Here is a 57,671-nt window from a genome sequence, read left to right on the forward strand (position 1 = left end):
ATACTCATGGCAGGCAGTTTCTGGGCCGGATCAAAATGGCGAAACGATAAGGTGCTGGCGGGGAAATCAGAATTCCGTATAGCGGTGTTGCCTTTTGAAGACCGGTCAGACAATGCAGAGTATGAATATTTAAGAGAAGCACTTGCAGAGGATGTGATCAGCACGCTATTTAGTTTCTCCCGGGTGTCCGTAATTTCTTCGCGGTCAGCATTTCAATTCAGGGATTCCGAGAAGTCCATCGGTCAGATTTCAAAGGAACTAAATGCGGATATCGTCCTAATTGGGAATTATGCCATCACCAACCAAAAGGTCGATGTAAAGGTGGAGGTCATAGATACGAAAGAAGATGAAATACTGAATTACGCTTCTATTGTAGGTGATCTGGGGCATATAGCAGAGATTTCCTCTCAAATAGGAGTCCATCTCAAGGAATCCATCGGGATAGTGGCAGATCAATCGGAAAGAAATGCCAAAAAGAAGAAGCAATCAGCCAATCCGGAAGCATTTAAGCTTTACGCCCTTGGAAAGAGCGCCATGCGGGATCACACCGGGCAAAAACTCGGGGATATTGTCAAATATTTCCAGGCAGCTATTGAATTGGATCCCGAATATGTGGATCCTTATATTGGCATGGCAGAGGCTTATATATTTGATGTGAATCGCGGATATCTTTCGGCAACGGAAGGTGCCTTAAAAGCAAAAGAGTATGCCCTGAAGGCAGCTAAATTGGATCCGGGATCGGGGGAAGTAAGCGGAATTTTGGGTATTGTCCACAGTCTGAACTTTGAATTTAAAAAGGCTATCCCATACTTTAAAAAATCTCTTGAAGAAAGCCCGAATTTTGACAAGACGTATCACTGGTATTCCTTTGCCCTGGAAATATTGGGCGATTTCAGCCGAGCCGAGGAATTGCAAAAGAAAGCTGGAATTTTGGATCCCTTAAATGTGTTTAACGATATTTATCTGGCGTTGAATTATATTTTCCAACGGGATTTGGACCGGGCTGAAAAGGTAATCGAGGAAAAACTGCGCCTTAGCCCGGATCATAAGGAATTGCTCTGGATTAAGGCTGTGCTTCTGGTTGAAAAAAAAGAATACGATAAAGCGTATCAAACCCTGTTGCGGCGGAATTTTGGCCTGGAAACTAATTTTATAGCAGGGTACGTATATACAAAGGTCGGGCAGGAAGATAAAGCGCTGGAAGTTCTGAATCATATGCTTGAAACTTCTGAAAGAAAGTACGTTTCCCCTTCCCAGATAGCTATTGTGCTATGTGCCCTCAAAAGGTATGATGAAGCCCTGGAAAAAATAGAAGAAGCCTATTTGATCCACGATCAGTGGATCCTTTGGGTAAAAAGTACTTCTCTGGTCAACCCGATTAAGGAATACCCGGAATATGTCAGTCTTATGGACCGGTTGGTTCAATAAAAATATCCAGCAAAACCAATATAAATTTACTGTTCGTCTCCAACCTGAAAGGTTTGCAGCATCCCTTTGGAAGTAGCATTTGGAACTTCTGAGATCAATACATATTGCCCCGGTTCCAACTCCACCTCAAAATATTGACTGCTCCCGGCAGGGGAGTCGTTGGTTCCGCCCAAAAAAGTAAAGCCCTCGGGCAGGGTTGCACTCATAAGCCCCTCAGGGGTAGCCCAATTGATCCAGGCTTCCAGGGCCTGCAGGTCTGCATCCGGAGCCATGGCAACCAGATTCAGGTCATGGCCCACAAAATTTTCATGCACTATTTGATCGGTATAATTTACCCTGATAATATTTTTGCCAGCCTCTGGTTTACCGGTCCAGCTGATCCCGCTTTCGCTGCCAAGATCAATTTGGAGATCTGCCTCCGGAGGAGCCATTCCACTATCATCGGGGGTAACAATTAGTTCTTTCACCATGCCCATAGAACTGTGGAAACTTCCGTCAGGCATGCGTACATAGCATTCCATTATATAATAACCCGGCTCTAGTTTGACGGTTGTTACTGCCGTTTTATTGGGCGATATCAGGCCGGTTCCCCCTGAGAAAACGATTTCTGAAAACCAGGCAGGCAGGGTCCCGAAAGCTTCCATGGCCTCATCATTTTTTCCTTCCATTATCAACTCCATGCCTTTATCAAATGCAGGGACTACTTCCGTTTTGGCATTCTCAATATTAACTCCTTCGGGATATTTGTCCAGCAAAATGAAATGGGGTTCTGTGGACAGATTTTTGTATACGAAGGTGTTCCAGCCGGAAGGGATGGTATCAGGGACATTGAACTCCATGGATTTTGTCACTACCTGCACCACTTTTGGAGTTTCTGCCTCAGTGATGGTTTCCTCCTCTTTTTTTTCTTTGGGGTCCGATTTGCAAGCAGACAACAGCAAAACGGCGCTTATGAAGCATGTGAAAAACCTTGAAGAGATTGTGTAGTTCATTTGTCAATTGATTTTTGAATTCACTTTAGAATATATAAAAACCAACAGACATTCCCAAAACATCCCACTCCTTAAGTCAGACACGAGGCAAATCCCCTTCCCCTTTAAGCGGAAGGCTGGAATGCCCCATAAGGTATTCATCCACGTAGTGGGCGGCCTGCCGCCCCTCGGAGATGGCCCAGACAATCAGGGACTGTCCCCTTCGCTGGTCCCCTGCGGCAAAAACCCCGGGTACGTTGGTCTTAAAGTCTGTAGCAGATGCCTTTATATTTGTCCTGGGGTCCTGTTCCAATCCGAGCTGATCCGCAATAGTCGTTTCCGAACCGGTAAAGCCAAGCGCAAGCAAGGCCAGGTCACAGGGCCATTCCTTTTCAGTTCCGGTTATTTCTTTAAGGACAGGACGTTTTCCCGGGCTTTGTTCCCACTCTACTTCAACAGTTGTAAGACTTATGAGGTTCCCATTACCATCGCCGTTAAAAGATTTGGTGGAAATACTGAAGTGGCGTTCGGCCCCTTCTTTATGGGAAGAACTCGTCCTGAGGCGCATGGGCCAGAAGGGCCATGGCTGGTCTTCCGGTCTGCCAACCGGCGGTTTGCCCAGGATTTCGAAATTAACTACCGATTTTGCACCATGCCTGAAGGAAGTCCCGATACAATCCGATCCGGTATCTCCTCCTCCTATTACTATAACCTGCTTGTCCTTTGCAAGAATTTCCTCGCCCAGATCTTTAATGCCTGCAACCCTCCGGTTGTTTTGTGACAGGAAGTCCATTGCCTGCACTACTCCTTTTAAATCTGAACCGGGGATGGGGAGGGACCTGCGCAGGGTCGCCCCTCCGCAAAGCAAAACAGCATCAAATTGCTCCCTGAGTTCTCCGGCTTTTAAGTCGTGTCCAATATTCACTCCGCACTTAAATTGAATGCCTTCCTCTTCCAGTATGGCCAGTCTCCTGTCTATGATGTGTTTTTCCATTTTAAAGTCAGGGATGCCAAATCGCAATAGCCCTCCTGGTTTTTCATCGCGCTCAAAAACGGTAACGTGGTGTCCGGCACGGTTCAGTTGCTGGGCGGCTGCCAGGCCAGCGGGTCCGGAACCGACAATGGCAATATTTTTACCACTGCGCTTTGCGGGTGGGAGGGCCTTAATCCATCCCTCCTTAAAAGCGGTCTCGGCAATTTGCTTTTCAATATTCTCTATGGTTACCGGATCTTCATTAATTCCCAGCACACAGGCCTCTTCACAGGGAGCAGGGCAAAGCCTGCCCGTAAATTCCGGGAAGTTGTTTGTTGCATGCAGGATTTTGGTGGCCTTTTCCCACTTCCCCTGGTACACGGCATCGTTAAAATCGGGGATCAGGTTTCCCAGCGGACAACCGCTATGGCAAAAAGGAATACCACAATCCATACAGCGGGCCCCCTGCTCCTTCAACGTTTTTTCCGGGAGTGGCTTCGTAAATTCCTTATAATTCCGGATGCGCTCTTCTACAGGGAGATAGGCTTCATCTTTTCTTTCATACTCTAAAAATCCTGTAATCTTTCCCATTTTATACGATTTCTTTCTGTTCATTTTCAAGACGGATCAAAGCCTGCCGGTATTCTTCCGGGAACACTTTGATAAATTTTGGAAGGTACTTTTCCCAATTTTCCAGCAGCTTTTGTGCCAGCGGGCTAAAAGTTGCATTGTAATGATTTTCAATAAGCGACCGCAATTCTGCAATATCACCGTCTTCTTCCACCCGCAGCAAATTCAATTCGGTTTGGTTGCATCGCTTTTTAAAGGTATTGTGGGTATCCAGCACATAGGCAATGCCACCACTCATCCCGGCTCCAAAGTTTCTGCCTACTTCCCCCAGGATGACAGCAACCCCTCCGGTCATGTATTCGCAACCGTGGTCTCCTATCCCCTCTACAACAGCTTTGGCACCGGAATTCCGGACACAAAACCTTTCACCGGCTTTGCCATTGATGTAGGCTTCCCCTGAGGTTGCTCCGTAGAGCGAGACATTACCGGTTATAATATTTTCTTCCGGTACCAGGGTAGATCCATCCGGTATTTTCACGACCAGTCTTGCCCCGGACAGCCCTTTGCCCAGGTAATCATTGGTATTCCCATTAACTACCATACACAGGCCTTTGGTTGCAAAGGCCCCGAAACTCTGTCCGGCAGAGCCTGTGAAATTCAGGCGAAGCGTATTATCAGGCAGTCCTTCTGCTCCATAAATTTTGGAGATCTCATTACTGATGATGGCACCAACAGCACGGTCTGTGTTGTGAATGGGGAAATCCAGGCTTATTTTCTCCTTTCTGAATAATGCCGGATGGGCCTTTTCCAGAATTTCAAACTCAATGGATTTTGAGATGGCGTGCTCCTGTTTTTCGGTATTGTGGAATTTGGTTCCCGGGGGAACGGAAACCTGATGCAGGATAGGTGAGAGGTCAAGCCCCCTGGTTTTGTAATGGTCAATGGCCTTATTGCGGTCCAGTTTATGAACCTGCCCGACCATTTCATCAACTGTCCTGAAACCAAGGCTTGCCATGATTTCCCGCAGCTCCTGTGCGATAAAATACATGTAATTCACCACGTGCTCCGGTTTACCTTCAAATTTCTTGCGCAATTCGGGATTCTGAGTAGCAATACCTACCGGGCAGGTATTGAGATGACATACCCGCATCATGATACAGCCAGACGCCACCAGCGGTGCTGTTGCAAAGCCAAATTCTTCTGCACCCAACAAGCAGGCAACCGCCACATCCCTTCCTGTTTTTAACTGTCCGTCGCATTCCAGGACTACCCGATTGCGCAAATCATTCATAACCAGGGTTTGCTGTGCTTCTGAAATACCCAGTTCCCATGGGAGTCCGGCGTGTTTCAGGGAAGTCAGGGGAGAAGCTCCTGTACCCCCATCATGTCCTGAAATGAGGATGACATCTGCCTTGGCTTTTGCCACCCCTGCAGCAACAGTTCCCACTCCAACCTCTGATACCAGTTTCACATTGATCCGGGCTTCGCGGTTGGCCGATTTTAAATCATAAATCAATTGGGACAGATCTTCAATGGAGTAAATATCATGGTGTGGAGGCGGCGAAATAAGCCCCACATAAGGGGTGGAATTCCTGGTTTTGGCAATGGCCGGGTTGACTTTTGGACCAGGCAACTGCCCGCCTTCACCAGGCTTAGCTCCCTGAGCCATTTTAATCTGGATTTCCTGTGCATTGCTCAGGTAGTTGGAAGTAACCCCGAAGCGGCCCGAAGCAACCTGTTTGATTGCGCTGTTTTTCCAGTCTCCACTCAGGTTTTTATAGAAGCGTTCGGCGTCTTCACCTCCCTCTCCCGAGTTGCTTTTCCCGCCTATTCTATTCATTGCGATGGCGAGGTTTTCGTGAGCTTCCTTGCTGATGGACCCATAAGACATAGCCCCGGTTTTGAATCGCTTCACAATTTCTGTCCAGGGTTCCACTTCTTCCAGAGGAATGGGGTCAAAATTGGAAAAATCAAAGAGGCCTCGCAGGGTCATCAGGCTTTTGGATTGCTCGTTTACCAGCTGGGAATATTCCTTATAAGTGGCTGGTTCGTTGTTCCGTACAGCTTTTTGCAGTTTTGCAATGCTCAGTGGGTTGAACATATGTTTTTCGCCATCTCTCCTCCAGCGGTATTCCCCCCCGATTTCCAAATCCAGAGTAGCTGCAATATCCTCTTTATTGAAGGCTTTCTGGTGGCGCAGGGCAATTTCCTTTTCCAGTTCATACAGGCCGATACCCTGTATTCTTGTGGGGGTGCCCGGGAAATATTTATTCACTAATTGGGTGTTCAGGCCAATACATTCAAACAACTGAGAACCCCGGTAAGAATTCAGGGTGGAGATCCCGATCTTGTTCATCACCTTTAAAATACCCTTTCCAACAGCTTTGTTGTAGTTGTTGATGGCCTGTTCAAAGGTAAAATCCTCTATGTCATGAGCCTCAACCTGTTCCGCAATAATTTCATTGACCAGATACGGGTTGATAGCGCTGGCACCAAACCCGAATAGCAGTGCAAAATGATGGACTTCCCGGGGCTCTGCAGACTCAACTATAATACTCAGCTGGGATCGCTTACGGAGCTTCTGCAGGCCGCTATTTATAAACGAACAAGCCAGAAGTGCCGGGATAGGGGCCCATTGCTTATTGATGTTACGGTCCGAAAGGATAATGATATTGGCCCCCTGGTCCGCAGCATCGGATGTTCTTTTTAACAAGTCCTCCAAAGCGTTTTCCAAACCATTGTGCCCCAGGGCTACTTCGTAAAGAATAGGCAGGGTAACTACTTTATAATCCGGGCTCGCATCGTAATTTTTTATCTTATCCAGATCTTCTTTGGAGATAACCGGATTCTGGATTTTTAGCTTGCGGCAGTGCAGTTCTGTAAATTCAAAAAGGTTGCGGTCGCTGCCCAGGGTAAGGCTGATATCTGTAATTAATTCTTCCCGGATACCATCCAATGGAGGATTGGTGACCTGGGCGAATAATTGCTTGAAATAATTGTAGATCAATTGGGGCCGCTCCGATAATACGGCTATAGGCGTATCCGAACCCATTGATCCGATGGGTTCTTTAGCCACCTGCCCCATGGGAAGGATAATGGTATTAATATCCTCCAGGGTATATCCATAGGCGGCTTTGCGCTTGTCCAGCGGAGCCTCCCCTAGGAAAAGAGGACAATCATTATAGGGAATGTCCCTCAGATGGACCAGGTTGTTATCCAGCCACTTCCTGTACGGATATTTAGAGGCGATCCGCTCTTTGATTTCCTCATCGTTCACAATACGACCTTCTTCCATATTGACCAGGAACATTTTACCCGGCTCCAGCCTTCCGTGTTGCGCAATGTTTTCCGGCTTCAGGTCTAAAACCCCTGTTTCAGAAGACATGATTACATAACCATCTTTGGTTACGGAATACCGCGAGGGCCTTAAACCGTTCCGGTCCAGAATGGCGCCAATGTAATTCCCATCGGTAAATGGGATGGAAGCCGGGCCATCCCAGGGTTCCATCATACAGGAATGAAATTCATAGAAAGCCCGTTTGGTTTCAGACATCTCTTCATTTTTTTCCCAGGCTTCAGGAACCAGTATCATCATCACTTCCGGAAGGGAGCGGCCGCTCATCAGTAAAAGTTCCACTACCATATCCATGGTTGCAGAATCCGATTTGCCAGGTAATATCACCGGCAGGATTTTTTTGATGTCCTCCACAAACCAGTCACTTTTAAGAAGCTCTTCCCTGGATTTCATCCTGGAAACATTTCCCCTGAGGGTGTTGATCTCCCCGTTATGGCACATATACCTGAAAGGTTGGGCCAGGTCCCAGGTAGGAAAGGTATTGGTGGAGAAGCGCTGGTGAACCAGTGCAAGGCGGGTAACCACCCTGGGATCCATCAGGTCCTTATAGTACCTTTTTATATCAAGGGGCATCAGCAGGCCCTTGTAAATAATGATTTTGGTGGAAAGACTGGGCAGGTAGAAAAAGGGACTTTCGGATAACCTGGAATTAATTATAGTGTGCTCGGTGGATTTTCGTGCAATAAAGAGTTTCAGTTGAAAATCAAAATCGGACTGCTCGGGGATGGATTTCCCTACGAAAATCTGCTTTACGAAGGGCTCGGTTTCAGAAGCGATTCGCCCGGGCACCTGCCGGTTAACAGGGGCATCCCGCCATCCCAGTATATTGAGTTCCTGTTCTTTCAGGTTCTTTTCGAATAATTCCATACAATACTTCCGCTGATTCTCCCTTTTCGGCAGAAAGACATTGCCTACGGCATACTGCCCGGCTTCGGGCAGGGAAAAGGAACATACCTCTGTGAAAAATTCATGCGGGATATCGATCAGGATACCTGCTCCATCGCCGGTCTTACCATCCGAACTAACAGCACCCCTGTGTTCCAGTTTCTCCAGGATCTCCAGTGCCTTGTGGATAATATCGTTTGACTTTTTGCCTTCCAGGCTGCAAATAAATCCCGCACCGCAGTTGTCGTGTTCAAATTCAGGTAAGTATAATCCTTGTTTTTTCATATAGCCTTTCTTTTCTCCATGATTTTAAACCCGGTAATCCGGATCAATCAGGTGGCTCTTTTGCCATTAAAATAATCTCTCAAAAATAGTATAATACATATCATAAATGCAGCATATATCATTATTTGCAATAAATAATGTAACAAAAACAATAAAACGTTAAATAATAATGAATTTTAAAAATAATGATGGTTCATTTTGATGATTTAAAAATTGGTTGATGGGAAATGCACTTACAATCAGCTTTTAGGGGGGTGTGGGTACGGAGGTGCTGATAATAGATCATTCAACCCCTGGAAAAGTTACAAGTGGTAAGAAAAAGCATAAAAAAACCCCCTGAAAAAAAAATATTCAGGGGGTTAGTACTTTGTTCTCAGAAGTTAATCATGCAATATGCTCCTGGATATTACAATTTTCTGTATCTCGGAGGTACCCTCGTATATCTGCGTGATCTTGGCATCCCGCATCATGCGCTCTACATGGTATTCCTTTACATACCCATTGCCGCCGTGAACCTGAACGGCTTCAACTGCTGTATCCATGGCTACCTGGGAGGCATAGAGTTTGGCAACCGCCCCGGAAAGGTCGTAATTGGCCCCATTATCTTTATCCTGAGCGGCTTTATAAACAAGCATGCGGGCAGCTTCAATCTGCGTGTACATGTCTGCAAGTTTAAAGGCTATTGCCTGGTGATTTGCTATTTCAGTTCCGAAAGCCTTTCGCTCCCTGGAATATTTCAGGGCCAGTTCATAGGCCCCTGCAGCAATCCCAAGCGCCTGAGCGGCAATTCCTATCCGGCCGCCCGCCAGAGTTTTCATGGCAAATTTAAAACCAAAACCATCCGTTCCTATACGGTTTTCCTTGGGTACCTTTACGTCTGTAAACATCAGGGAATGGGTGTCGCTTCCGCGGATTCCCATTTTTTGTTCTTTAGGTCCAATTTCAAAGCCCGGCATTCCTTTTTCAACGATCAGTGCATTGATCCCTTTATGGCCTTTTTCCGGATAGGTCTGTGCCATTACTAGGTAGACATCAGCAGAATTCCCGTTGGTAATCCAGTTTTTTGTTCCATTGAGAAGATAGTGATCGCCCTTGTCTTCTGCAGTGGTTTTCTGAGAGGTGGCATCACTCCCGGCCTCAGGTTCGGAAAGGCAAAATGCACCAATTACTTCACCACTGGCCAGCCTTTTGAGATATTTTTCTTTCTGCTCCTCGGTGCCAAAAGTTTCAAGGCCCCAGCAGACCAGAGAATTATTCACGGATACTACAACAGAAGCAGAGGCGTCAATTTTGGATAATTCTTCCATTACCAGCACATAAGACAGGGTATCCAGACCACTTCCCCCGTACTCCGGGGCAACCATCATCCCCATAAATCCGAGTTCTCCCATTTTGCGAATTTGTTCAGCCGGGAATTCTTGTTTCTCATCTCTTTCGATAACTCCTGGCAACAATTCATTTTGGGCAAAATCCCGTGCAGCCTGCTGCACCATTTGCTGTTCTTCTGTCAAACTAAAATCCATAGGTATTGCAATTATCTCAATAAAGGGATGCAAATATACAACCTGTTTACAAGGATGGCAATAGACCCTAAGGATTATTGAGAATATGTAAATAGCAGATAGAAACCATTTCAGGAGAGACCCTGCAGAATTTCTTTAAATCCATCCCTTTATTTTTATATTTGTCTGTCTCAGGCAAGATGGGAGACTGCTTTTTATGATCAATAAAAATTTAATCCCCTAAAAACAGACTTTTATGGTAATGAAGGAGTTGTTGGAGCGCTATGAAAATAAACCTCCCGAAATCGTTTTTCATTGGCGAGACCCGGAAACCGAAGCAGAAGGGTGGACGGTTATCAATTCTCTCAGGGGCGGGGCTGCCGGAGGCGGTACCCGAATGCGGGAAGGCCTGGATATGAATGAGGTGCTTTCCCTGGCCAAAACCATGGAAGTCAAATTTACCGTTTCCGGCCCGCCAATAGGCGGGGCAAAATCCGGAATTAATTTTAATCCGGAAGACCCCCGCAAAAAGGGGGTTCTCGAGCGATGGTACCGGGCGGTTTCCCCTTTGCTGAAATCCTATTACGGCACGGGTGGAGACCTAAATGTGGATGAAATTCACGAGGTGATCCCAATCACTGAAGATGCGGGAGTATGGCACCCTCAGGAAGGGGTGTTTAACGGGCATTTCAGGCCCACAGAAGCAGACAAAATCAACCGTATCGGGCAATTGCGGATGGGGGTTATCAAGGTACTGGAAAGCGAAGCCTATTCTCCGGACCTGAGCCGGAAATACACCGTTGCCGATATGATTACCGGTTTTGGCGTAGCTGAGGCCGTAAGGCATTACTACGACATTCACAGCAGCAGTGTGGTTGGCAAACGGGCCATAGTGCAGGGCTTCGGAAATGTAGGTTCTGCGGCGGCCTTTTACCTGTCTAAAATGGGCGCTAAAGTAGTAGGAATCATAGACCGGCACGGTGGCGTAATAAACGAAGAGGGTTTTAGTTTTGAGGAAATCAAAACTTTTTTCCGGAAAAAGAAAGGCAATGCCCTGATCGCGGATGATATGCTCTCTTTTGAAGAGATCAATTCCAGGATATGGAGCCTGCAGGCCGAAATATTTGCGCCCTGCGCGGCTTCCCGTCTCATTGACCAAAAGCAGATTCAGACCCTTATCGAAACAGGCTTGGAAGTGATCTCCTGCGGGGCCAATGTTCCCTTTGCAGATAAGGAGATCTTTTTTGGGCCCATTATGGAATTTACAGATCAGCGGCTAAGCCTGATTCCCGATTTTGTATCGAATTGTGGAATGGCCAGGGTCTTTGCTTTTTTTATGGAAGGAAGGGTGGCAATGGACGACGATGCCATTTTTAATGATACTTCAAATACCATTAGAAAGGCAATTTTGAATATCTTTAAGGCAAATCCATCAAAAAAGAACCTGAGTCGAACGGCTTTTGAAATAGCACTGAAACAACTCGTTTAATATAAACCGACCTGTATGGAAACCATTGTAATTATCGTTTTTCTTGTCGGGTATCTCGCGATTACCCTCGAACACAACCTTAAAATTGACAAACTGATTCCGGCCCTGGCCATGATGGCCATTTTGTGGGCGATCATCGCCCTGGCGCATTTGCCTGTTTTTGAAGTCAATGCGGAATTAAAGGAGTTAGAGCCTTCCCACCTGGATGAGATGCTCCTGCATCATTTGGGGAAAACCGCAGAAATCCTGGTATTCCTGCTGGGGGCGATGACGATTGTAGAAATAATCGATTATTTCAATGGATTTGCAACCATAAAGGGATATATCCGCACCCGGAGTAAAAGAAAGCTCCTGTGGTTATTCTCTATCCTGGCCTTTATCCTTTCGGCAATTATTGACAACCTTACGGCAACCATTGTACTGGTTACCATCCTTCAAAAGGTTATTAAAGACCGGGAGACCCGTTTGTGGTTTGCAGGCCTGATCATCATAAACGCCAATGCGGGGGGAGCCTGGTCTCCCATAGGGGATGTAACGACCACTATGTTGTGGATTGCCAATAAGGTTTCGGCTTCCCAGCTGATCCTGCATGTATTGCTGCCTTCCATTATGTGTACAGTAGTACCAACCTTTATTGCAAGCAGAAAACGTATATTCCAGGGTCAGATTGACGAAGACCTGGAGGCGGACACAGAAAAAACTTCAAAGTTTGGCCCTACCATGTTATATCTCGGCCTGGGATCCATTGTATTTGTACCCTTTTTTAAGACGATCACCCACTTGCCGCCCTATGTAGGCATGATGTTGTCCCTGGCAATTGTGGCAACCTTTGCAGAAATCTACAGTAATGCAAAATTCAGTATTTCTTCTGTGGACAATAAAGAAAGTGCGGAGCATTCCTCGCACAGCCCGGTGCATTCGTCATTATCCAAAATAGAGCTGCCCAGTATTTTATTCTTCCTGGGAATCCTGCTGGCAGTGGCCGCCCTGGAATCGCTGGGATATCTTTTCCATTACGCGGAAAGTATGAACGCGGCTATCCCGAATACGGATATAGTGGTTCTTTTATTGGGAGTTGGTTCTGCCGTAATCGATAACGTGCCCCTTGTAGCAGCCTCTATGGGGATGTTCTCCGAAGGCATGGACAGTCCGTTATGGCATTTTATTGCCTACTCTGCAGGAACAGGTGGCAGTATGCTCATCATTGGTTCTGCCGCCGGGGTGGTAGCAATGGGGATGGAGAAGATCGATTTCTTCTGGTACCTTCGTAAAATAGCCTGGTTGGCAGCAGCCGGATTCCTTGCCGGAGCACTGGTTTTTGTTTTATTGCGCGATTTTGTGCTTCACGCATAATTTAAATTGCAAATTCCCGTTATTAGGGCAACTTTAAGAACAACACATGATGATATTGTTGCAGGATGCGGCGGATCAGACCCAACTCGGGGAAATCGCCTCAGAAGAAAAAACCCTGTCTGTAATTGATCTGATTTTTAACGGAGGTACCGGGAGTATCGTGATTATTTCGGTGCTCTTCGTGATGCTGGCCGTGGCGCTTTACATTTATTTTGAAAGGCTTTTGGCCATAAAAGCTGCCTCTAAAATCGATAAAAACTTTATGAACCAGATCCGGGACCACGTAATGAGCGGCAAACTGGAATCGGCTAAGATTCTCTGTGCCCAGACGGACAGCCCGGTAGCCCGCCTGACCGAAAAGGGGATCTCCAGGATCGGGAAACCTTTGGATGATATCAATACCGCTATTGAAAACGCGGGCACCCTGGAGGTTTACAAACTGGAAAAGAATGTAAATGTCCTGGCTACAGTAGCAGGGGCCGCGCCTATGATTGGCTTTCTGGGAACCGTAATCGGGATGATCCTGGCTTTCCATCAAATGGCGACCAGCGGGGGGCAGGCCGAAATGGGTGCCCTGGCTTCAGGGATCTACACCGCCATGACCACCACAGTGGCCGGATTGGTTGTGGGGATAATTGCCTATATGGGATATAACCACCTGGTAAACCGAACCGACAAGGTAATTCACAAGATGGAGGCCAATGCGACGGAATTCCTCGACTTATTAAGCGAACCGGCATAAACCTGTAGCATGAAATTAAAAGGAAGGAATAAGATTAGTCCGGAATTCAGCATGTCGTCCATGACCGACATTGTATTCCTCTTGCTGATCTTTTTTATGCTGACTGCAAACTCCCCGAACGCCCTGGACCTTTTATTGCCCAAGGCTAGGGGGAAATCCACAAATACGCAGAATGTTTCGGTTACCATCAACCGGAACCTTGAATACTTTGTGGACAATCAGCAGATTAACGGAGACTATATTGAAATTGAACTAAAAAAAGCACTGGAGGGTCAGGAGAACCCTACTATTATTTTACGGGCTGAAGAAAGCGTTGCGATCAAGGAAGCCGTAAATGTAATGGACATCGCCAACCGGAACAGTTACAAAGTGATTCTTGCAGTGCGCCCGAATTGATGTCATTTTTAGATACGAGACACAAGAAAAAATCCTTTACACTTACCACTTTGCTGTTGAGTGTACTCATCCTTTTGCTTTTTTACATCGGGCTAACTTACATGGATCCGCCCATTGAAAACGGAATCACTGTCAATTTCGGCACAATGGAATTCGGGATGGGGGAACAGCAGCCCAGGGAACCCGTGCGCTCCCAACCACAGGAAGTAGAAGAACCAATTGAGGAAGCAGCTGAAACAAGCCCCGAGGCCATTCCTGAAGAACTTACAGAGGAAGTTGAAACAGAGGCACCTGCGGAAAAAGTACTTACCCAGGAAACTGAAGAAAGCATTAAAATCCGCCAGCAACAGGAGGCCGAGCGTAAGGCTGCCGAAGCAGCCCGTAAAGCAAAGGCAGAAGCCGACCGCATTGCCCGCGAAAAAAGGGAGGCAGAGGAACGTGCCCGGCAGGAGCAGGAGGCCAAGAAACAAAAGCTGGATGCCCTGATGGGTGGCCTGAACAATTCAGATGGCTCAGCAGAGGGAAGCGAAGGCGATGACACCCGTGTTGGAGACAAAGGCGACCCCGGAGGGGATCCCTATGCAACCACATATTACGGCAGCCCCGGTAGCGGGAGCGGAACCGGGGGCTATGGCCTCAGCGGCCGCAACCTTGCAAGCAAAGGTAAGGTGCAGCAGGAATGCAATCAGGAGGGCAGGGTAGTGGTCCGCATCGTAGTAGACCGCAATGGAAAAGTGATCAGTGCCAGCCCGGGGGTGAGGGGAACCACCAATAATGACCCCTGTTTACTGGAACCAGCTAAAAAGACAGCTTTCCTGCACCGATGGAATCCGGATTCCAAAGCCCCGGACCAGCAGGTTGGTTTTGTGGTGGTCAATTTCAAACTCGGCGAATAGATGACCTACCGGCAGACCCTGGACTGGATGTTTGCCCAACTTCCCATGTATCAGCAGAAGGGGGCCGTGGCCTACAATGCCAAACTGGACAATATTAAAGCCCTGGATGAACGGCTGAACCATCCCCACCACCATTTTAAGAGTATACACGTAACCGGGACCAACGGCAAGGGCTCCAGCAGCCATATGCAGGCCTCTGTCCTGCAGGAGGCAGGTTACAGGGTAGGGTTGTATACTTCTCCCCACCTCAAGGATTTCCGGGAGCGCATCCGAATAAATGGCATACCGGTTTCCAAGCAGTTTGTGATCGGCTTTATTGGCAGGCACCGGAGATTCCTGGAACAACATAAATTGTCCTTCTTTGAAATGACTGTTGGGATGGCCTTCGAATATTTCAGGAGGAAAAAGGTGGATATAGCCATAATTGAGGTAGGCCTGGGCGGACGCCTGGACTCTACCAATATCATTCGGCCGGAGGTAAGCCTGATCACCAATATCGGTTATGACCACACGGAAATCCTGGGAAATGAGCTGTCCCAAATTGCAGCTGAAAAGGCCGGGATCATCAAAGAACAAACCCCTGTAGTGATCAGTGAAACACAGCCAGAAATAGCGGGAGTATTCCGGAAGAAGGCTGAAGGGATGCATGCCCCGATTTACTTTGCCGATCAGCAGGACCACCCGCAATATGCTACCGACCTTTTAGGAGATTACCAGCAACGAAATATAAAGGGAGTCCTTACTGCTTTGAAGCTACTGCGCGGGTTTACAGTCAGCCAGGAGAACATTGCCAAAGGACTCCTGAAAGTAGCTGAAAATACCGGGCTGCTGGGGCGCTGGCAAATATTAAGGGAACACCCAAGGGTTTTGTGCGACACTGCCCATAACCGGGAAGGACTGGAATTGGTGCTGCAGCAGTTGGGCAGGCAAACCTACCGGGAACTACATTTTGTACTCGGCTTTGTAAAGGAAAAATCCCTGGATGGAATTTGGCCGCTATTTCCTAAGACCGCGTCTTACTATTTTGCCCGACCGGATATCCCAAGGGGCCTGGATGCGGATCTGCTGGCTGCCTCAGCCCTGCATTATGGGGTAAAGGGGAAGACCTTTGGCAGTATCCCGGAAGCCTTGCGGGCAGCCCTGCAGGCGGCATCTCCGGAAGACCTGATTTTCGTGGGAGGCAGTAATTTTACCGTTGCTGAGGTGCTTTGATTTTTTGCAGATTTTTCTTTTGGGACTTTAAAAACTATTCTATATTTGCACACCTCTTTAAGGGCTCTTAGCTCAGTTGGTTCAGAGCACCTGCCTTACAAGCAGGGGGTCACTGGTTCGAATCCAGTAGGGCCCACATCAAGCACTAAATCCGCACCATATGGTGCGGATTTTTTGTTTTCAGACGAAATGGAGCTCGCTCCGATTTCGGAAGAGAACAAAAAAGCAAAGCGCTGCAAGCGCTTAGGATTTAGTATTTGCAGTCGTGGTTTCCCGGTCTGGATCACAGCAAAGCTGTAATCCAGCCAAATTCCAAGCACCCAATTCCAAAATAATAACTGAAGGAAATTTAAATGATACCCATAAGGGCTGCAAGGCTTTAGCGCTCCAGCTGGCTCCTCGCTAATATAGGTCCACCGGACCTGTTTTGGACGTTCGGACCAATTTGCAGTCGTGGTTTCCCGGTCTGGATCACGACCCCGATAACTATCGGGGGAGTAATCCAGCTGAATTCCAAATCCCAAAACCTGCATGGTTTGTTTGTTCAATTTCCCAAAAAGAAAATTCCTACTTTTATTTAATCAATAATTAACCCTAGCTTATGTTGAACATAACTAGTTGTTATGCCGTGAGCCGTTTTAAGGCTAAACACCCGCCCGAGCGACCTTGCATAGCCGGGGCCGTTGTACAATATTCAACAAGATATATGATTCACTTCAAAGACTTAATACTCCTGTCGCTCTTCATTATTGTGATGTTATTTGCTGGCTGTGATTCCAGTACAAAATCAAAAACTATTAAATACTCCAATGGGTACGTATTCAATGGTGCTAGTTTTGAAAAAAAGAGCTTTGTTGTTAATAATGGTGAGTTAAATTTTAGTTCCGCAGCCAATTACGATACTATAGTTGACCTTAAAAACAAGTATATAATACCTGCATTTGGAGATGCTCATACTCATAATTTTGACGATGTTGCAAAATTTGATAGCATATACAAGGCATACATCGATGAAGGAACTTTTTATGTGCAAGTTCTTACAAACCACTATTCTAATTTTTTAAAAATAAAGGACTCTTTAAATACTAAAGGAAGGATTGATGCTAAATTCGCTCATGGAGGAATTACCAGTACTGGAGGTCATCCACATAGTTTATATGAAAGCCAAGCGCTCAACTATTCTTGGCGCGCTATGTTAGATCCAACTAAAAAAGACGAAATATTGTCCAGTAAATTAAAAAAGGATGATGCCTATTATTTGATTGATTCCGTTTCTGATATTAGTGAAAATTGGGGGAAAATAATATCCAAGAACCCCGACTTTCTAAAGCTCTATCTTTCAAATATTGTCGATAGAGATAAAAATATTGAGACTAAAAATATTGGTACTTATGGGCTGTCAGAAGATGTTTTGACTAAGATAGCAGAATTAGCACGAGAGGATAATATCAGTTTAATTGCTCACATTGAGACGGTTTCAGACTTCGAAATAGCCCTTAAACATAACATAAAGTATTTTGCACATATGCCGGGTTATGGAGGTGGAATAGGAGACGCAAATTTAGATGAATTAGTGATTCCTGATTCACTACTTGAAAAAGCTGGTAAGAATAAAATTGTTCTTACTCCTACAGTTTCTTTTGCAAAATACTATGCTTATAAATGGGATGGTACTAATATGAGTTTAGATACCTCATTACTTAAAAAGAAGAATGAATTCTTAAGAAAACAGCTAATACGATTTAAAGAAGCCAATATCACGATTGCTCTCGGAGCTGACCAGGGCTTTACTACTCTAAGTGAAGAGATTAATGACTTAAAACAGATTAATGCTTTCAGTAATTTGGAATTATTGAATTTATTAATATCAACTCCCAGACTAATCTTTCCAAATAGAAAAATCGGAGAATTAGAAAATGGTTACGAGGCAACCTTTTTAGTTTTAAAAGATAACCCATTAGAGGATATGAATAACATAAGAGATATTGTTTTGAGAGTAAAGAATGGAATTAAATTAGACTAGGTCTTTCAGAACGTTGCACAACAACGCCTATAGCCCATCGCCGGCCAGGGTTTTGGAAATTTTCCTGCTCTAGGGTTTATCAATCATTCCCAACAAAATTGGCCCTTCCAAAAAATCTTCGGTTCACGAAGTTATTGAGATTAGAACCAAACCGATAATTAAATCCAAATCTGGTATCGATATTATAAGCCGAGGGTAAGGTAAATCTCCCGCTCAGAATATCCTGTTCGGTGAAGTCTCCGGATGCCAGGTAAATCTGGTCCTTTACGTAGTTGCCTTCTGCCCTAACATAAAAAGAAAAATTTCCGGTGATACGGACTTCTGCTCTGATATTCAAACCTGTGGACCAAAAGCTAAAATCATCCAGGTAATTTCTCAGACGATACCCCACCTCCAGGTTTCCCCAACGTTTATTTAGTCCCAGGCTTGCTCTCAAACTATGGAGGACCCTGGTTTCTTTAAGAACACCGTAAATCGTTTCTTCGACATATCGATTATTTCTGACTTCAACCCCATAATTCACTCTTAGAAATCTGGAATTCTGCACTGATTCCGGAAAAAAATTGTACTCTACAGCTGGTCTGAAGCTTGTCTGAAACTGATAATTAAGTCGGGTGTTCTGACGCCCTGCAATATCATATCCATAAGACCATTGGGGGGAAATAGACTTCACAAGCTGATGACTAAATCCAAATTCTGATACATCAAAATTACTCACAACCTCATCGATGATCTGGTTCCCGTCCCCATCAAGAACCGGATTGCCATTCTCATCAACTCTTGGTACTTTTTGAATTGTTCTTCTCAGCCTTTCATCTATTCTCCCGGACAGGGATATTTTCCACTTATCCGTTATACGGTTAATATTGATGTCTCCGCCAATATTGATTTCACTGCTCAATTCCTCCAATTCAATGTTCGCATCGCTCCCCACATTAAAAACCCAGTAATTCCAGGGATCAACGCTTTCCTCTTTTGTATCTTCCAGAGTGCCAGGGTCAGTCTTCATATTAATTTCGATCTGCTCTCCAGCTTTGGTTTTTGCAACAAAGGGAGCTAAACCTAATTTGATAAACCGGGTTAGTTTTTTCCGGACTTCAAAGTCGGTGTCAGTCTGTTTGTTATCTACATAGAGGGTGTCTGTTCTTCCCGCATGAATGTTTTGTTGCCCAATAAAGATCAGTTGATATTGTCTTCCCCCTCCACCAGATCTGTTCGAGTTAATCAGCAAAAAGACATCAGCCCTTTGATTATCCCTGTAGAAGTCTACGGCAGTAATTTCTGTCCTGATATAATCTAAATCACAGCCTCCATCCCACCGCTCGCAGCCATCTATAAACACCCCGAGTTTATTGGGAGTGCTGTTATTATCAATTAATGTTTGACTGATTGCAGGAGGAAGAAAGGAAAAAAATGCCAGAATCAATAAAAGAGGTATTATTCTCATTTGATCAGAGTTAATTCAAGTTGACAGCACTCTTAAGGGCTATATTAGATGCAAGTCGTCAACGCTTAAATTGCATTTTACCGTTATTGCCTGAAAAGAAGTGAATAATTTACATCCAAAAGCAAAGAAAATGATTGTCGATTTTTTGCAAACAACAAAGGTAAGCAAAAGCGGTTTCTGATAGGCATGTGACCAGAAATGAAAATTAAACGATCCCGATTATTCCAACAAAGGATTCTTTTTAAGAATAAAATGAAAACGCCGGAATCACGTACGAATTAAATTAAAGAATGTACACCTAACATCGGCTAAGCCACATCGCTCCCATTTCTCAATTAGAAAATCCCTACTTTTAATTAATCAATAATTAACCCTAGCTTAGGTTGCACATAACTAGTTGTTATGTTGTAGACTGTTTTTAAGGCAAAACAGCCACTGCCAATCGCCACGATGTCATACCCCGGGCCATTACGCGCAAATAATAAAAACCAACCTTGCTCAAAAAAATATTCATAGTTGCGATGCCGGGGCTTATGTGGGTAGATTGCTCCAAAGCCTCACCAGAAAATGAGCATTCGAAAAATGATATGAAAACCGCTCAGGCTCCGATGGAAACGCCAGAAGTCTGTGGGAACAACTATTTCAATGAAGCCTGCAATGCTCACTTTTGCAAATTTCCCCAAAAAGTCATCCTTATTTTTTGAATACTACCAAAATACAATCTTATGTCAGTGATAAAAACTTTGAATCTTCACCCGTGGATACTCTTTTCGATTCTGTTGGCAACAACATGTACTGCAGTTGGACAGGATTCTGAGAAAATTACTGCCAGTCCTGTGGATAATTTGCCACCCTACATAAAACTTGTAAGTGGTTTTGGAGAACGTCCGGAATGGTCTCATGACGGCCGGTTTCTTCTTTTTCTGGATAAACCCATGGGTGAGGTATTTGAATTGGAGTTGGCCACCGGAATAATACGGCCTAAAACCAGGCATTTTGATCATTACGGTTTTACAAGGGCCATGTACCTGGCTAATGGTGACATCCTTTTATCCGGCCCTGATGAACCTTTTGATCCTACTGATGAAGAAGAAAGATACAGGGCACGAAATATAACCTGGCTGTATGTCCTGGATAAAGGAGGGGAAACAGCGCCCGTACCGCTGAACACCATGTGTGCTGAAGGACCCGCTGTTTCCAGAAATAAGATGAGAATCGCCTGGACCATACGGGATCGCCAGAACCCTGGGTTGGGAAAAAACAGGGCGAAGTTATACATGGCTGAAATCGTTTACGAAATGGGCAAACCAAAACTATCGGATACAAGGGAGATCTTTGATTCAAAGCAGTTGCCCTTCAGGCTGGGAGATTCAAGTCTTGAAACACAAAGTCTTGTGCCACCAGAGGATGTAAAAGTAACTTTTACGGCTTACACGATTAATGAGGGAAACAATACGGATGTTTATATAGTCGATAGCGAAACAGGAGAATATGAAAGGATCACAAATTCTCCCTGCTGCTACGACGAAGCCGAGGGAATATTTCCCGACGGCCTGCACACCCTGGTCGAACATGGGAACTCCGAGGAAAAAGCATGGCCGTTGCTCGATCTTTATAAATTGAAATTGGATGGTTCAGGCGAAATGCAGCGACTGACTTTTTTCACAAAATACAAAGGATATAAGGCAAATCAGGGTGTTATTTCGGACGATGGAAAGTACATGAGTTTTCAGATAGGAAAAGACAATACCGAACCGGGTGAAGGTTTTGGTTTCCTGATAATGGATTTGGAAGAAGCGGCAAAACACCTGGAGGGTTTTAAAAGCTATGACGAATAGGTTAGTACCTATGTGGAGAATCTCGTTTCTAAAACTTCTTCGGTAGAAAATCTGTACCTCATATTCCGGTACACACAAACATCGGTAACGTCATTTGGTACTCCGGCCGGAACTGCCCTGAAGTTAGTAGAAACCCTCCATTCGCTCTTTACCGGTTTAACTTTATGCCAGCAATGTCCATGAAGGAGAACAACGGTCCCTTTTTTAGGAAGAATCTCAATTTGTCCTTGCAGGTCTTCATCCGGTATACCAGCTGGCAGTAATCCCTTTTTGTGTGTTCCTTCCATCACACATAATTCCCCTCCTGATTCAGGAGTTATATCGTGGGTATAAACCAATCGGTTGAGATTAAAAAGCTCCGGGTTTTCCGGTGGACAATCCTGATGCCAGGCCTGTCCTTTGGATCCTTTTTTAGAGAACATGCACATGCAGTACAGGTCCGACCAGTCCTGCCCAATGATAGCGGTGGTCAAATCGCTTAAAAACCTGTCGTCATTAATTGTATTGAAGCGGGTATTTCCCTCATGATAGGGAAACCATGGAATCACGTCGGTGGCTGATTTGCTTAAAAACTCGCTATTGTGTTTCCAGTCCGGAGATTTCCCGTAATGTTGAAGAATCATTTCGGTGTACTCATCCATGAGTTTTTCCTCAAAATATCCTTCCAGGATGATGTATCCACGATTCCAGAATTCCTGTATTCGCTTATCACTAACATCTGCAGGATTGTTTTGAATGGGTCTGGCCATAATTTAAAGATACAAAACCGTCACTGAATAACTCCGACACGAAAAGGAATACTATACGGAAGATTATCTGGTCTGGGTAAGCCAAACCTCTTTTTCATTTATTCAAAATGAATGCTTAATAAGCAGACAACAAGTAGCTTCGGATCCTGTTAAACATGGTACTTTTGGATATTACAGATAAAAATAAAGAAGGTGTATTTTATGCCTACAGGCCATTAAACAGATTCGAAAAACTGATCGCTGGCATCCAGACGGACTGGGCTCCCGCATCGTCAATAAACATTACAAAGCGATAACCGCTGGGAGTGGCCGCAGCATAAGATTGGAAACCAAAGGTCTGCCCTCCATGCCCCCAGGAATTGTTTTTGATATTTATCACCCCAAGACCATATTCCATTCCCATGCCCATTTGGTGAAAATGGGCGCTTCGAACTTCGTCAAGGGTTTCTTTTGATTCAAAAAGCTTACCCTGGTAAAAATTATCGATAAAAATGTACATATCATCAAGGGTTGAAATGATCTCCCCAGCCGGCCCGGCCATGGTATAAGGCATTTCAGACGCTACCGTCATATAATGCCCGGTTTCCATTTCCTCCGGAGGATTAGTGGTGCCAAAGTAAGTGTGCTCCATCCCAAGCCTATCGAGAATATGTTGTTGTACATAATCGGTGTAGGCCTGGCCGGAAACCTTTTCAATTATTTGACCAAGAAAAATATAATTAATATTACAGTATTCGTGTTTGCTGCCGGGCTTAAAACGCTCTTTCGAATTGCTTTTGGAAAGTGCGATAAGATCATTCACTGTAAATCTGAGGTTCCGATCGCCATTATTTTCAATTTCTTCATCATCGCTTCCCAAAAAGTAGTCGGGCATTCCCGAGCTGTGGTTCAACAAGTTCTTCACTTTTATCGAATCGATATAATCCACATCCTTTTCCACATAGGCCAATCCGTTATACAGCGTATCTGCAGGAAGGATTTGTGTAAAAGGGGTCTCCAGATCTACTTTTCCCTGTTCAACAAGTTGCATGATTGCGGTAGCCGTAAACATTTTTGAGACACTGCCTATTTCGAACGGAATATCAAAACGATCAAAAGTCTGTCCTGCCCGGCCATCATAACCGTAATACATCACGTTTTCACCGGGTTTTCCAGCTTTGACTGCCATTCTGCATTGATTATCAATGGCCAGTTTCTTAACCACCGAATCAACAACCGAAATCACCGAGTCGGGTACCCTTGCCAGTTCGACTTTGGCTGCGGAGGTATCGCTCTGAACAGTATTCGGCCTTTTACAGGCCATTGTCACAAGTATTAAAATTAGAAAAATTCGGATATACATAATTCTCAATTTGGAAGTTTAAATTTAGAATTTCTTCATCTTAGAAAACAACATCCATCAGCCGCTGCTGGTGAGCTGCGAAATTATAATGCTGCTGCCAGACCTACAATGACTGACCCGATCATGTATAGTACAACAGCTGTTAATCCGTTTTCGGTATTCAGTTTTCTTGCCATGATTATTTATTAGCGATATTTTTTATTTTTCATATTCGGTTTGATTTTTCAGTTAAAACCATATACATAGGCTTCAGACTGACCGTCTCTCGGTACGATGATCCAGAATAGATGATCGGAGAGGGTAGGCAGGGAGAGGTAAAACACCCAGTTTTCCTGCGCACTTTCTCCTTCTTCGGGTGGAAAAAAGCCAAAGTCCTGATCGCGATTTTCCCAGTCGACCAGGGGCAGGAGAATCAATTTTCCCGATAGCAGAAACTCATGTAACTGCTTGACAACCTTGGTTTCATCTTCGACGTTTTCCTTCGGCCGTAGCCCCATCCCTTCGGAGATAATGATCCGTGGGCTTTCCCGGTTTGAGTTACTGGTGAGCACTGTTTTCAGAGCGGTGTGCAGTGCTTTAACAAACATGATCTTGTTGTTGGGTAATGTTTCCTGTTTTTTTACTTCTTCCAGATCGATCTTGTAGTTGAGCGTTGGGAGGTTGAATTCATCCTGAATGATCAGGTCAATACTTTCTTGATTTATTGATGCTCGTTTTTTCTTTTTTCTGTAGTTGGAAGTACAGTAACCTCCAGAATTTGGGTCATTACAATCTTCAAGCCCAAAGACTTCGATCTCGATATATTCGGATAATTTTTGTGGCTCCGTTTCGAATGGATTAAATATTTCATACGAATATTCGCTCACCAAATCTCCAACATAGGTTTCTTTGCCGGATCCATTAAGAAGCTGAGCACTTATTAAATATTTTCCATTTCTTGATTCAGGCATAAATTCATTTTTATTGCCATATATTTTAAACTCAAATGGAAGTTTAGCAATAGATTCAAAATCCTTTTCAAGTACAAGCTCAGTTTGTCCATCCATGCCTTCAGAATAGACTATTGTTATTATTAAATGAGCGTCTGGCCTGCCAACAAATTCAGTATTTAAAGAATATTCATTTGTCCTATTATGTATAATTTTACCTTCAATTAACACATCTTGTTTATTCATACTTCCTGTTTTCTTTAAAGTACTTAAGCATGATACTAAACCAAACAGTATAAAAATTAACAACCCGGCTCTTTTCATATCGCTTTTAAATATTGTTATTTGTTCCTTTTGAACTCAGGATATTCTGCTTTTTTCCATTTAGTTGCAACCAATTTTTCTAAAGAATTTTATCATTGGATTCTGTTTCTTAATGAAGGCCGATGCATGCTATATAAAGCTTAGCAACCGAATGGGAGATATGATTTGACATACATTGTTAGCCTTTCGCTTCATTAAGTTCTACTTATCTCTTTTTGCAACATTCGCATCTTCCGTCAATTCTATTATTTGGTCTATATAAGAACGAATCCTCTGTAATTCTACTGTTCCCTCTAAAATAAAATACAGATCATAATTTCGTTGTTTAATTATGCTCTCGAACTCAAGTGTAGTAAAAGCATTCAGATTATTTCTTTTGTCTTTAAAATTTCCATCCCAGTCCAGATGTTTCTCGCAAAATGGAACCCAAGTATTTACCACATAATTTTTTGCCGATATCTCTTCTTCTCTAAAGTCACTTAAGACATCACTCCAACTAATAATAAGTCTACGTAAATTCTCATTAGAAATAATTTCAAATGAAGAAGTATTTATCAAGGAGTTTATTACTCCATTGGAAGGATTAAATGAATAAACCCAACCGACATTCAAATAATATTTCTGAATACTATCTAATTCTGTTTCATTGAAATTTATTGGGAACATGTCAATTAGCTTTTTAGTGGCTAAATAACTGGTTTCATGATATTGTACAACTTGCGCGAGCTGATTTTTATTATTAACAAACTCTTCATGTAATTCTGACATTAGTAATTTTTCTTTATTTCTGTCAATTCGGCTATTATTCCACGTATTAATTTGAAGTGCAATCAAAATTCCAATTACCACCAAGATGATTTCTCCGATAGCATACTTTAGATACTTTCCGGTTTTGCCCTCTGAAAGTAAGTTTTGTCTTATTCGTCTGAAGAATTTGATCATATCTTTTGATTTTTAGGTCATTGCACAGTCTGGCTCCTCACTGTCAAAGTTCTGCCAGACCTTTGATTAGCTTTCAGCCCTCTAAAGAATTTTATCATTGGTTATTGGTTGGTTATAATGCAGCACAACGGTCCTAGCTATGCCCCGGCGCCTTAATGCGCAGGCCCTACCAGTATTGATTCATAAACTCTAATGTAGAAAAACTTGCCCGAACCTACCAATGGTAGAGGCGGGTTTCCCAAACCTTGGCCAGCGATGGGCTATAGCCGTTGTTGTGCTTAGTTTAATTTATTAAATCTCCTAGAAGGCATGTCGTTTCATAATTCTCCGATGCAACGTCATTGTCCAAAAGCAATTCTAAGTAAGATTTGTCAATAGGTATTTTACTTATTCTAAGGGCAATTTTTACAACTATCTGATCATCAAGGTGTCGACAGTTCTATTCCGGCTGGAGCAGGCTCAATAGATTATTCTTTACAGAAATGCAGAGGCTTTTCGTGATTATAAGTTAATTGCTAAGCCCAATTATACTGCCTAAGGCTTACGATCATGTATTTACAAATGGCTGTTTTATTTAAGATCACTGTAGTGTAAAAGTTGGATAAGAGGTAAACAACAAACAAGTCTTTGAAGGCTTATAGCTTGGTATGATTTATATAAGAAGTTTTTTTTATTTTGCACGAATAAATTAAAACAACAACTTTAAAATATCCAACGGGATTAACTCACTTTGGTTGGATACATAAAACAAAATCATCACATCATGCATAACACCAGAACCATGGCAGTAGTGCTTGTTCTTGCAGCAATTCTATTTTCTTGCAAGAATGACAACAAGAATGACAACAAGAATAGTGAACAAACTTCAACAGAAGCTAGTGCTGAAACTGTTGTAACTGAAGAAAAAGAACCAACAAATGATACCTCTTCGGTATCAGATGAAAATACGGGAAGCTCAGTATTTGGTAATTATGTGACCGATGATTATGCCAAGCGGGCAGAAGGTTATGACTGGGTTGGTGTTATGGTTTCTGCAGGGCAGAACAATTCTATCAATATCAAGGTGCGCTCCAGGGCTGATAAGAAAAGACCAACCTGTACCTTTGACGCCGTAGCTTATCCAACGGATGATGAGACCTATAACACCTTCCTGGATGGCAAGAAAGTGCTTTTTCGATTTACCGACAACTCACTTGAGATCTCGACAGAAAATGAGGCCGATGCTGGCCTATTGAATTTTTACTGTTCGGGAGGTGCGAGTATAGCAGGCAGTTATGATAAAATTGACGGAGAGATAGAAGCCGGGCAGGTAGACAAAACCCAATTTGCCAAAGTTCTGAATCTTCAGGGAGTTGGATTCAATGTCAATGCTAAAGAAAATGGCGGCACCAACCAACTAACCATTTTTACCTTTGGTTTGGAAGAAGACTTCAATGAAACAATGGATATTGGCAACTATTTGGTAGTCAGAGCAGAGGTGGAAGACCTTAATTCTGATGGTTCACCAGAAATTGTTGTGTTTGCCCAAAGCCAGGATGAAACCAAAAAAATCAGAGTTTACGCCTATTCAGTGAACAATAAAAAATCAATGAGCGAGGCGTATTTTCCACCTACAGAAGACAACCCTGAAATAAACAGCGGTTACAATGGGCATGACGAATTCTGGCTGGTTGAGACCTACCTGGTACAGCGTTTCCCCATATATGATAATGGCGAGAAAACAGATAAGACTAAGGAAGTACAATATAAAATGGCAGAAGGCGAGGCTCTTCGAAAGTTTGAAATTGTTAGTCAGAGGGAGTTCTCCACCCAATAAATCAAACAGCCATTACTTCAAACACTTGGCAGCCAAATTGTTCCGATAAACTGTCGATCAGGTTTTTGGCTTATTTCTTATGATAATCTTAAGTTTTGGATTAAGGAAATATGCTTTATTTGTGTTTATTTAAATTTTTTAAAGAGTAAACACTATGCGATCTAAAAAGGTAAGGATTGGGCTTCTGATACTTCTCTCGCTAGTCTTGATACTTATGTACTTGGCTCCGGGAATTGCCAGGAACTATTTGGTTAAGAACAGCCCCGAACTTATAGGACGCCAAATCGCCTTAGGCGATATTGATTACAACTACTTTACCAGTACAGCCAAAGCCTATGATTTCAAGTTGTTAGAGGCCAACGGTTCTGATGTATTTATTTCTTTTGACACCCTGCTAATCAATCTGGAGCCCTTAAAATATTTGGCAGGTAAAATAGAGATTGAGCAGTTTTATCTGAATGGTCTGACTGCCACCATAGTGATGCAGGATAGTGTCTTTAACTTTGATGACATGATTGCTTTTTATTCAGGCAATGACACCCTGAATATTGAAGAAGACCCCGCTGCAGAGTCTTTAAAGTATGCGGTCTCCGACATAGTGATTATGAATTCTGACCTTTACTTTGACCACAGGAATGTCAACAAGTTGACTAAGCTGGAGGATATAAACCTGAAAGTGCCTTTTATTGGTTGGGATCAGCAGGAAAAAAGCAATGTAGACGTACGTTTTAATCTGTCCAATGGAGGTTATGTAGAAACAACGCTCAACCTGAACCCCAATGATGGAGATTTTGATGCGGGCCTGGATATTGACAGATTAGACCTTTCCGCTTTTTACGAATATGCGGCACAATCGCTGAATGTTAACAGCATGAACGGCATCCTTAATGCCAGCCTGCAGCTCGATGGTAATGTTGAAGATTTTACTAAAGCCATTCTCACTGGTAATGTTGAGGTAACCGATTTTGTCATGACCGATACTGCCGATAAAAAAATCCTGGGAGCAAAAAACATAAGTTGTGATCTTTCCAGAATTGATTACGCTAATTCCGATTATCAGATCGGAAAGCTGGAACTGACAGATACCTATACCTTCTTTGAGCTCGATTCCACTACCAACAATTTGGCCCGGCTCATGAAGGACGAGGACGCTGCGCCGTCGCAAAAGGAGGCAAAGGCTAACATTAGCAGTACGGATAATCTCAAATACAGCATTGACCGTTTTATCATCAAGAATGGAGCACTGGATTACATGGATAATCTGACGGGTCAGCCGTTTGACTATCACTTAAACGAGATAAACATTAATACACAGGAGATCAGAAACAATGTGGACTGGGTTACAATAAATTCCACCATGTTGCTCAATAACCGGGGTAATTTAGTAGCACAGCTGGGGTTTAATCCAAATGATTATACAAAGAATCTAAATTTAGATATAGCCATAGAAAAATTCCTGTTATCTGACATTAATATTTATACGGATTATCATATGGGGCACAATGTGGTCCAGGGCGATATGTATTACTATTCAAAATCAAAGGTCACCGACGGAATTATAAATAGTGAAAACAGGTTGCTGGTTAAAAATGCCAAGCTTGAAACCACGGGAGGTGGGTTAAATAAGGTTCCGCTAAAATTTGCCTTTTTCCTGCTGACTGATAAAAATGGAGATGTCAATATGGAAATTCCGGTAAATGGTGATCTTAACCAGCCGTCTGTAAAGGTTAGCACTATTGTCTGGTATGCTTTTAAGAACTTGATCGGTAAGACTGTGGCTGCGCCAGTTAATTTTCTGGTTGGCTTGGTAGGAGGTGATCCGAAGGAGCTTGAAGAGATGAGCTTTGCGTATACCGATACCATTCCATCCCAAAGGCAATACAGACAATTGAATAAACTTTTAGATCTTGAGCGACAAAAAGAAGAGCTGGCTATTAAGATGACCTATTACGTTGACCGGGATCTGCAAAAAGAAGCTTTAGCCAAAGAATGGGTAGGGCAGGGCTTCAATAAAGATGGAAGCAACTATCTAAAAGATGAGGCCGGGTTTAGGGAATATGTTTTTGATATCGTGCAAACAGACACATTAAGTTTTAATGATGCCGTAATGAAGTTAGCCAGTGACGTAAATCTGGATAGCCTTAGCCTGTCGCGTACTGATGCATTGGTAGATCATATAAGAAATTACCTTAAAAGGCAGCATCTTGATACTAACATCAAGGTTGAGAAAGGCGATTCCAATGCCCCCGAAAATCTGGGCGCCTACCCCACGTTTAAATTTACATACGGTTTACAGGAAGAGAACGATCAGACTGAGGACTAAACAATGAGAATTCTACCGGCTTAAGGCCAAAATTAACTAACAAATACCGCTTATAGATCGATAGGATCCACGGGAGAGAATCATCTTTTTCTGACGTTGGACTTTTACCTCTTCTTTATCCCACACCCAATAGCCTTGGTGGTTGCCGGGGCGGGATCTTTGCCCGCTTCAATTGCCGCAATGGCCATTTCCACAAATTTTTCTTCCACGCCATCCGGGTTGCGTACGCTGTCATCAATGGCCCCGTGATAGCGTACAATTCGTTTGGCGTCAACCAAATAGACCTCAGGTGTTTTGGTGGCCCCGTAAGCAGGGAAAACCTCCTGCTTTTCATCTAATAAATACAGGAAGGGGAAGCCTTTTTCTGCCGCGTTTTGTTTCATGGCCTCAAAGCTGTCCCCGGGTTGCAGGGCCGGGTCATTGGGCTGTATGGCCACTACCGGGTAACCTTTTGGGGCATAGGCCCTGTGCAGGTCAATGAGCCTTTGCTCGTTTGCCAGGGCATAGGGGCAGGTATTGCAGGTAAAAACAACGATAAACCCTTTGGGGGTATTTCCATTGGTGTCTTTGATGTTGTTAAAGGAGTATTTTTTACCGTCTATGTTTTTCAGGTTAAAGGGCGGGGCTTTGTCCCCCACGGAAATTCCCGGTACAAATGCATTCGTTTCAGTTTCCAACTGCGGCGGTTGGGTTAAAAAGGGAAGTGTAAAATAAGAACTCAACACAACGGCCAGGGTAACAATAATTTTATTCAAAACTACAGGTTTTTTGGGGTATAAAAGGGTTTTACAACAGAATCCAGTTCCTGAAAATTATCAAAAGGCTCCCCGATTAATTGTTGGCGGCTGGCCCTGTATACATAGGTGGCCGGGATGGCGCCAGACCACTCCGGGCTTACTTTGTCTATCCAGTCATTGTACTTGCCATCCAGCAGCACTACTACCTCAGAGGAGATTTTCTTTTTTTCCAGGAAGGGGAGGAGGTTGGTCTCCACCTGTTTGGGGAAATCCAGGCTTACCAGTATCACTTTCACCTTTTCCTGGGAACGGCTATTATTCAATTCTTCGAAATAGGGAAGTTCCGCAATGCAGGGCTTGCACCAGGTGGCCCAGAAATTGACAACATAGGTGGTGTCATTGTTATACCGGAACAGCGGCTCTATATCACTAAAGGTCTCATAAATGGCAATATCATCCAGATACTTCTGTGCCTCAGGCCGGTTGCTTTTGCGATCCGCAGGCTTGTTTGCCACAGCGGTGCTGCCTTCCTTATCCGTTTTCTCTTCCCTGCACCCGGAAAGGGCCACAAATACCAAGGCCATTGCGCCTAACAGGAATATTCTTGTGCCCGGTCTTTTCATAAATAGCTGCTGTGGTTAAAAATTTACTCTAAGAAAGGCAATTTTTGAGAGAAATTCCGTCAAAGAAACGTTAAGAAGGCCAGATTCCGGCAGGCTTTAGAGTGGGGATTCAGTATTGCAGAAAGGTTTATAATTTGAGATTTAAAGGGGATAAAAAAGCTGCCCACTGCTATGATCCCTGCTGGCTCCGGTTACCGAGCTCAGTACATTTGTTTCTTCCCGTATCCTGAGTACTCCCATAAAGGCAAATACCAGGGCTTCCTTAAAAGCAATCAGGCCCGGGTCGGGGATCTCTAATTTAACCCGGCTGCCCAGCTTTTCTTTTAAACAATCCATCAGGTAAGTGTTGAAGGCGCCGCCTCCCGTGACCAGCAGGGATGCCTTGTTCTTTTCCTGATGCTGACGGAGCTGACCCGCTATTTGTTCGCAGATATGTACCACACAGGTATTGAGCAGGTCCGGGATGCTGTGCTTTTCATTATCCAGTAATGGGACCACTTCCCGTGCAAACCATTCGTATCCGGTAGATTTTGGGAAGGGAAGCCGGTAGTACTCCAAGTTGTTCAGCCCATTGAGCACCCCCTCAATACAGGATCCGGAGCGGGCCATTTCTCCGTCTTTGTCATAGGTAAGCCCCATTTTCCGGCTCAGGTAATTCAGGGGCATATTGGCCAGGCCAATATCGTAGGCAATCCGTTTTCCGTCTCTCTGAAAGGAAATATTGGCAATACCCCCCAGGTTCAGGCAGAAGTTGTAATCCGAAAACAAATGCAGGTCCCCTATGGGCACCAGGGGGGCTCCCTGCCCTCCTAAAACCAGGTCTGAGCTCCTGAAATCACAGATAACCCGCTCCCCGGAAGCCTCGGCCAGGTGTTGCCCGGATCCCATCTGAAAAGTCACGCCTTTTTCGGGTAAATGATGCACGGTATGCCCGTGGCTTGCTATAAAATCGACCTGAAGGTTGTGGGCCTTTATAAAGTCTTTTGCCTTCCTTCCCAGCCAGATCCCGTACTCGTGATCCAGCTGCAGGAGTTCCGGGGCGGAAAGTTCAATGGCATCCTGCAGCTTTTTTTGCATCTCCACCGAATAATCCAGTTGGTTGCAATGCAATAGCTCATACTGCCAGCCCCCGGCCGTCTTTTGAAAATGGCAGTAGGCCAGGTCCAGCCCGTCGAGGGAAGTGCCGGACATCAGCCCCAGTACCTTGTATTCCATCTGCAGATTTGCTTGAAATTATATTGAAAGATACACATTCAGGGCAAAGCCTGATCATCCCTTAGGCTCATTTTAAACATATCTATTGATTATAAGAATCTTAAGGTGCAGATATATTTAACATAACCCGCCTTTAAACAAAAGGGGCAACTTTTGTAAAGCTGCCCCTTTGTGGTTTCTAAGCTATTCAAAAGCTTATACCATTGCTTCTTCTTTCCGGCGATTAGCCAGTTTTTCGATCAGGTCAGGAACTTTTTCAAAAGCTGCTGCCAGGCCGTGGGTTTTCCCTGCCTCCAAGAAGGAAATTTCCTCGCCTTTGCTTACCAGGAAGCCTATAGGTTCCAGGCCAATACCTGCGCCGGCGCCGCCTCCCTGTCCTTTACCTTTTTTAGGTTCTGATCCTTCCCCGCCTCCGGAGCCGAATCCCATACCTACCTTCATGACGGGTACACATTTAAAAGCACCTAATTCAAAAGGTTCTCCAATAATGGTTTCCGTTTTGGCCTCTGACTTGATAAAGTCTGTTACCCTGTTCAGTAATTCTTCAAAATGTAAATCCATGATTAATTTTTTATGGGTTAATAATTGCTTTTAAAAATTTTACCGGCCTGCTGCTGAGCCGCAGGGCCAGTTGATTCTCCCCTACAAAGTTTACCGAGCAGCGCATCCTTTGGTTTTTTAAAAAGAAAAACAACGGATAGAGCTGGGCGTTCAGGATGGGATCTGCCGTATCCAACTGCCAGCGAAATTCCTTTACCTTAACAGCCTTTAATAGGGCCAGAAGGGTCCTGAACTTAAATTTCCTGGATTTTTCAGGTTTTCGTTTCCGGAGCTTTTTTGGCTTGCGGGCCCGGGACTTAAAATCTGAAGGCCTCCAGATAATGTTCAGCAGGCCGCTTTTAAGCCGCAAATGGACCAGCTCCTCCGGGTCTTTTTCAAGGAGTAGTTTGCAGAGCCCTCCAACCCTGAGATAGTATTGCTGCTGGTAGCTGTTCAGAACCAAATCCAACTGCATTAGCAACAGATAGGCCAGCAGGGCCAGTAATACTCCAAAAAATATCAAGAAGCCCATTTCCGTAAACTTTATTGCAAAGGAAGTAAGCCGGGTGTAAAAAGGCTATGATCTGGATCAACCAGTACAGAATTAACATCTTTTAACCTGCCAAAAAGCATCAGCCGTTTAATGCACCATTATTTTGGGTGATTGCGGTTCCTGATATATATCATAGGCATTGGTCGTTTAAGGGAGTACTTTGATTCCTGTGAAATTATATCCCATTACCTTTTGGTAGGGGGACGCATCTCTAGTCAGTTAAACTCAAACACCCTCCCTATGAACCCGCTCTTTTTCTCAGGAATTTTACTATTGCTCTTTTTGTTGGCCGGAATTCGTGTTGTCTATGAATACAAACGCGCCCTTAAATTCCGTTTTGGAAAATACGTCAGCACCCTGCAGCCCGGATTGCGATGGATCATCCCGGGTGTTGAAACCATTCAAAAAGTGGATATTCGCGTTATTACCATCAATATCGTTTCCCAGGAGGTGATGACTGAAGATAATGTGCCCTGTAGTATAGACGGGGTGGTGTTTTTTAAAATCAAAGATCCTGAAAAGGCGGTACTGGAAGTGGAGGAATACCATTTTGCCATAACACAGCTCTCTCAGGCAGCCCTCAGGGACGTATGCGGGAAGGTGGAACTGGATACCATCCTATCCAAAAGGGAGGAAATGGGCAAGAATATTAAAAGTATTGTAGAACAGGAAACCCATCAATGGGGGATTGAAATAATGGATGTAAAAATCAAGGATATTCAGTTGCCCGAAAATATGCGGCGGATGATGGCCAACCAGGCCGAGGCCGAACGCTCCCGCCGGGCGCGTATTATCCTGGCTGAAGCTGAAGAACAGGCGGCTGCAAAGCTTTTGGAAGCCGGTCTTCAGATCGATAAATCTCCGTCTGCTATTAAATTACGGCTCTATCAAACCCTTTCAAACATAGCCGCCGAGAAGAATTCTACCATCCTCTTTCCGTTTCCTGAGGAGGTGCTGCCCAAACCCCCGGCTAACAAATAGATTACCTGTTTCGTTTGCCAAAAATTAATGGCTACATTTATATCGGTTTCGGGGAAAGGTGATTTCCGGAGGTTATTCCAAATGACAGATTGCCCCGTTTAAAATTAAGTGCATTGGAAACAAAAGAAATAATTTACCTGATAGCTTTCGCCCTTATTTTAAGGGTTGTCATTAAAGTAATCGTGAAATACCGCAAAGAACAAAAGCATTCGGATAATACATCTCCTTCTGATCAGGCCTGATCTAATATTGCACCTGAATTCTCAGACGGCAGCAAAATATTGAGCGCCTTGAGCTAATCTTCTGACATAAACAGCTTTGCGCTATCCTGGATTTGATGAGCCCGGACGGCAGTCAACTTCAGTGAGCAGCCTCTTTTTAACAGCAGGGATTCCTGTTAAGCTAGATAAATATTGTTATTTTTAGGAAATCCTTATGCGCGGAAGACCCCCCGAGTTCCTAATCCATACGGAATCAATCAAGTAAAGAATTATTCCTACTTTTATGAGCATGCATTTCAAGGGTTTTTCACTTTCTTCTTGTTTCAGGACCTTTGGTTTTTGGGCAATTCTCTTACTGTATTCGGGTTCGGCCATTGCCCAGGGGCAAATTGAAAATATAGGTTCGGATGGCTTGTTGGGGAAGAGGCAACTGGATTCCACCCTTGTCAATAAAATGGTCAAAAAAGGGGACTCCCTGCGCGGTATTCAGGCGGATTCTGCTTTTGCCCTTTATAACCAGGCAATAGACTACGCGGAGGAGATCGATTTTGCCAGTGGGAAGGCATACTCCTTAAAGGGGCTAGGCCTGATCCGCTGGTCACAGGGAAACTTTGAGGAGGCCGAATCCTATTTTATGCAGTCCCTTGAGATTTTTATTGGGATATCGGATACGACCGGAATAGCAAACCTTCAAAGTAACCTCGGGGCAGTTTATCTCACCATAGGGAATGAACCCAGGGCACTGGAATACCTGATCAAAGCAGTCAAAAATGCGGAGGTAGTAAGGGACACCCTGCGGATGGGTTCTGCCTTCCTCAATATGGGTTCCATTTATTCGAATGAAGATCAAACCTTTGACAAAGCCGAAGAGAATTACCTGCTGGCCATTGAAATGTTCAAGGGGCTGAATTCCGAGGAGCAATTCGCCATTAAAATGGAAGGCCAGGCCATTGCTGCGGCAAACCTGGGGGAGTTATTGCTGAACCGTGATAAGCCAGAGGAGGCCCTGCCCTATCTCGAAAAATCTCTGGAAGCCTATACAGAAATCAATGGTGATATAGCAGCGCCCTTAAATTTTATGGGGCGTGCCTATAGAGATTTAAAAGAGTTTAAAAAAGCGGAGCAATTCCACTTACAGGCATTGGAAGCTGCCAGGACACAGGAAAATAAATTCCAGGAAACCAAGGCTTATATTGGCCTGGGAGATGTTTACCTGGCCAGAAATGCTTCCCGGACTGCTGTGGAGTATTATTTGCAGGGGCTTGAGCTGGCAACAAAGATAAAGGTGCTTTACGAAAAACAGAAAGCACTGGAGGGCCTGGCTGCTGCTACTTCAGCTCTGGGAAATTTCAGGAAGGCCTTTGCTTACCAGCAGCGGTATACCGAAGTAACGGATTCCCTGAGAAGCGAGGAGTACAAGGATGTCATTAGCAAACTTCAGGTACAGTTTGACAGCGAGCGGAAAGACCGGCAGATTGAACTGCTCAATACAGAAAATGAGCTGAACACCGTCCAGATTGAAAAGGACGCCAAGGCCAAACAATTACTGCTGGTAATCCTGGCGCTATTCCTCGCCATCATTGCCGGGTTTATTTTTCAATACTTCTATATCCGCAAGACAAACAAGAGACTGGCATTTGAGCGAAATCGTTCCGAGCAGATTCTTCTGAATATCCTGCCAAAGGAGACAGCAGACGAACTGAAACAGCACGGATTTATTAAGGCAAAGGAATTTGATAAGGTAACGGTTATGTTCACAGATTTTAAGGCTTTTTCTGTAATAGCCGAGCGTATATCGGCTGAAAGGCTCGTTAAAAGTGTGGACTATTTCTTTAAAAATTTCGATGCCATTATTGAAAGCCATGGCCTGGAGAAGATCAAAACCATTGGGGATGCCTACATGTGCGCAGGAGGTCTGCCAACCGAAAACGACACCCATGCCCAGGATGCCTTTAAAGCTGCCATGGAAATCCTGAAATTCACCAAACAAACAGAATTAAACCCACCCAAGGGGATTTATCCTTTTAAAATACGGTTGGGCATAAATACCGGTCCGGTAGTGGCAGGGGTGGTCGGCACCAAGAAATTCGCCTATGATATCTGGGGAAGCACCGTTAATTTTGCGGCACGGATGGAATCCAATTCGGAGCCGGGTAAAATCAATGTTTCCGAAAACACTTTTGAACTTTTGAAAGACCAGAATGATTTTACGTATAGGGGGGAGGTAGAAGTTAAGAACAAACAGGTCCTGAAAATGTATTACGCCAATTTTGATGCGGCTACAGATGCCTGATTTTGTGCTACTCAGAAGATTTTTTTGCTCTTAAGACGATAAAAATGTGCAAAAACCCCACAAATTTTATAGATTGTTACCACATTTGAAGAATGTAAACCAACCAAACCAAAAAAAATCATCTTTTTTAAAAATGGTTTCGTAAGTTTATATTGTAAAAATATTCCTACAAATATTTAATTTACTCAAGGGAATAAGAGCCTCAGGCGAATATGGAATTACTTAACAGAAAGGCATACCCGGCCGTATGTTTAGAGATACTGGAGGAGTTAGAGGAACGGTTGCCAAAGCATTTGACTTACCATACTGTAGGGCATACCATTGACGTTGCCAACATTTGTAACCACTATATCGATTATTACATGGTTGCCGATTCTGTCGCAGAACTTATTCGGATTGCGGCAATTGGCCATGACTTTGGATATATATACGGGCCCCGGGAGCACGAAGAGAAAAGTATTACCGAACTACAGCCCAAACTACAGGGAACATATTCGAAAAGGCAAATAGAGGTGATCAATGGAATGATCCGCGCCACGAAAGTCCCTCAGAGACCGCAAAATATATATGAGGAGATACTGGCAGATGCAGACCTGGATTATCTTGGAAGACCCGATTACTATAAATTAAGCGGCGGTTTATATACTGAATTTGAGCATTTCGGGGTTGTGAGCAATGAACGGGAATGGCTGGAGGTTCAGATCAAATTCCTCGAAGCGCATCACTACCACACAGACTGGGCCATTCGCGAACGAGTAGCCGGTAAAAAGCAGGTGTTGAGCGAATTAAGGGAAAAGGCCCGCAAATTAGCTTCCAGTCATTAATACTTCTAGAAGATAAAGGCCTGTGCAATAATCGTTAGGGCTCCCACAGACATAGGTATAAAACTGAATACCAGATTGCGGACGGAATTATTGACATCACTGAATTTTTTTGAGGCAATCAGGGAGTTCACATAGATTTGCTCCCCCAACTGGGCGTAGAGTTCCTGCTCATCCAGTAACAATTCGTGGAATTTTTTAGCAAAGGATTCAATATTGCCGTACTTGGTAATCACATCGTGAAAGAAGAACATATTCTTATCAAACTTTGTCTCTATCTGCGGTAAGAAACACTTAAAACTGTAATAGATAGAACGGGCCACAAAGAAAACGAAGATGGCTAATACAACAATCAGGAAGTAATTGAGCTTAAAATCGGTTTCCATAGTGGTTACGACCTGGAAAATAACCCCCAGCAACAAACCGTAAAAGGAGATTATCAAACCGGCCTTAATTTCTGAAGAGCGATTCAGGCCAACGATGTACTCAATGGCAGACCAGTAAACCTCAAGCTTGTCTTCCGGGGTTAACTTTTCTTGAGGGTCTTTGAATTTTTTTCGTTTTTGTTCCTGCATAACGGCCCTAAGTTAGTAAAATATTAGAAGGAACTTCAAGGGGTCATACAAGCTAATTGAAGAGGAAAGACTTTATTTTGTAGGGTGCTACTTACAAAGAAGCCCAATACGTGTTTATATTTTACCCTTTGCCCTCGCGGCTCAGTTTATTTTGTATATTTAAGCTACCCCAAAAGTTTCCCCTTTATTTCATTGACCTGCACAAATTAATCTTTTTAAGATTTAATTCTGTCTTTATGAAAACAAAAGGGCCAACCAATTGTCTATCCCCACTTTTTAAGAATTCATTTCCCTATCTGTTTATCCTGTTATTTAGCCTGGGTACTTTTCAGGCAGTTGCTCAAAATTATGAGACAACGGGAGCATCCACCAACTGGAATGACCCGGCTGCATGGATCTGCTCCGGAGGAGGGTGTAATAGCAGACCTTTTCCGAACCGAAACGTGTCCGGTTCCACCATTACCATCAAACACGATATTAATTATACGGACAATCAGCCCATCAATCTGGGAAACCGTTCTACATTAATAATAAACGGTGCCGATTTTATGAACAGCAGCAATCTGAATGTTGCTGCCGGGGCACTGGTCCAGGCAAACCGGGCTTTTGTAAGCATTGGCCCCGGGGTCCTTAATGTAGATGGGCGGATTGAACTTACCAATGCCATCTTCGAGAAAGACGGCAATGTTGTGAACAACAGCGATATCAGCCTAAATAATGCCTGTTTTACGCTGCTCTCCGGTAACTTTAATAACTATGGCTCCCTGTCTGGGGTAGGCGGCGTTAAAGTACTGGCTGGGAATACCAATAATTTTGCAAGCTGGGGTACAGGTGTCCTGTATTACTATTCCGGAAACGGCAGTGGCCTGCCTGGGACACCAAGTACTATAGAAGATGTTGATGTGATTTGCGCCTGTGCCCTCAGTAATGTGGGAGATGTGGCTCCTTCTCTTGATGCCAGTGCCAGAACCACCTTTTGTTCCAACGAAACCGTGCCGGCTCTCAGCACTTTTATCAGCAGTGCCACGCCTTCAGGCACTGAGCTTCTCTGGAGTATTGGTTCGGATCCCTTTGTTGTGAGTGACCGGTTGACCCAGGCTGCAGCGGCTAACCCTGGAGCAGGAACCTATTACGGGTTTTTCTACGATGCGGTCAATAACTGCGCAAGCCCTGTTGCCAGCCTTACTATTGAGGTGAATTCCGAGATCACCGTTGAGGTGAACAGCGAGGATATTTACCAGGGGGACAGTGTAACCCTTACGGCCTCCCCGGGCGGAGGTAACGGAAACTACACTTATCTGTGGAGTAACGGTGCAGATACCCAGAGCATTACGGTAAGCCCGGAAACAACCACAGCATATACGGTTACAGTCAGTGATAACTTCAATACAAGTATTGATGCAATTTGCAGCAATACTGCCATTAGCACAGTTACCGTAAACCCTGCCATCACGGTATCGGTAAACAGTTTTTCGATTTACCAGGGGGAAAGTGCTACCCTTACGGCAAGCCCTGAAGGGGGTAACGGCAACTACAGTTACCTTTGGAGTAACGGTGCAGATAGCCCGAGCATTACCGTGAGCCCTGATGTTAGCACGGAATATACGGTAACGGTAAGCGATAACTTTGTAACGACAACAGGTACGGTTTCCAGCGGAAGCGGAAGCGGTATGGTAACCGTAAACCCCACCATTTTGGTTACGGTAAACAGTGCTTCCATCTACCAGGGGGAAAGCGTTACCCTTACGGCGAGCCCTGAAGGGGGCAACGGGAACTATATTTATGCCTGGAGCAACGGAGCAGATACCCCAAGCATAACCGTGAGCCCTGATGTTAGCACTGAATATTCTGTAGTGGTCAGTGATGATTTTGTAACCAGCTCCGGAACGGTTTCCAGCGGAAATGGAACCGCTACGGTAACAGTTAACCCTACCATTACGGTATCTGTCAATAGTCCTTCAATTTGTAATGGGGAGAATGTTATTCTAACGGCAAGCCCTGAAGGGGGTAACGGGAATTATATTTATTTGTGGAGCAACGGAGCGACCACCCAGAGTATCACTGTAGAACCTTCAATACAAACCGAATATACGGTAACGGTAAGCGATAATTTCACAACCACTTCGGGTGTGGTCTCCAGTGGGAATGCCGTAGCGACGGTAACCGTAAACAATTGCGACATCGATCCGGGCTATGAATTTTTTGCCTTGAAAACAGAGAGTTGCATCGGGGCTGCCCTGATCACCCTGTTCGAAACCTACGATCCTTTGACAGGGGAATACAATGAGTTCCTCTACAGGGTAGAGAATGACAGGGTACGAATCGAGATTGTAGTTCAGGGTACCGCTGCGGATTATACATTACTGAAGAACATACTTCAAACGGACTACCAGATCAATAATTTTATTATTTCCGAATCTGAGGATTTACTTACAAACCTAAGGGTTCTTACCGTAGATTTTGAAATAGCAGAACTTCCGAATTTATGTAATTACATCCAAATCAATCAGGTGTATGCAAGTATCCCTGCAGTAAACAATCAGGGGCTGGTAGATAACCAGGGAGATTTCGCCCAGAATTCAGACCTGGCCCGGCTGGGGTGGAATTTATCGGGGACAGGACTGAAAATTGGTGTTATTTCCGATAGTTTTAATAAGTTATTGGGGTACCAGGCCGATATAGACAGTGGTGACTTACCGCCTAACGTAACTATCCTGGGAGGCGATTTGACCGGTGGTGGTACGGACGAGGGAAGAGCAATGATGCAACTTATTCACGATGTAGCCCCGGGGGCTGAGTTGTACTTCTCAACCGGTTTTGAATCTAAAGGGGACATGGCGAACAAGATTACCGCAATGGCTCCCATTGTTGATATTTTGGTAGACGACATCACTTATATCAATTCCTCTTATTTCGAGGATGGTATTTTGGCTCAGGCTGTGGAGGCTGCCATAGGAAGCGGTGTTCAATACTTTACTTCCGCCGGGAACTTCTGGGACAGATCCTACGAGGCCACCTTTACCCCGGCAGCTGCACCCAATGACAACCGACATGATTTTCAGGGCCCCGGGGGTACCTATCTGCAACGGCTCGATCTGGGAGTAGGGGTTTATATTATAGGATTGCAGTGGGAAGACAATATCTACTCCCTCAATGCTGTTGGGGCTGAGGTAGACATGGATTTCTATCTGACGGACGCCAACGGAAACAAACAATACGGATTTAACCGGAATAATCTGGGGGCAGACCCTATCGAGATTATGCCTTTTGTGGTCAATACGCCAACTACCACCTACCTCATGGTGGAAAAAGCCGCGGGGATACCTAACCCCCGCTTTAAATACATTGTATTCAGGGCCGGAGAGGATAATTTATTCCAGGCCACCCCGGCAGCTACAGGGTCTACGGTTTTTGGGCATGCTAACACTGAGAATGTTACAGCTGTGGGCGCAGTCCGATATGACAACACACCCTATGCCGGAAATGCATTGGCAGCTCAGGCTTCCTCTTCCCTGGGTGGCTTAATAATCAATAATGAGAACCGGAACCAGCCCACATTGATGGCTCCGACCGGTGTTGATAATACTTTTTTCGGATTCGATTATGAAGAAGACGATGGACCGCCCAACTTTTTTGGTACCTCAGCCTCGGCCCCTTTGCTGGCGGCGGGTGCTGCCCTGGTAGAAGAGGCGAAAGCAAATTTTCTGAATAATCCTGCAGATACGGCCTATAATACCAGGGATATCCTGATCGCTACAGCTGCAGATATGGACACTCCTGGTTGGGATTCAAAAACAGGCTATGGTTTTGCGTATATCGATGCAGCCGTTGCCTCATTTTCGAGCCCTTCCCCAAATATAGAAAGGTTCCTCTTTGATTTACAGGGCACAGCCGTTATTGGAAGTGATACTTTTACCTTAATTGTTGATGGGGATTCATTCAGTGAATCATCCACGGTATATTTCCGGGATGAGCCCCAGGTAACCGAATTCGTAGATAGCAACACCCTGAAATTTACAGTTCCTGATTTTGGAACCGGAAATCCTCCCATCTATGTTCTCACGGACCCCAAGGAGGATGAGTTCGGAACGGTGATAACCAACGGAACCGATGGAGGGCAGTCCGAAACACTGAACCTGCTGGACGTTCAGCCTGTTGAAGTAACCCTGAAACCTGATAATACCTCCAGATTCTTTGCCACACAAAACCCCGGTCCGGAAACACTGACCTGGACCGCTACTAAAATTGATCCGGTTACAGAGGCCCCGGTTTCCCTTTCTGATGCGGAAATTGCGCTTCTCGCTCCTTCCGTTATGGTAAGCATTCCTGATGCCGTTCCCGGCTCCAATGTGGGTATTTATGAAATCAGGCTTGAACTCGATGATCAAACCCTGGACACCGGTCTCCAGGAATTATATACCTTCACTATTGACCCCGGTATACTTTCTGTGGATCCCCTTCCCGTAACCATTACTCCTGTGATATCCCCACCAGAAGGTGCCAGCAGCATTGTATATGGAGATGGCGTGCCAGTGATTACCTATGACTATACCTATGGCGTTCCGGGGGAAACCTCTGTTACAGTAGATGGGGCAACCACAGGGACCTTCCAGGAGAATCACGTTAATGGCCTTGGCTTTGCCAATGGCGGTCTGGGTTTTGCCAACGGAGGTCTGGGCTTTGTTAACCGGGGCCTTGGCTTTGCCAATGGCGGCCTGGGAATTGCCAATGACGGGGAACTGCTGATCAATGGCCTTGGCTTTGCCAATACCAGCTTCTGGGTTTCTGAGTCCACCATAGCCAGTGCGTCAGACTTTCTGAGTAACGGCCTTGGCTTTGCCAATGGAGAAGACGCAACGGGTCAGAAACTTATAGAAATAGGGGAGGACCTGTTCATTAAAACAGAACTTGAAAACCAACAAATTACTACCTCCGAGATTACCAATGGGCTCGGGATGGTTAGTGGTCTCGGCTTTGCCAATGGCCTGGGCATAGCCAATGGTGGCCTCGGCTTTGCGAACGGCCTGGGCTTTGCGAATAATACGGTGTACCTGAATGGCCTTGGCTTTGCCAACGGCGGCCTCGGTTTTGCCAACGGCGGCCTGGGTTTTGCCAATGGCGGGCTGGGGATTGCCAATAGCGATTTTGAAACCGTCTTGACTGCTTTTGAGAATTCCCTGGTCCTTTTCAATGTGGAGGATGATCTTTCAGATACAGAACCTGGCGAGATCATAACGGTTTACCCGATAACTGTCCTTACCGGATTGGGCGCCGGAACCCAATGGGTGATACCGGGTACCATAATTGATGACAACTATGTGGTTTATTCCCAGCCGGCTCCTTTCATTGTGGAAGCGGCTAGCATTCAGGTAACTACAGAAAATGTCAATGCTGAGTACGGTACCCTCCCTTCGGAGTTTACTATAGACCAAACCAATCTGGATCCGCAATTCAGGTATCTGGATGCATTTGACAATGTATTCCCTGAAGGGCTGACCGTTGGGGTGGACTGTACAAATTGCGGCGTAGCCGGCAGCCCCTACGAGATATCAGCATCTGCCACCGGGGTTTCCGAGAACTATATTTATGAATATGTTCCTTCAGGTAACCTGACCGTTCTTCCATTCGAATTAACGGCAACCGCAGTAGATGGCAGCATTACCTATGGGGATGCCGGTCCGTTTGATTTTGGAATCACCCTCAGCAGGAATGCAGACCCGCAATGGGATGGTGTCCTGCCGTATTCAGAAACACTTACAGATCTCTTAGGAGCCAGTTATTCATTCAGTCCGTCTGATGGTTGCAACCTCGGAGATCCGCTGAGCCCGGGTACCAATCAGTACCCTCTAACGCTTGTTTCGCAGGCAAACCCTAATTATACAGTGACCCCCGTTACCGGAACACTAACCGTGAACCAGGCTCCTCTCGATCTTAGGGTGGAAGGTATTGCCTGGATAAACGAAGGAGATGCCACCCCCGGCAGCTTCGATTTTGTTGTGAGTGCGGCAAACAATACCCTATTATGCCCTTCCGATCCGGATCCTGGTCTTAGTAACTTTACATTTACAATTTATCAAAATGGGGTCCCCGTTACTGCTAATCCGCTGCCTGCAGGTACGTATCAGGTAGGAATAGAGGGAAGTGCCTCCCTGCCGGCAGGCTATGAAAATTATTTCCTCCGGGAGATAACGGAATTCGCCACTCTGGTTGTTAACCCATTTGTGGGCTGTAACGACAGGATCAGCTTAACGGATATCTGTAAAACGGATCTCGGTCCTGGAATGGTTGAAGTATGCTTTACATACGTGAATTCGACTCCATTTGATATTTACATTCCTTACAACACCCGGGAGAACCAATTCAAAGGCCGCAGTAATATTATAGGTGGGGATACGCCTCCATCGCTGTTCCCGGCCAATACGACGGGTCAGATCTGCCTTATCACAAACGGGGACGACATTCAATGGCAGGTAATCACGCTGGGCTGTAATAGTGCCTCCAAGTCCGCCAACGGATCCAATGCAGACCCCTGTAGTTTCAACTTTACGGCAGACCTTACGGAGATGGAAAGCAGCACACTCAATACGGAACCGGTGGCCAACCATTACCCGAACCCGGCCTCTGACTACCTGTACATTTACACGGGGGAAAGCGATGCACCTCTGAGCGTATATATTTATGATGAGGTAGGACGCTTGCTCTTTAATAGGGACTATTCCGTTTTAGGCCTGAATGAAGTTTCTGTAGACATCGCCTCTCTGAAATCAGGAATCCTTTTTGTGCGAACCCAGCAGGGGACAATAGAAGAAGTGTTCAGGATTATCAAGGAGTAACAATTCCAAAATTAATATCTTAGGGAGTCTGTAGTTTAACTACGGACTCCTTTTTTTTGTTATGAACAAACGTTTTATTCTTATCGTTTTGCTGCTCTTGTCCTTTTATTCCTGTAAGGAAATGCAAAAGGACAGGCAGCCGGATACCTCAAGAAGTTTAACAGAGACCCACCGTCCAAAATTCCATTTCACCCCAGCCGCAGCCTGGATGAATGACCCCAACGGGATGTACTATCTGGGCGGGACCTACCACCTGAGTTACCAGTACTACCCGGACAGCACGGTATGGGGGCCTATGCACTGGGGACATGCCACTTCCAGAGACCTGGTTTCCTGGGAAGAACAAGCGGTCATCCTGTATCCGGATTCCCTCGGCTATATTTTTTCCGGATCTGCAGTTGTAGATACCCAAAACACCTCTGGTTTTGGCTCAAAGGATTCCATACCGGTAGTGGCAGCCTTTACGCACCACAACCCCGAGGGGGAACAGGCAGGGATTCAGGATTTTCAATACCAGAGCCTGGCCTATAGTCTTGATAAAGGTTATACCTGGACCAAATACGAAGGGAACCCCGTATTGAAAAACAACACCGGAATACGTGATTTTCGGGACCCGAAACTCGTCTGGCATGCCGAAAGCTCCCAATGGATCATGGCCCTGGCCGTTTACGACCGGGTACAGTTCTACGGCTCGGAAAACCTCAGGCAGTGGCAGTATCTGTCAGAATTCGGGATTGAGGGGGATACCCGCCTCTGGGAATGCCCGGATCTGTTTCCGCTGAAGGTGGCAGACGGCGAAGAAACCAAATGGGTTCTAATTGTATCCATACAACAGCAGGGCCCCAATGGAGGCACCGGAACTTCTTATTTTGTCGGGGATTTTGACGGGACTGCCTTTACTGCTGAATCCAGGCAGCAATGGCTGGATTGGGGGGCTGACAATTACGCCTTTGTAACCTGGGACAATGCCCCGGTGGATCAAAGCCGGCGGTTAGGGATTGGCTGGATGAGCAACTGGCAGTACGCCCAGGAAGTCCCTACGGAAAAATGGCGCTCGGCCATGACGTTACCAAGGGAATTAACTCTGCACAGGGCTGATGACCGCTATTACCTGAAGTCTCTACCGGTTGAAACCTTAAGTAAATTGCGTTCGGCGGAAACGAAAATCTCACCAGAAATTATAAGCAAGAAAAAAGAACTGCAGGGAAATTTTCTGGTTTCCCAGTCTGAAATGCAGCTGCTCATAGACCTTGATAAAACCACGGCAAATGAATTTGGCATTACCTTTTCTAATGAAGAAGGGGAGGTATTAAAAGTTGCTTTTTACCCGGCTGAAAATTTGATAAGGGTAGATCGGCGGCAGTCTGGCCCTGAAGGTTTTTCGGACTCCTTTTTTAAGGGCCCGCACACAGCCCCTCTGCAAATGCAGGGCGGGCTACTGGATCTTCAATTCTTCTCAGATGTCACCTCCCTGGAGTTGTTTGCCCTGGAGGGAGCCCTTAATTTTACCGATATCTTTTTTCCTTCCAGCCCCTATTCCCGTGTAACCCTATGGTCAAAACAGGGGGATTTGGTTCTCGTAGGGGGGAGGGTATACGGCCTGAACAGTTTCCGGGGAGATCCCTGGCCCTAAAACTGAGAAATACCTTTATTTTCAACAAATTCCGCTGTATCCGCCTGATAATTGTCATAGCGTGCACAGGGCTTATAGATTACTTTTAGTAGTGGTATGGCACAGGCAGCGTTTATCAAAAACCAGATATACCTCTTTCTCAATGAGATCGGGGAACTATCTCATTTCGCCGGTCGTTTTTTCAGGGAAGTAGCCCGCCCGCCTTTTGAAATGCGTGAGTTTTTCAGGCAGTGTTACCAGATGGGAAACCGCTCATTAATGCTGGTACTGGTCACCTGCTTTATCATTGGCATGGTGCTAACCCTCCAATCCCGGCCCACCCTCCTGGAATTTGGGGCTGAGTCCTGGATGCCGAATATGGTGGGGATTTCCATAGTCCGTGAAATAGGGCCTGTTTTAACCGCCCTGATCTGTGCGGGCCGAATAGCCTCCGGAATTGGGGCGGAATTGGGCTCTATGCGGGTTACCGAACAAATTGACGCCATGGAAGTTTCGGGTACCAACCCTTTTAAATATTTGGTGGTGACCCGTATCCTTGCCACAACCCTCATGTTGCCACTTCTGGTCTTTTTTGGGGACCTTATAGCCCTTTATGGTTCCGCAATGGTTGAAAACTTTAAGGGGGCCATGAGTTATCAGTTTTATTTTGACCGTGTTTTTGAAGCCCTGTCATTCGGAGATCTCATACCGGCAACCATCAAATCCTTCTTTTTTGGGTTTGTAATTGGCCTGGTGGGTTGCTATAAGGGGTATAATTGTAAAAAAGGAACCGCAGGCGTTGGGAAGGCTGCTAATACTGCGGTAGTAACCGCTTCCCTGTTGCTGTTCTTTGTAGACTTTATGGCCGTTTTTGTCTCTGATATCTTTTATGATTTGTAAGTATGGATCAAGAGCTGAAATATCGAACTGAATCAACCGAAACTGCAGCAAAGAAGGCCGTCATCGCCATTCGGGACCTGCATAAAAGTTTTGGCACCACACAGGTGCTGAAGGGGTTTAACCTTACCCTGTATGAAGGGGAAAACCTGGTGGTGATGGGCAAATCAGGTTCGGGAAAATCGGTAATGATAAAATGCCTGATTGGCCTCATGCAGGCGGATGCGGGACAGATAGAAGTGCTGGGTCAGGATATTTTAAAACTCAGCCGGACAGAGCTGGACCATTTGCGGTCGGATGTTGGATTTCTGTTTCAGGGAAGTGCTTTATACGATTCTATGACTGTAAGGGAGAATCTCGAATTTCCTATGCGGCGCCACCGGCAGAAGTTGGGGGCATTTAAAGATACCCTGCCGCTGGTAGAGGAGGCCCTTGAAAATGTTGGTCTCAAACACGCAATTGACCTGATGCCGGCCGAATTGTCGGGTGGAATGAAGCGCAGGGTGGCCCTGGCCCGTACCCTTATCCTCAAGCCCAAGGTGATCCTTTACGACGAGCCTACCAGCGGTCTGGATCCGATTACATCAAAGGAAATTATCAATCTGATGCGGAGGATTCAGCATACCTATGGGACCTCATCCCTTATTATCACACATGATGTGGATTGTGCCCGGGTCATTTCCGAAAGAATTGTGCTCCTGGTAGACGGGATCAATTATGCCGAAGGATCCTATGAAGAATTATCGGCAAGTCCGGATCCTAAAATAGAAGCTTTCTTTAAAAAATAAAGAGATGAAAAACGAAAAGGGTACTTATGTTAAGCTGGGACTGTTTGTAATTGCGGGCAGCATCATCATGATGGTTGGCGCTTATATGTTGGGTAACCAACAGAATATGTTCAGCAAAACCTTTGAAATCACGACTCGCTTTAAAAATGTAAACGGCCTTCAGGAAGGCAATAATGTCCGGTTTTCAGGAATTCAGGTGGGAACGGTAAGTAAGATAGTCATGGAGAATGATACAAGTGTACGCGTTCATATGATTATTGAAGAATCGATCCGGCAGCACCTTCGTAAAAATGCTGTAGCTATGGTCGGCTCTGACGGCCTCGTGGGGAGTATGCTCATAAATATCGTACCGGGGAAAGGTTCTGCGGCAGCGATAGCGGAAGGGGATACTATTCAGAGTTATAGCAGGATTACTACACAGGATATGCTCACCACGCTGAATGTGACAAATGAGAATGCAGCTTTATTAACTTCCGACCTTCTCACAATTACCGGAAACCTTAAAAATGGTTCTGGGGTACTGGGTCATTTGATGAACGACAGTCTGATGGCAAAGGATCTGCGGGAAGGTCTGCGCAATCTGAATGCAGCTTCACGACAGGCAGTTCATGCCCTCAACCGGATGAACAGGATGATAGCAGATATGAATTTTGAAGAAAGTGCAGCTTCTCTTATCCTCAGCGATACGGTCTTCAGAAAACAAATAGAAGACATTGTGGTTAGCCTGGACAGTTCAAGCAGAGATATACGGGAATTAAGCAGAGAATTGAAAACCATAACGGAAAACATAAATGAAGGGGAAGGCACCCTTGGGATGATCCTGAAAGATTCTTTAGTAGCGGATCAGTTTCGCCACACCCTGAAATATCTGGATTCCGGGATGGTAAAGTTTGATCAGAACATGGATGCCCTGCAACACAATTTTCTGACCCGAAGGTATTTCCGCAAATTGGCCCGTAAGGAGGCCAGGGACCGTAAAAAGCAATAATTAGTCTACAAAAAAACCGCTCCGGATTCATACCGGAGCGGTTTCCGACAGATAAAGTGACTAAAACTTTAGCCCTGTCTGTGGCTAAAAATGGTAATCGGAAGTTAGAAAAACACTGACATGCAAAATACCCCGTAACCTATCCGCCTCTTAGAGGAAATTACCATTTTCATCCATTTTCACTTTCAATTTTTTATCCCCGTTTTCAAGGGTAAGTTTGTATTTTTTGTCCACTCCTTTGGCTTCGTGGTAATAAACCACGTAGGCATCCTCGGTAATTGTCCAACCAGGGAATCGATCCATTACAGCTTCCTTGACAGATATCGGAAGATTGACGTTTTTGAATCGTTCAACGGTGCGGATTATTTTACCATCCTTATCATAGGCGGCCAAAATTTTTCCCTCAGGGATATAGAAATTGATTTGATAGTAATCATAATCATCCTGATAATAGTCAGAATCCTTTAAATTGAATGCAGCCACTTTCTTTTGCAGCATTTCAACGGGGATAGCAGCTGGTTCCTCAGAATTCATGCTATTCAGGTATTTGTAATTGGTAGCATAAACGGTTACCTCGGAGAGTTTTTCCGTTTTGATAATTTGTGCGAGAGCAGGGCCGGTCAACCCTAAACATAACAGACCTAAAACAATTTTTTTCATGGTAATAGCATTTTACAATTAATAATTCCCAATTATGGGCACTTATTTAAAGCTACTATTGAATGCGCAGTACGACAATGACCTGTATCAGCCGCGGCAGATCATTGCGTAAGGTTGAACCTTCGGATTTCCCATTGTTCCGGACTGGTCCGAACGGCGATGAGGTCCTTATTCAGAACTTTGGTGTGGATCTCGGGGCGCTCATACCTCCTTTTGGACATCAGTATGTTTTGCCGCTCGGTAACCGGCCATACCATTTCCCCTTTGGTATTCAGGACCACTTCCGTAAAAGTCTGGTCATAAATGTTTAACTGAAAATCACTTTTTCCCCTGAAGGTCTTTTTAAAATAAATACCGACAGCAAGGCCATCCTTAAATTCAGTTACATTCAGGTATTCAGGGCTAATGGCAACTTTTCCCTGCCGGTTGATAAAACCGTACAGGGGGATGTCTTCTTCGCCTGAAATTTTAAAAGGACAAAGACCATTATTAAAGCGGGGATATTCTATTTGTCCGATTCCTGATGTTGCGTTTTCTTCCTGTGTATTCCAGATAAGATCATCCCGAAATTCTATTACCAGTTTTCCGGAGGTGTCTATAAACCCCCATTGATTCCCTCTGCGAACCGCTGCCAGGCCATCATGGAAGGGAGTTACTTCGTCCAGGTTTTCAACCACCGGGGTATTTATTTCCTTCACCGATTGAGATACTGCCATAAAAGGCAGGGCTAGTAGGGTTGTTGTTATAATAAAATATCGTAGCATAACTTTTGATTTTAAGATTTATGGCAAGTTAGTTTTCCGTAAAATGGTATAAAATGATTACGGTCATCCCGGGGCTGTTTGTTGCCTGGTTTAGAACATGAGATTGGAATAGATCATGAATTTCAGGTCTTTGGGGAGCGAGTCCCTGATATCCTCCAGTTCCCCGAGGGATACGTATTTCCTTAAAAACATAAAGGTGAGCTGCAGGTACTTTTCTGCTTCCTCGTCCTCATCGCCGAAATCATTGGCCGCGGCTCCTCTCTGATGTGTTCTGAGCAGTTCAATAAATTCTTCCATCTTCCTGATTTTCTCTGGACGCCTCCTGCCGGACCATCCATTTACATAGACGGCCTTCAGGAACATAGGGAGCTGGGCCATAAATTGAAGGGATTCCGCGAAGGGTATGATATCTCGCAGTGAATGCAGAATGGCAGAAAGCATCCGCCCTGCTTTGTCGTAATCATTACCAAGGCCCAAATGTTCTGTATAGGCTTTGATGAAGGTATTTCCTTCTGTTGCGTACTGGTTAAAATTCAGAGACATGATCTTTGCTTTTAAATGAAACTAGAGCAAAGTTCTGTATTTGAATTAAGGTCTGAAATGATTTGGATCATCGCCGGGGCATACCGCGCACTTTCAATTGCTGGCTTCTGACTGTTCAGCCATAATGATCTTCAAGCCGGAAGAGGTGCCAATTCTGCTGGCTCCGGCTGCAATAAAGGCCCTGGCCGTTTCCAGGTCCCGAATACCCCCTGAAGCTTTTACCTGCACTTGATTTCCAACGATTTCCTTCATGAGACGTACGTCTTTAAGGGTAGCCCCGCCGTGCCCGAAGCCGGTCGAGGTCTTTACAAAATTCCAGCCGTGTTCAGCGGCCAGTTCGCAGCATCGGATTATTTCATCCCGCTCGAGATAAGCCGTTTCCAGAATAAGCTTTAAGCTGGCTTCAGGGGCTATGGCGCGAAGTAAAAGGAGTTCTTCCCCAATCTTTTCCCAGTGGGCAGACTTGATCCACCCCAGGTTTACAACAATGTCTAATTCCGCTGCTCCTTGTTTTAGATAGGTTTCAGCCTCGAAGGCTTTTACAGCGGCGGGTGTAGCCCCTAATGGAAAACCACAGACCACGGCCAAAAGGACCGGAGTGCCCTGCAAGAGGGATTGTGCCAGGGGCAGATAACTCCCATGGACACAAACCGCTTTAAAATTGTGTTTTATGGCTTCGGCGCACAGTTTTTCAATGTCGGAAACCGTTGCATCCGGGCGAAGGAGGGTATGATCGATAAAGGACGCAAGTGAGGTTTGACTGGAATCGGGCATGGATGAGGTTTTGGTTTATCCTAAAATAAGGAATATCGTCCATAACCGGCTACAGTTTCCTTAAAGGACTGACAGATATCATGGCAGGTGATGTTAATCAGATTTACCTTTAAGATACCTTCAATATACCATGCGATGAAAAATATTTTAATCCCTACCGACTTTTCTAACAATGCCTGGCATGCCATAGCTTATACGGTTAACCTCTTTAAGGAGGAGACCTGTAATTTTTTCTTGCTGCATACCTATTCTCCGGCTTTCTATCGTCTGGATTATGTAATGGGCGGACCTGAATTCAGCGCTATTCCAGATGTTGGGGTGGATATTTCCATTATGGGGCTGGAGAAGACCCTGGAAGACCTGAAAAAACATCATTACAACCCCAGGCACCGCTATGAAACCATTTCATCTTTCAATACACTCACGGATGAAATAGCTGAATTGGTGAATAAGAAGCAATTGGATCTGATCGCCATGGGAACCAAAGGCGCCAGCGGGGTAAAGGAATTGTTCCTGGGCTCCAATACAGTTTTTGTAATCCGGAAAGCTACAATTCCGGTTATGGCAATTCCTGAAAAGGTGGCGTATCACCCTATAAGGAACATCTTATTTCCAAGCGATTACCAAAACAAATATCGAAAGGAAGATTTGGTGCCTGTATTGCAGCTGGCCCGAATGCATTACTCAAATATTATCCTATTACATGTAAAGGAAGAACCGGAGCTGAGCGATACTCAGAAAGATAATAAAGCCCATCTGGAGCGATGCATGGAAGAAATACCATACCAGACATGCGAAGTGTCTGATGAGGATATGCCCGAGGCCATCCTTAATTATATAGACGAGCATGCCATAGATTTATTGGTGATGATGAACAAGCACCACTCCTTTTTCGATCGGCTGCTTACCCGCCCCAATCTGGATCGGATTGGATTTCACGTATCCATTCCTTTACTGGTAGTCCCGGATTCCACCTCAAAAGAATAAAACCTCCCTCATGAAAACAATCCTGATCCCCACAGACTTTTCAAGAAATGCCTGGAACGCCCTTTTTACGCTCCTGAAGCTTTTTACACACCAGCAGGCCCGCATCCTGATTCTGAACACTTACGAACCGCAGCTTGCCAATCTGCTCGGCGATCGTTCCGAATTGCGACTGGGGGCTATCTATGAGTCATTGGAAAAAGAATCCCGGGAACAGATGCAGGATTTGCTCGGGTATCTGCAGCGAAACCACCATAATCCCAGGCATCAGTTTGAGGCCATCCACCGATCAGGGGATTTGTTGCAGGCCATTCGTGCTCTGACAAAGGAGTACCCTGTTGACCTTATTGTAATGGGCACTCAGGGGGCTACAGGAGCCAAAAAGGTTTTTCTGGGGAGCAATACGGTACGCGTACTGAAAGCCATACGAAATAAACCCCTCTTGGTAGTTCCGGAGGACTTTGATTTTCAGCAATTGCGTACAGTGGTCTTCCCGACCGATTATATAAAGTATTACGAACCCTATGAAATCAGTATCCTGCTGGATTTGGTAAAAGTATGGGATGCCAGGCTACAAATCGTATATGTGGGCTCGGAATTCAAAATGACCTCCAATCAGGAGTCTCATCAAAAACTGCTTTCAGCCAAATTAAAGGGTATCCCCCATAGTTTTGTGAACCAAAAACTGCAGGGGAGCGTAGCTGATACGATCAAGGACTACGCGGAAAAAAAGGATGCAGAACTCATTGCGCTCGTTCATTACAAGCACAGTATTCTTGAGGTGTTAACCCATAACCCAGTCTCGGAAAGAATAGCTTTTGAAACCCGGATCCCGCTATTAGTCTTACCCGAACTGAAACGGGATTAGAAGAAAAGGCTTTGCAGGTTTTTTTCATTAAAGCTCAACAGAGGGATACTGCTACTGGAGGCCATTCGTTTTACGGTGTCCCGATGGAACCATTTTTTCAACAGTCCTTTTTGTGCCCTTTCAAGCATGGCGATCAGTCCGGCATGGACTTGTTCGGAATACTGCTTCAGGCTACCCGCCACATCGGCTGACTCCAGGACTTCAAATCTGATTTTATCGTAATTGATGCGTTTTTTGAGCATTTCTTTAAACCACTCCATTTGAGAGGCTCCGGAATATTTTTTGTCCATAGAAATATGAATGACCGTGATTTCCGCATCAAAGGTTTTCGCCATGGCAACAACCTTTTCAAGCGCCTTGAGGTCTTCCAGTTCAAAATCAGTGGCATAGACCAGTCTTTTAACCCCGTGTAATTCAAAACCACTGGGGACCGTCAGAACCGGGCAGGGGGACTTTTCAATGAGTTTTTTGGCCGTACTGCCTATAAAGGTGTCTTTGATGGCATTTTCACCTTTCATCCCTACAATAATCATCCTTACATGCCAGTCTGTAGCTTTTGCTATAATGCCGGAGTGAATAGACATATTCTCTACCGGGTCAATAATCAGTTCCGGCAGTTTTTTGATGTCAGACAACTGCTTTTCGCAAAATTCAGTTAGCCGCTTTCTTTCAGTGACAAGGGCATCTTTCCGAAGCTCTGGAAAAGTTTGTTCCAGCTGAGTACCCAATATGGTGGGTACATCATAGACGTGGGTGACTACTAACCTCATATCTAGCTGGCGACTTAATGATGCCGCGTATTTAAGGGCACTTTGAGAAGCTTTGGAAAAGTCGGTGGCATATAGGATTGATTTCATCGCAATTAAGTTTATGTTGATTAAAGGTACTTTCGGGTACTACAATCACAAATGATTTGTATCATGCCATATAGCGGAGAACCTGAATCGGAGGGATGGAATTGTAAGAACCGAAATGTCTGAAGGCCCTTTTGCTCCTCTGAGGAATGGATTACCTTTGGCGTGAAAAGCGCAGTAAACATATTATGAATAAAGCCATCTACATCGCAACTATAGAAGCCAACAGCGGGAAATCAATTGTTTCCCTGGGTCTGATGCGATTACTTTTGGGAAAAATGGCCCGGGTGGGCTATTTCAGGCCCATCATTAACGACTACCCTAAAGGAAAACGCGATAACCATATAGAGACGGTATTGTCCTATTTTCAGATCCCTATGGATTACGAAGAAGCCTTTGCCTGTACCCGTTCAGAAGTGGTTCAGAAGAACAGCCGGAATCAGGAAGATGAGGTGCTGGATCTGATCATAAAGAAGTATAAGGCAATTGAGAGCCGATTTGATTTTGTATTGGTAGAGGGAACAGATTTCAGTGGTGAGGGAGCCATAATTGAATGGGACTTTAATGTCCTGATGGCCAAGAACCTCGGCATTCCCACGGTGATCATATCCAGTGGGGTTGGGAAAACGCTTACCGAATTTGTAAATTCCCTGGTACTGGCCTGTGATTCCTTTAAAGACAAGGGAGTTGAGGTCCTGATGGTGGTTGCCAATAAGATCCAGCCTGAAAACAGGGAATTAATACTTGAAAACCTGGGCAGGGAACTCTCCGATACGGTCCTCATCGGGGCGATTCCTTTAAACCCTATACTGGGCAATCCGAGTGTACGTGAAATTTCGGAAGCTATTGGGGGGAAGGTGCTATTTGGAGAAAAGCACCTGGACAACCAGGCGGGGCATTACGGAGTAGGGGCCATGCAATTGCGGAATTACCTGACCCATCTGGAAAGGGATGCTCTGGTTATTACCCCGGGTGACCGGGCCGATATCATACTGGGAGCCCTTCAGGCAAATATTTCCTCCAATTATCCCAACGTATCCGGCATCGTCCTTACTGGGGGCTTAATTCCCGAAGATACTATCATAAAACTCATTGAAGGTCTTTCCGACGTGGTTCCCATCATCTCGGTTCCTAACGGTACCTTTTCGGTAACCAACGAGGTAGGGGCCATTCAACCGCAGATATATGCGGCAAACCAGCTTAAAATAGAACATTCCTTAAAGGACTTTTCCAATTTTATTCCGGAAGATGCCATGGCAGAACGCCTGATCACATTCAAAGCAAACGGGATTACCCCCAGAATGTTCCAGTACAACCTGCTTAAAAAAGCACAGGCTGATAAAAAACATATCGTTCTCCCGGAAGGTATCGATGAACGTATTCTCAGGGCGGCCCGTGACCTTACGGTAAGCCGGGCAGTAGAATTAACCCTGCTGGGAGACCCTGAACAGATAATGCAGCGGCTCAATGTTATGAGCCTGGACCTGGATCTGGAACAGGTTCATTTGGTTAACCCCAGGAGTTCAGAGCATTTTGAGGCCTATGCAGAAAAACTCTACGAATTGCGCAAGCATAAAAATATGGATCTGGCCACAGCCAGGGACCTGATGGCCGATGTTTCCTATTTTGGGACCATGATGGTATTTCTAGGGCATGCAGACGGGATGGTTTCCGGGGCCATGCATACTACCCAGCACACTATTCGGCCTGCATTGCAGTTTGTCAAGACCCGCCCCGGGGTATCCCTGGTATCTTCAGTCTTTTTTATGTGTCTTCCAGACCGGGTTACAGTTTTCGGAGATTGCGCTATCAACCCGAACCCAACAGCTCCGCAACTGGCGGAAATTGCAATTTCCTCAGCAGATACCGCTATTGCATTCGGGATAGAGGCCAGGGTGGCCATGCTGTCCTATTCTTCCGGAGCATCTGGTCAGGGAATAGATGTGGATAAGGTTCGCGAGGCTACCCGCCTGGTAAGGGAGGCCAGACCTGATCTGAAGGTGGAAGGCCCTATTCAGTACGACGCTGCGGTTGACCTGAAAGTAGGTAAAAGTAAATTGCCTGATTCAGAGGTCGCAGGGAGGGCTACGGTTTTTGTTTTTCCGGATCTGAATACGGGAAATAACACCTATAAGGCAGTGCAAAGGGAAACCGGTGCCCTTGCCATAGGACCCATCCTTCAGGGGCTGAATAAACCTGTTAATGATCTGAGCCGCGGCTGCACTGAGGAAGATATTTTTAATACCGTTATTATTACCGCTATTCAGGCACAGGAGGGGATTTAAAAAAGGCAATAAGCATATACCATGGGAGTACAAATACTGATACTGAATTCCGGGAGTTCTTCCCTGAAATTTCAATTGATTCGCATGCCTGAGGAGGAAACTGTCTGCAAAGGTCTGGTAGAGCGAATCGGCTCGGAGAATTCCCGGTTAAGCCTGGACTATGGCGGGCATACCTACCTGTCTGAAAAGCCCGTTCGCGATCACCGGAACGCCCTTGGAGATATTGTTGAAAACCTGCTGGCACCGGAGCCGGGTATTCTTAAGTCTCCTGATGCTATCAGTGCGGTGGGGCACAGGGTAGTCCACGGAGGGGACCGTTTTTCAGAAACCACACAAATTGATGCCTCTGTTAAAGAGGAAATCGGCAAATTGGCGCATCTGGCACCGCTGCATAACCCGCCTAACCTTTTAGGCATAGAAGTGGCGGAAGCCTGTTTTCCCAATGCCCGGCAATTTGCTGTTTTCGACACCG

At 45.1% G+C, this 57,671-nt stretch carries 43 protein-coding genes and 1 tRNA gene (2 of these 44 only partly in view); 24 read left to right on the forward strand and 20 right to left on the reverse strand.

Annotated elements, in window-relative coordinates; translation table 11 throughout:
- Positions 1-1,428 carry the 3' portion of a hypothetical protein gene (locus ACT6NV_RS09230; protein ID WP_445384185.1) on the forward strand. The gene continues 324 nt to the left of window position 1, outside the view, so 1,428 of the gene's 1,752 nt are visible here — the last part of the coding sequence; the start codon falls outside the window, past its left edge; it ends in the stop codon at positions 1,426-1,428.
- Between the two features lie 26 nt (positions 1,429-1,454).
- On the opposite strand, the gene ACT6NV_RS09235 is transcribed toward ACT6NV_RS09230, so the two are convergent.
- From ACT6NV_RS09235 to ACT6NV_RS09250, 4 genes are all read right to left on the reverse strand, one after another.
- The gene (locus ACT6NV_RS09235) at positions 1,455-2,420 is read right to left on the reverse strand and encodes a hypothetical protein (protein WP_445384186.1); all 966 of its coding nucleotides are present in this window, start codon (positions 2,418-2,420) and stop codon (positions 1,455-1,457) included.
- 76 nt (positions 2,421-2,496) lie between these two features.
- Positions 2,497-3,963, reverse strand: a complete 1,467-nt coding sequence (locus ACT6NV_RS09240; RefSeq protein ID WP_445384187.1) for a glutamate synthase subunit beta — start codon at positions 3,961-3,963, stop codon at positions 2,497-2,499.
- Position 3,964: 1 nt separating this feature from the next.
- The gene (gltB, locus tag ACT6NV_RS09245; protein ID WP_445384188.1) at positions 3,965-8,467 is read right to left on the reverse strand and encodes a glutamate synthase large subunit; all 4,503 of its coding nucleotides are present in this window, start codon (positions 8,465-8,467) and stop codon (positions 3,965-3,967) included.
- A 380-nt stretch (positions 8,468-8,847) separates the two neighbouring features.
- Positions 8,848-9,990, reverse strand: coding sequence for an acyl-CoA dehydrogenase family protein (locus tag ACT6NV_RS09250; protein WP_445384189.1), 1,143 nt, complete (start codon positions 9,988-9,990; stop codon positions 8,848-8,850).
- 241 nt (positions 9,991-10,231) lie between these two features.
- Here ACT6NV_RS09250 and ACT6NV_RS09255 point away from each other — a divergent pair, with 241 nt between their 5' ends.
- The 8 genes from ACT6NV_RS09255 to ACT6NV_RS09290 all read left to right on the forward strand — a co-directional run bounded on the left by ACT6NV_RS09255 (position 10,232) and on the right by ACT6NV_RS09290 (position 18,080).
- Complete coding sequence (locus ACT6NV_RS09255; RefSeq protein WP_445386683.1) at positions 10,232-11,458, forward strand: Glu/Leu/Phe/Val dehydrogenase dimerization domain-containing protein; 1,227 nt, start codon at positions 10,232-10,234, stop codon at positions 11,456-11,458.
- 15 nt (positions 11,459-11,473) lie between these two features.
- A complete protein-coding gene (gene nhaD, locus ACT6NV_RS09260) occupies positions 11,474-12,811 on the forward strand; it encodes a sodium:proton antiporter NhaD (protein ID WP_445384190.1) in 1,338 nt (445 codons plus the stop codon).
- A gap of 49 nt (positions 12,812-12,860) precedes the next feature.
- Positions 12,861-13,553: a MotA/TolQ/ExbB proton channel family protein gene (locus ACT6NV_RS09265; protein WP_445386684.1), complete on the forward strand. Its 693-nt coding sequence runs from the start codon at positions 12,861-12,863 to the stop codon at positions 13,551-13,553.
- Between the two features lie 9 nt (positions 13,554-13,562).
- Entirely contained in the window at positions 13,563-13,949 is a 387-nt protein-coding gene (locus ACT6NV_RS09270; RefSeq protein WP_445384191.1) for an ExbD/TolR family protein, read from the forward strand.
- On the forward strand, positions 13,949-14,845 hold the full coding sequence (locus tag ACT6NV_RS09275) for an energy transducer TonB (protein ID WP_445384192.1): 897 nt from the start codon (positions 13,949-13,951) through the stop codon (positions 14,843-14,845). The genes ACT6NV_RS09270 and ACT6NV_RS09275 overlap by 1 nt, the downstream gene beginning before the upstream one ends.
- The gene (locus ACT6NV_RS09280; protein WP_445384193.1) at positions 14,846-16,057 is read left to right on the forward strand and encodes a bifunctional folylpolyglutamate synthase/dihydrofolate synthase; all 1,212 of its coding nucleotides are present in this window, start codon (positions 14,846-14,848) and stop codon (positions 16,055-16,057) included. It begins immediately after the preceding gene.
- Between the two features lie 61 nt (positions 16,058-16,118).
- A tRNA-Val gene (locus ACT6NV_RS09285) sits at positions 16,119-16,193 on the forward strand.
- A gap of 570 nt (positions 16,194-16,763) precedes the next feature.
- On the forward strand, positions 16,764-18,080 hold the full coding sequence (locus ACT6NV_RS09290) for an amidohydrolase family protein (protein ID WP_445384194.1): 1,317 nt from the start codon (positions 16,764-16,766) through the stop codon (positions 18,078-18,080).
- A gap of 79 nt (positions 18,081-18,159) precedes the next feature.
- Here ACT6NV_RS09290 and ACT6NV_RS09295 read toward each other — a convergent pair whose 3' ends face one another.
- Positions 18,160-19,527 carry a hypothetical protein gene (locus tag ACT6NV_RS09295; RefSeq protein WP_445384195.1) on the reverse strand — a complete coding sequence of 456 codons (1,368 nt, stop codon included), beginning with the start codon at positions 19,525-19,527 and terminating at the stop codon, positions 18,160-18,162.
- A 725-nt stretch (positions 19,528-20,252) separates the two neighbouring features.
- Between ACT6NV_RS09295 and ACT6NV_RS09300 the strand changes: the two genes are divergently transcribed.
- The gene (locus ACT6NV_RS09300) at positions 20,253-21,365 is read left to right on the forward strand and encodes a hypothetical protein (protein ID WP_445384196.1); all 1,113 of its coding nucleotides are present in this window, start codon (positions 20,253-20,255) and stop codon (positions 21,363-21,365) included.
- A gap of 8 nt (positions 21,366-21,373) precedes the next feature.
- Here the strand turns inward: ACT6NV_RS09300 and ACT6NV_RS09305 are convergent, their stop codons facing one another.
- From ACT6NV_RS09305 to ACT6NV_RS09320, 4 genes are all read right to left on the reverse strand, one after another.
- Positions 21,374-22,114 (reverse strand): phytanoyl-CoA dioxygenase family protein, encoded by a 741-nt coding sequence (locus tag ACT6NV_RS09305; RefSeq protein WP_445384197.1) that lies wholly within the window; start codon positions 22,112-22,114, stop codon positions 21,374-21,376.
- Between the two features lie 205 nt (positions 22,115-22,319).
- Positions 22,320-23,417 (reverse strand): serine hydrolase domain-containing protein, encoded by a 1,098-nt coding sequence (locus tag ACT6NV_RS09310; protein WP_445384198.1) that lies wholly within the window; start codon positions 23,415-23,417, stop codon positions 22,320-22,322.
- Between the two features lie 263 nt (positions 23,418-23,680).
- Entirely contained in the window at positions 23,681-24,631 is a 951-nt protein-coding gene (locus ACT6NV_RS09315; RefSeq protein WP_445384199.1) for a hypothetical protein, read from the reverse strand.
- A 279-nt stretch (positions 24,632-24,910) separates the two neighbouring features.
- Positions 24,911-25,651, reverse strand: coding sequence for a DUF6090 family protein (locus ACT6NV_RS09320; protein WP_445384200.1), 741 nt, complete (start codon positions 25,649-25,651; stop codon positions 24,911-24,913).
- Between the two features lie 763 nt (positions 25,652-26,414).
- On the opposite strand from ACT6NV_RS09320, the gene ACT6NV_RS09325 reads away from it, so the two are divergent.
- Complete coding sequence (locus tag ACT6NV_RS09325; RefSeq protein WP_445384201.1) at positions 26,415-27,467, forward strand: hypothetical protein; 1,053 nt, start codon at positions 26,415-26,417, stop codon at positions 27,465-27,467.
- A 154-nt stretch (positions 27,468-27,621) separates the two neighbouring features.
- On the forward strand, positions 27,622-29,790 hold the full coding sequence (locus ACT6NV_RS09330; protein WP_445384202.1) for a DUF748 domain-containing protein: 2,169 nt from the start codon (positions 27,622-27,624) through the stop codon (positions 29,788-29,790).
- Between the two features lie 104 nt (positions 29,791-29,894).
- On the opposite strand, the gene ACT6NV_RS09335 is transcribed toward ACT6NV_RS09330, so the two are convergent.
- The 5 genes from ACT6NV_RS09335 to ACT6NV_RS09355 all read right to left on the reverse strand — a co-directional run bounded on the left by ACT6NV_RS09335 (position 29,895) and on the right by ACT6NV_RS09355 (position 33,437).
- Positions 29,895-30,545, reverse strand: coding sequence for a thioredoxin family protein (locus tag ACT6NV_RS09335; RefSeq protein WP_445384203.1), 651 nt, complete (start codon positions 30,543-30,545; stop codon positions 29,895-29,897).
- Between the two features lie 2 nt (positions 30,546-30,547).
- Positions 30,548-31,150 (reverse strand): TlpA family protein disulfide reductase, encoded by a 603-nt coding sequence (locus ACT6NV_RS09340; protein WP_445384204.1) that lies wholly within the window; start codon positions 31,148-31,150, stop codon positions 30,548-30,550.
- Between the two features lie 141 nt (positions 31,151-31,291).
- Entirely contained in the window at positions 31,292-32,365 is a 1,074-nt protein-coding gene (locus tag ACT6NV_RS09345; RefSeq protein WP_445384205.1) for an anhydro-N-acetylmuramic acid kinase, read from the reverse strand.
- A 195-nt stretch (positions 32,366-32,560) separates the two neighbouring features.
- A complete protein-coding gene (locus ACT6NV_RS09350) occupies positions 32,561-32,926 on the reverse strand; it encodes a GerW family sporulation protein (protein WP_445384206.1) in 366 nt (121 codons plus the stop codon).
- A 10-nt stretch (positions 32,927-32,936) separates the two neighbouring features.
- On the reverse strand, positions 32,937-33,437 hold the full coding sequence (locus ACT6NV_RS09355) for a hypothetical protein (RefSeq protein WP_445384207.1): 501 nt from the start codon (positions 33,435-33,437) through the stop codon (positions 32,937-32,939).
- A 261-nt stretch (positions 33,438-33,698) separates the two neighbouring features.
- On the opposite strand from ACT6NV_RS09355, the gene ACT6NV_RS09360 reads away from it, so the two are divergent.
- The 3 genes from ACT6NV_RS09360 (at position 33,699) to ACT6NV_RS09370 (ending at position 37,777) form a co-directional block, all read left to right on the forward strand.
- On the forward strand, positions 33,699-34,439 hold the full coding sequence (locus tag ACT6NV_RS09360; RefSeq protein WP_445384208.1) for a slipin family protein: 741 nt from the start codon (positions 33,699-33,701) through the stop codon (positions 34,437-34,439).
- Positions 34,440-34,943: 504 nt separating this feature from the next.
- Complete coding sequence (locus ACT6NV_RS09365) at positions 34,944-36,953, forward strand: adenylate/guanylate cyclase domain-containing protein (protein ID WP_445384209.1); 2,010 nt, start codon at positions 34,944-34,946, stop codon at positions 36,951-36,953.
- A 212-nt stretch (positions 36,954-37,165) separates the two neighbouring features.
- The gene (locus tag ACT6NV_RS09370; protein ID WP_445384210.1) at positions 37,166-37,777 is read left to right on the forward strand and encodes an HD domain-containing protein; all 612 of its coding nucleotides are present in this window, start codon (positions 37,166-37,168) and stop codon (positions 37,775-37,777) included.
- Positions 37,778-37,782: 5 nt separating this feature from the next.
- Here ACT6NV_RS09370 and ACT6NV_RS09375 read toward each other — a convergent pair whose 3' ends face one another.
- Positions 37,783-38,349: a Pycsar system effector family protein gene (locus tag ACT6NV_RS09375; RefSeq protein ID WP_445384211.1), complete on the reverse strand. Its 567-nt coding sequence runs from the start codon at positions 38,347-38,349 to the stop codon at positions 37,783-37,785.
- Between the two features lie 236 nt (positions 38,350-38,585).
- On the opposite strand from ACT6NV_RS09375, the gene ACT6NV_RS09380 reads away from it, so the two are divergent.
- The 5 genes from ACT6NV_RS09380 (at position 38,586) to ACT6NV_RS09400 (ending at position 49,467) form a co-directional block, all read left to right on the forward strand.
- Complete coding sequence (locus tag ACT6NV_RS09380) at positions 38,586-45,182, forward strand: T9SS type A sorting domain-containing protein (RefSeq protein WP_445384212.1); 6,597 nt, start codon at positions 38,586-38,588, stop codon at positions 45,180-45,182.
- 61 nt (positions 45,183-45,243) lie between these two features.
- The gene (locus ACT6NV_RS09385; protein WP_445384213.1) at positions 45,244-46,815 is read left to right on the forward strand and encodes a glycoside hydrolase family 32 protein; all 1,572 of its coding nucleotides are present in this window, start codon (positions 45,244-45,246) and stop codon (positions 46,813-46,815) included.
- Positions 46,816-46,911: 96 nt separating this feature from the next.
- Positions 46,912-47,694 (forward strand): MlaE family ABC transporter permease, encoded by a 783-nt coding sequence (locus ACT6NV_RS09390; protein WP_445384214.1) that lies wholly within the window; start codon positions 46,912-46,914, stop codon positions 47,692-47,694.
- A gap of 2 nt (positions 47,695-47,696) precedes the next feature.
- On the forward strand, positions 47,697-48,479 hold the full coding sequence (locus tag ACT6NV_RS09395; protein WP_445384215.1) for an ABC transporter ATP-binding protein: 783 nt from the start codon (positions 47,697-47,699) through the stop codon (positions 48,477-48,479).
- A gap of 4 nt (positions 48,480-48,483) precedes the next feature.
- Positions 48,484-49,467, forward strand: coding sequence for an MlaD family protein (locus tag ACT6NV_RS09400; RefSeq protein ID WP_445384216.1), 984 nt, complete (start codon positions 48,484-48,486; stop codon positions 49,465-49,467).
- Positions 49,468-49,617: 150 nt separating this feature from the next.
- On the opposite strand, the gene ACT6NV_RS09405 is transcribed toward ACT6NV_RS09400, so the two are convergent.
- From ACT6NV_RS09405 to deoC, 4 genes are all read right to left on the reverse strand, one after another.
- A complete protein-coding gene (locus ACT6NV_RS09405; RefSeq protein ID WP_445384217.1) occupies positions 49,618-50,127 on the reverse strand; it encodes a nicotinate-nucleotide adenylyltransferase in 510 nt (169 codons plus the stop codon).
- A 101-nt stretch (positions 50,128-50,228) separates the two neighbouring features.
- Complete coding sequence (locus tag ACT6NV_RS09410; protein ID WP_445384218.1) at positions 50,229-50,843, reverse strand: WG repeat-containing protein; 615 nt, start codon at positions 50,841-50,843, stop codon at positions 50,229-50,231.
- A 138-nt stretch (positions 50,844-50,981) separates the two neighbouring features.
- Positions 50,982-51,434, reverse strand: coding sequence for a DUF2267 domain-containing protein (locus ACT6NV_RS09415; protein ID WP_445384219.1), 453 nt, complete (start codon positions 51,432-51,434; stop codon positions 50,982-50,984).
- Between the two features lie 93 nt (positions 51,435-51,527).
- A complete protein-coding gene (gene deoC, locus ACT6NV_RS09420; protein ID WP_445384220.1) occupies positions 51,528-52,208 on the reverse strand; it encodes a deoxyribose-phosphate aldolase in 681 nt (226 codons plus the stop codon).
- 135 nt (positions 52,209-52,343) lie between these two features.
- Here deoC and ACT6NV_RS09425 point away from each other — a divergent pair, with 135 nt between their 5' ends.
- Together ACT6NV_RS09425 and ACT6NV_RS09430 are read left to right on the forward strand one after the other, a co-directional pair.
- Entirely contained in the window at positions 52,344-53,195 is an 852-nt protein-coding gene (locus ACT6NV_RS09425) for a universal stress protein (protein ID WP_445384221.1), read from the forward strand.
- A gap of 10 nt (positions 53,196-53,205) precedes the next feature.
- Complete coding sequence (locus ACT6NV_RS09430; protein ID WP_445384222.1) at positions 53,206-54,060, forward strand: universal stress protein; 855 nt, start codon at positions 53,206-53,208, stop codon at positions 54,058-54,060.
- Here ACT6NV_RS09430 and ACT6NV_RS09435 read toward each other — a convergent pair.
- The gene (locus tag ACT6NV_RS09435) at positions 54,057-54,917 is read right to left on the reverse strand and encodes a universal stress protein (RefSeq protein ID WP_445384223.1); all 861 of its coding nucleotides are present in this window, start codon (positions 54,915-54,917) and stop codon (positions 54,057-54,059) included. The two genes, ACT6NV_RS09430 and ACT6NV_RS09435, sit on opposite strands and share 4 nt — an antisense overlap.
- 185 nt (positions 54,918-55,102) lie before the next feature.
- Here ACT6NV_RS09435 and pta point away from each other — a divergent pair, with 185 nt between their 5' ends.
- Together pta and ACT6NV_RS09445 are read left to right on the forward strand one after the other, a co-directional pair.
- Complete coding sequence (pta, locus tag ACT6NV_RS09440) at positions 55,103-57,199, forward strand: phosphate acetyltransferase (RefSeq protein WP_445384224.1); 2,097 nt, start codon at positions 55,103-55,105, stop codon at positions 57,197-57,199.
- Positions 57,200-57,220: 21 nt separating this feature from the next.
- Positions 57,221-57,671 carry the beginning of an acetate/propionate family kinase gene (locus ACT6NV_RS09445; RefSeq protein ID WP_445384225.1) on the forward strand. 734 nt of this gene lie beyond the right edge of the window, so only the first 451 of its 1,185 coding nucleotides appear in the window; its start codon is at positions 57,221-57,223; its stop codon lies beyond the right edge, outside the window.

This window comes from Robiginitalea insularis (assembly GCF_052497835.1).

Bases quoted from the DNA above. Each gene is read 5' to 3' on its own strand.
- ACT6NV_RS09395 (WP_445384215.1), top strand. From the start codon at position 47,697: ATGGATCAAGAGCTGAAATATCGAACTGAATCAACCGAAACTGCAGCA.
- ACT6NV_RS09340 (WP_445384204.1), bottom strand. From the start codon at position 31,150: ATGAAAAGACCGGGCACAAGAATATTCCTGTTAGGCGCAATGGCCTTG.
- ACT6NV_RS09385 (WP_445384213.1), top strand. From the start codon at position 45,244: ATGAACAAACGTTTTATTCTTATCGTTTTGCTGCTCTTGTCCTTTTAT.
- ACT6NV_RS09430 (WP_445384222.1), top strand. From the start codon at position 53,206: ATGAAAACAATCCTGATCCCCACAGACTTTTCAAGAAATGCCTGGAAC.
- ACT6NV_RS09365 (WP_445384209.1), top strand. From the start codon at position 34,944: ATGAGCATGCATTTCAAGGGTTTTTCACTTTCTTCTTGTTTCAGGACC.
- ACT6NV_RS09235 (WP_445384186.1), bottom strand. From the start codon at position 2,420: ATGAACTACACAATCTCTTCAAGGTTTTTCACATGCTTCATAAGCGCC.
- nhaD (WP_445384190.1), top strand. From the start codon at position 11,474: ATGGAAACCATTGTAATTATCGTTTTTCTTGTCGGGTATCTCGCGATT.
- ACT6NV_RS09290 (WP_445384194.1), top strand. From the start codon at position 16,764: ATGATTCACTTCAAAGACTTAATACTCCTGTCGCTCTTCATTATTGTG.
- ACT6NV_RS09415 (WP_445384219.1), bottom strand. From the start codon at position 51,434: ATGTCTCTGAATTTTAACCAGTACGCAACAGAAGGAAATACCTTCATC.
- ACT6NV_RS09280 (WP_445384193.1), top strand. From the start codon at position 14,846: ATGACCTACCGGCAGACCCTGGACTGGATGTTTGCCCAACTTCCCATG.
- ACT6NV_RS09380 (WP_445384212.1), top strand. From the start codon at position 38,586: ATGAAAACAAAAGGGCCAACCAATTGTCTATCCCCACTTTTTAAGAAT.
- ACT6NV_RS09435 (WP_445384223.1), bottom strand. From the start codon at position 54,917: ATGAAATCAATCCTATATGCCACCGACTTTTCCAAAGCTTCTCAAAGT.
- ACT6NV_RS09255 (WP_445386683.1), top strand. From the start codon at position 10,232: ATGAAGGAGTTGTTGGAGCGCTATGAAAATAAACCTCCCGAAATCGTT.
- ACT6NV_RS09305 (WP_445384197.1), bottom strand. From the start codon at position 22,114: ATGGCCAGACCCATTCAAAACAATCCTGCAGATGTTAGTGATAAGCGA.
- ACT6NV_RS09240 (WP_445384187.1), bottom strand. From the start codon at position 3,963: ATGGGAAAGATTACAGGATTTTTAGAGTATGAAAGAAAAGATGAAGCC.
- ACT6NV_RS09370 (WP_445384210.1), top strand. From the start codon at position 37,166: ATGGAATTACTTAACAGAAAGGCATACCCGGCCGTATGTTTAGAGATA.
- ACT6NV_RS09270 (WP_445384191.1), top strand. From the start codon at position 13,563: ATGAAATTAAAAGGAAGGAATAAGATTAGTCCGGAATTCAGCATGTCG.
- ACT6NV_RS09295 (WP_445384195.1), bottom strand. From the start codon at position 19,527: ATGAGAATAATACCTCTTTTATTGATTCTGGCATTTTTTTCCTTTCTT.
- ACT6NV_RS09360 (WP_445384208.1), top strand. From the start codon at position 33,699: ATGAACCCGCTCTTTTTCTCAGGAATTTTACTATTGCTCTTTTTGTTG.
- ACT6NV_RS09390 (WP_445384214.1), top strand. From the start codon at position 46,912: ATGGCACAGGCAGCGTTTATCAAAAACCAGATATACCTCTTTCTCAAT.
- ACT6NV_RS09345 (WP_445384205.1), bottom strand. From the start codon at position 32,365: ATGGAATACAAGGTACTGGGGCTGATGTCCGGCACTTCCCTCGACGGG.
- ACT6NV_RS09400 (WP_445384216.1), top strand. From the start codon at position 48,484: ATGAAAAACGAAAAGGGTACTTATGTTAAGCTGGGACTGTTTGTAATT.
- ACT6NV_RS09250 (WP_445384189.1), bottom strand. From the start codon at position 9,990: ATGGATTTTAGTTTGACAGAAGAACAGCAAATGGTGCAGCAGGCTGCA.
- ACT6NV_RS09310 (WP_445384198.1), bottom strand. From the start codon at position 23,417: ATGGCCTGTAAAAGGCCGAATACTGTTCAGAGCGATACCTCCGCAGCC.
- ACT6NV_RS09275 (WP_445384192.1), top strand. From the start codon at position 13,949: ATGTCATTTTTAGATACGAGACACAAGAAAAAATCCTTTACACTTACC.
- ACT6NV_RS09355 (WP_445384207.1), bottom strand. From the start codon at position 33,437: ATGGGCTTCTTGATATTTTTTGGAGTATTACTGGCCCTGCTGGCCTAT.
- ACT6NV_RS09425 (WP_445384221.1), top strand. From the start codon at position 52,344: ATGAAAAATATTTTAATCCCTACCGACTTTTCTAACAATGCCTGGCAT.
- ACT6NV_RS09330 (WP_445384202.1), top strand. From the start codon at position 27,622: ATGCGATCTAAAAAGGTAAGGATTGGGCTTCTGATACTTCTCTCGCTA.
- ACT6NV_RS09405 (WP_445384217.1), bottom strand. From the start codon at position 50,127: ATGAAAAAAATTGTTTTAGGTCTGTTATGTTTAGGGTTGACCGGCCCT.
- ACT6NV_RS09350 (WP_445384206.1), bottom strand. From the start codon at position 32,926: ATGGATTTACATTTTGAAGAATTACTGAACAGGGTAACAGACTTTATC.
- ACT6NV_RS09320 (WP_445384200.1), bottom strand. From the start codon at position 25,651: ATGATCAAATTCTTCAGACGAATAAGACAAAACTTACTTTCAGAGGGC.
- gltB (WP_445384188.1), bottom strand. From the start codon at position 8,467: ATGAAAAAACAAGGATTATACTTACCTGAATTTGAACACGACAACTGC.
- pta (WP_445384224.1), top strand. From the start codon at position 55,103: ATGAATAAAGCCATCTACATCGCAACTATAGAAGCCAACAGCGGGAAA.
- ACT6NV_RS09315 (WP_445384199.1), bottom strand. From the start codon at position 24,631: ATGAATAAACAAGATGTGTTAATTGAAGGTAAAATTATACATAATAGG.
- ACT6NV_RS09375 (WP_445384211.1), bottom strand. From the start codon at position 38,349: ATGCAGGAACAAAAACGAAAAAAATTCAAAGACCCTCAAGAAAAGTTA.
- deoC (WP_445384220.1), bottom strand. From the start codon at position 52,208: ATGCCCGATTCCAGTCAAACCTCACTTGCGTCCTTTATCGATCATACC.
- ACT6NV_RS09300 (WP_445384196.1), top strand. From the start codon at position 20,253: ATGTCAGTGATAAAAACTTTGAATCTTCACCCGTGGATACTCTTTTCG.
- ACT6NV_RS09265 (WP_445386684.1), top strand. From the start codon at position 12,861: ATGATATTGTTGCAGGATGCGGCGGATCAGACCCAACTCGGGGAAATC.
- ACT6NV_RS09325 (WP_445384201.1), top strand. From the start codon at position 26,415: ATGCATAACACCAGAACCATGGCAGTAGTGCTTGTTCTTGCAGCAATT.
- ACT6NV_RS09410 (WP_445384218.1), bottom strand. From the start codon at position 50,843: ATGGCAGTATCTCAATCGGTGAAGGAAATAAATACCCCGGTGGTTGAA.